The organism is Algoriphagus ratkowskyi (genome assembly GCF_002150505.1).
Lineage (GTDB): Bacteria > Bacteroidota > Bacteroidia > Cytophagales > Cyclobacteriaceae > Algoriphagus > Algoriphagus ratkowskyi.
Genome location: NZ_MSSV01000019.1, coordinates 1 through 57,671, shown reverse-complemented (window position 1 = coordinate 57,671; position 57,671 = coordinate 1). Strand labels below are relative to the sequence as shown.

Annotated in this window: 43 protein-coding genes (1 of these 43 running past the window's edge); 19 read left to right on the top strand and 24 right to left on the bottom strand. The window is 39.0% G+C overall.

Annotated features, from left to right (window positions below; translation table 11 throughout):
* From BVH02_RS17280 to BVH02_RS17250, 7 genes are all read right to left on the bottom strand, one after another.
* A protein-coding gene (locus tag BVH02_RS17280) for a tyrosine-type recombinase/integrase (RefSeq protein WP_086502722.1) crosses the window boundary here: on the bottom strand, positions 1–978 show its 5' portion. It extends 315 nt beyond the left edge of the window; 978 of the gene's 1,293 nt are visible here — the first part of the coding sequence; its start codon is at positions 976–978; its stop codon lies off the left edge, out of view.
* Between the two features lie 485 nt (positions 979–1,463).
* A complete protein-coding gene (locus tag BVH02_RS17275) occupies positions 1,464–1,760 on the bottom strand; it encodes a rhodanese-like domain-containing protein (RefSeq protein WP_086502721.1) in 297 nt (98 codons plus the stop codon).
* A gap of 4 nt (positions 1,761–1,764) precedes the next feature.
* Positions 1,765–3,606 (bottom strand): T9SS type A sorting domain-containing protein, encoded by a 1,842-nt coding sequence (locus BVH02_RS17270; protein ID WP_086502720.1) that lies wholly within the window; start codon positions 3,604–3,606, stop codon positions 1,765–1,767.
* 5 nt (positions 3,607–3,611) lie between these two features.
* Complete coding sequence (locus BVH02_RS17265; protein WP_223271902.1) at positions 3,612–4,268, bottom strand: PASTA domain-containing protein; 657 nt, start codon at positions 4,266–4,268, stop codon at positions 3,612–3,614.
* Positions 4,269–4,497: 229 nt separating this feature from the next.
* Positions 4,498–7,575 (bottom strand): M43 family zinc metalloprotease, encoded by a 3,078-nt coding sequence (locus BVH02_RS17260; protein ID WP_086502718.1) that lies wholly within the window; start codon positions 7,573–7,575, stop codon positions 4,498–4,500.
* A 13-nt stretch (positions 7,576–7,588) separates the two neighbouring features.
* Positions 7,589–7,837 (bottom strand): NifU family protein, encoded by a 249-nt coding sequence (locus tag BVH02_RS17255; RefSeq protein WP_086502717.1) that lies wholly within the window; start codon positions 7,835–7,837, stop codon positions 7,589–7,591.
* A 5-nt stretch (positions 7,838–7,842) separates the two neighbouring features.
* On the bottom strand, positions 7,843–8,937 hold the full coding sequence (locus BVH02_RS17250; RefSeq protein WP_086502716.1) for an Mrp/NBP35 family ATP-binding protein: 1,095 nt from the start codon (positions 8,935–8,937) through the stop codon (positions 7,843–7,845).
* Between the two features lie 171 nt (positions 8,938–9,108).
* Between BVH02_RS17250 and dnaG the strand changes: the two genes are divergently transcribed.
* The 5 genes from dnaG to BVH02_RS17225 all read left to right on the top strand — a co-directional run bounded on the left by dnaG (position 9,109) and on the right by BVH02_RS17225 (position 15,894).
* Positions 9,109–11,046 carry a DNA primase gene (gene dnaG / locus BVH02_RS17245; RefSeq protein WP_086502715.1) on the top strand — a complete coding sequence of 646 codons (1,938 nt, stop codon included), beginning with the start codon at positions 9,109–9,111 and terminating at the stop codon, positions 11,044–11,046.
* Between the two features lie 86 nt (positions 11,047–11,132).
* Positions 11,133–12,344, top strand: a complete 1,212-nt coding sequence (locus BVH02_RS17240; protein ID WP_086502761.1) for a bifunctional 3,4-dihydroxy-2-butanone-4-phosphate synthase/GTP cyclohydrolase II — start codon at positions 11,133–11,135, stop codon at positions 12,342–12,344.
* 91 nt (positions 12,345–12,435) lie between these two features.
* Positions 12,436–13,077, top strand: a complete 642-nt coding sequence (locus tag BVH02_RS17235) for a hypothetical protein (RefSeq protein WP_086502760.1) — start codon at positions 12,436–12,438, stop codon at positions 13,075–13,077.
* 5 nt (positions 13,078–13,082) lie between these two features.
* A complete protein-coding gene (gene surE, locus BVH02_RS17230; RefSeq protein WP_086502714.1) occupies positions 13,083–13,868 on the top strand; it encodes a 5'/3'-nucleotidase SurE in 786 nt (261 codons plus the stop codon).
* Positions 13,869–13,944: 76 nt separating this feature from the next.
* The gene (locus BVH02_RS17225) at positions 13,945–15,894 is read left to right on the top strand and encodes a tetratricopeptide repeat-containing sensor histidine kinase (RefSeq protein WP_086502713.1); all 1,950 of its coding nucleotides are present in this window, start codon (positions 13,945–13,947) and stop codon (positions 15,892–15,894) included.
* Here the strand turns inward: BVH02_RS17225 and BVH02_RS17220 are convergent.
* The 4 genes from BVH02_RS17220 to BVH02_RS17205 form a co-directional block, all read right to left on the bottom strand.
* Positions 15,880–16,752, bottom strand: coding sequence for a type 2 periplasmic-binding domain-containing protein (locus BVH02_RS17220; protein ID WP_086502712.1), 873 nt, complete (start codon positions 16,750–16,752; stop codon positions 15,880–15,882). The genes BVH02_RS17225 and BVH02_RS17220 overlap by 15 nt on opposite strands.
* A gap of 79 nt (positions 16,753–16,831) precedes the next feature.
* Complete coding sequence (locus BVH02_RS17215) at positions 16,832–18,157, bottom strand: MFS transporter (RefSeq protein ID WP_223271903.1); 1,326 nt, start codon at positions 18,155–18,157, stop codon at positions 16,832–16,834.
* Between the two features lie 30 nt (positions 18,158–18,187).
* Positions 18,188–20,626 (bottom strand): glycoside hydrolase family 31 protein, encoded by a 2,439-nt coding sequence (locus BVH02_RS17210; RefSeq protein ID WP_086502711.1) that lies wholly within the window; start codon positions 20,624–20,626, stop codon positions 18,188–18,190.
* A 184-nt stretch (positions 20,627–20,810) separates the two neighbouring features.
* Complete coding sequence (locus BVH02_RS17205; RefSeq protein WP_086502710.1) at positions 20,811–21,842, bottom strand: LacI family DNA-binding transcriptional regulator; 1,032 nt, start codon at positions 21,840–21,842, stop codon at positions 20,811–20,813.
* A gap of 361 nt (positions 21,843–22,203) precedes the next feature.
* Here BVH02_RS17205 and fbaA point away from each other — a divergent pair, with 361 nt between their 5' ends.
* The 3 genes from fbaA to BVH02_RS17190 all read left to right on the top strand — a co-directional run bounded on the left by fbaA (position 22,204) and on the right by BVH02_RS17190 (position 25,391).
* On the top strand, positions 22,204–23,265 hold the full coding sequence (fbaA, locus tag BVH02_RS17200; protein WP_086502709.1) for a class II fructose-bisphosphate aldolase: 1,062 nt from the start codon (positions 22,204–22,206) through the stop codon (positions 23,263–23,265).
* A 73-nt stretch (positions 23,266–23,338) separates the two neighbouring features.
* Positions 23,339–24,886: an alpha-amylase family glycosyl hydrolase gene (locus tag BVH02_RS17195; protein WP_086502708.1), complete on the top strand. Its 1,548-nt coding sequence runs from the start codon at positions 23,339–23,341 to the stop codon at positions 24,884–24,886.
* 145 nt (positions 24,887–25,031) lie between these two features.
* Entirely contained in the window at positions 25,032–25,391 is a 360-nt protein-coding gene (locus BVH02_RS17190) for a hypothetical protein (RefSeq protein ID WP_086502707.1), read from the top strand.
* Between the two features lie 107 nt (positions 25,392–25,498).
* On the opposite strand, the gene pfkA is transcribed toward BVH02_RS17190, so the two are convergent.
* From pfkA to BVH02_RS17175, 3 genes are all read right to left on the bottom strand, one after another.
* The gene (pfkA, locus tag BVH02_RS17185; protein WP_086502706.1) at positions 25,499–26,485 is read right to left on the bottom strand and encodes a 6-phosphofructokinase; all 987 of its coding nucleotides are present in this window, start codon (positions 26,483–26,485) and stop codon (positions 25,499–25,501) included.
* Between the two features lie 3 nt (positions 26,486–26,488).
* Positions 26,489–26,860 carry a methylglyoxal synthase gene (locus BVH02_RS17180; RefSeq protein ID WP_086502705.1) on the bottom strand — a complete coding sequence of 124 codons (372 nt, stop codon included), beginning with the start codon at positions 26,858–26,860 and terminating at the stop codon, positions 26,489–26,491.
* Positions 26,861–26,953: 93 nt separating this feature from the next.
* Positions 26,954–28,996: a S9 family peptidase gene (locus tag BVH02_RS17175; protein WP_086502704.1), complete on the bottom strand. Its 2,043-nt coding sequence runs from the start codon at positions 28,994–28,996 to the stop codon at positions 26,954–26,956.
* 185 nt (positions 28,997–29,181) lie between these two features.
* Here BVH02_RS17175 and mscL point away from each other — a divergent pair, with 185 nt between their 5' ends.
* Positions 29,182–29,598 (top strand): large-conductance mechanosensitive channel protein MscL, encoded by a 417-nt coding sequence (gene mscL, locus BVH02_RS17170; protein WP_086502703.1) that lies wholly within the window; start codon positions 29,182–29,184, stop codon positions 29,596–29,598.
* Between the two features lie 204 nt (positions 29,599–29,802).
* Here the strand turns inward: mscL and BVH02_RS17165 are convergent, their stop codons facing one another.
* The 7 genes from BVH02_RS17165 to BVH02_RS17135 form a co-directional block, all read right to left on the bottom strand.
* Positions 29,803–30,243: a hypothetical protein gene (locus tag BVH02_RS17165; protein ID WP_143244234.1), complete on the bottom strand. Its 441-nt coding sequence runs from the start codon at positions 30,241–30,243 to the stop codon at positions 29,803–29,805.
* A gap of 2 nt (positions 30,244–30,245) precedes the next feature.
* Positions 30,246–30,602 (bottom strand): hypothetical protein, encoded by a 357-nt coding sequence (locus BVH02_RS17160; RefSeq protein ID WP_086502701.1) that lies wholly within the window; start codon positions 30,600–30,602, stop codon positions 30,246–30,248.
* 34 nt (positions 30,603–30,636) lie between these two features.
* Positions 30,637–31,185: an RNA polymerase sigma factor gene (locus BVH02_RS17155; protein WP_086502700.1), complete on the bottom strand. Its 549-nt coding sequence runs from the start codon at positions 31,183–31,185 to the stop codon at positions 30,637–30,639.
* Positions 31,186–31,292: 107 nt separating this feature from the next.
* A complete protein-coding gene (locus tag BVH02_RS17150; RefSeq protein ID WP_086502699.1) occupies positions 31,293–32,213 on the bottom strand; it encodes a universal stress protein in 921 nt (306 codons plus the stop codon).
* A gap of 434 nt (positions 32,214–32,647) precedes the next feature.
* On the bottom strand, positions 32,648–34,123 hold the full coding sequence (locus BVH02_RS17145; protein WP_086502698.1) for a lipopolysaccharide biosynthesis protein: 1,476 nt from the start codon (positions 34,121–34,123) through the stop codon (positions 32,648–32,650).
* A gap of 170 nt (positions 34,124–34,293) precedes the next feature.
* Positions 34,294–36,426: a ferrous iron transport protein B gene (feoB, locus tag BVH02_RS17140; protein WP_086502697.1), complete on the bottom strand. Its 2,133-nt coding sequence runs from the start codon at positions 36,424–36,426 to the stop codon at positions 34,294–34,296.
* 5 nt (positions 36,427–36,431) lie between these two features.
* Positions 36,432–36,659 (bottom strand): FeoA family protein, encoded by a 228-nt coding sequence (locus tag BVH02_RS17135; protein WP_086502758.1) that lies wholly within the window; start codon positions 36,657–36,659, stop codon positions 36,432–36,434.
* Positions 36,660–37,239: 580 nt separating this feature from the next.
* Here BVH02_RS17135 and BVH02_RS17130 point away from each other — a divergent pair.
* The 3 genes from BVH02_RS17130 to BVH02_RS17120 all read left to right on the top strand — a co-directional run bounded on the left by BVH02_RS17130 (position 37,240) and on the right by BVH02_RS17120 (position 47,582).
* The gene (locus BVH02_RS17130) at positions 37,240–42,543 is read left to right on the top strand and encodes a hypothetical protein (RefSeq protein WP_086502696.1); all 5,304 of its coding nucleotides are present in this window, start codon (positions 37,240–37,242) and stop codon (positions 42,541–42,543) included.
* A gap of 25 nt (positions 42,544–42,568) precedes the next feature.
* Positions 42,569–46,786 carry a hypothetical protein gene (locus BVH02_RS17125; RefSeq protein WP_086502695.1) on the top strand — a complete coding sequence of 1,406 codons (4,218 nt, stop codon included), beginning with the start codon at positions 42,569–42,571 and terminating at the stop codon, positions 46,784–46,786.
* A gap of 139 nt (positions 46,787–46,925) precedes the next feature.
* Complete coding sequence (locus BVH02_RS17120) at positions 46,926–47,582, top strand: Crp/Fnr family transcriptional regulator (protein WP_086502694.1); 657 nt, start codon at positions 46,926–46,928, stop codon at positions 47,580–47,582.
* On the opposite strand, the gene BVH02_RS17115 is transcribed toward BVH02_RS17120, so the two are convergent.
* Complete coding sequence (locus BVH02_RS17115) at positions 47,583–48,386, bottom strand: universal stress protein (RefSeq protein ID WP_086502693.1); 804 nt, start codon at positions 48,384–48,386, stop codon at positions 47,583–47,585.
* 214 nt (positions 48,387–48,600) lie between these two features.
* Between BVH02_RS17115 and BVH02_RS17110 the strand changes: the two genes are divergently transcribed.
* Both BVH02_RS17110 and BVH02_RS17105 read left to right on the top strand, forming a co-directional pair.
* Complete coding sequence (locus BVH02_RS17110) at positions 48,601–49,407, top strand: sulfite exporter TauE/SafE family protein (RefSeq protein WP_086502692.1); 807 nt, start codon at positions 48,601–48,603, stop codon at positions 49,405–49,407.
* 118 nt (positions 49,408–49,525) lie between these two features.
* Positions 49,526–51,046 (top strand): DUF4394 domain-containing protein, encoded by a 1,521-nt coding sequence (locus BVH02_RS17105; RefSeq protein ID WP_086502691.1) that lies wholly within the window; start codon positions 49,526–49,528, stop codon positions 51,044–51,046.
* 69 nt (positions 51,047–51,115) lie between these two features.
* Here the strand turns inward: BVH02_RS17105 and BVH02_RS17100 are convergent, their stop codons facing one another.
* Positions 51,116–51,766: a sulfate ABC transporter permease gene (locus BVH02_RS17100; RefSeq protein ID WP_086502690.1), complete on the bottom strand. Its 651-nt coding sequence runs from the start codon at positions 51,764–51,766 to the stop codon at positions 51,116–51,118.
* 79 nt (positions 51,767–51,845) lie between these two features.
* Here BVH02_RS17100 and BVH02_RS17095 point away from each other — a divergent pair, with 79 nt between their 5' ends.
* The 5 genes from BVH02_RS17095 (at position 51,846) to BVH02_RS17075 (ending at position 57,109) form a co-directional block, all read left to right on the top strand.
* The gene (locus BVH02_RS17095; RefSeq protein ID WP_086502689.1) at positions 51,846–53,039 is read left to right on the top strand and encodes a tetratricopeptide repeat protein; all 1,194 of its coding nucleotides are present in this window, start codon (positions 51,846–51,848) and stop codon (positions 53,037–53,039) included.
* Between the two features lie 209 nt (positions 53,040–53,248).
* Entirely contained in the window at positions 53,249–53,731 is a 483-nt protein-coding gene (locus tag BVH02_RS17090) for an Lrp/AsnC family transcriptional regulator (RefSeq protein ID WP_086502757.1), read from the top strand.
* 55 nt (positions 53,732–53,786) lie between these two features.
* On the top strand, positions 53,787–54,329 hold the full coding sequence (locus tag BVH02_RS17085) for an NUDIX domain-containing protein (RefSeq protein ID WP_086502688.1): 543 nt from the start codon (positions 53,787–53,789) through the stop codon (positions 54,327–54,329).
* Between the two features lies 1 nt (position 54,330).
* Positions 54,331–55,686 (top strand): MATE family efflux transporter, encoded by a 1,356-nt coding sequence (locus BVH02_RS17080; protein WP_086502687.1) that lies wholly within the window; start codon positions 54,331–54,333, stop codon positions 55,684–55,686.
* Positions 55,687–55,756: 70 nt separating this feature from the next.
* Positions 55,757–57,109 carry a M24 family metallopeptidase gene (locus BVH02_RS17075; protein WP_086502686.1) on the top strand — a complete coding sequence of 451 codons (1,353 nt, stop codon included), beginning with the start codon at positions 55,757–55,759 and terminating at the stop codon, positions 57,107–57,109.
* Positions 57,110–57,244: 135 nt separating this feature from the next.
* Here the strand turns inward: BVH02_RS17075 and BVH02_RS17070 are convergent.
* On the bottom strand, positions 57,245–57,671 hold a 427-nt coding region (locus BVH02_RS17070), incomplete at its 5' end, for an MFS transporter (protein ID WP_143244233.1).

The window sequence follows — 57,671 nt, the reverse complement described above, 5'->3', positions numbered from 1 at the left end:
ATTTGGGCTTTGCTCTGTGGTTCCGTAATCCACAATAAATGATTTTGCAAAGTCAGTCAAAGGCACTTGGATAGGTTTGGAGTTTGCTTTCTTGGTTCGCTTGGTTTTTTCTCTTACAAAAATGATTTGTTCACCATCGATATTTTTCCATTTCAGGTGGAGGATATCTTTCATATTCATACCATTGCATACAAATGAAAAAAACCAAAAATCCCTTGCTTTCTTTTGCTCCGGAGTTTGTGCCTCCACTTGGAAAAGGGTGGTTAATTGATTAGAGTCAAATGCTTTTTTGGGATTGGTGGAGGCTGGTATTTCATATTTTTTGACTCCAAAGGGATAAAGATCCTTATCTATTGCCTTTGTTTCGATTGCTCGATTAAAAATAACTCGGAGGCCTCGGAGGTAAATCCCTACTGTGGTCAAAGACTTTGATTCCTTTACAGTCATCCAAGTTTCATAATCATTGAGAAACTTAACTGTGATATCCTGAAGCAATAGGCTCTTTGGCTCCTTGCCTGTTTTATCCTTAATATAGGCCTTGAGGGATTTCATACTTAAGCCATAACTCGAAGCCGTTCCAATCCTTTCAGCTTCTCTCAGTTCTTTGATATAGGCCTCGAAATGAAAAAATGAATCCATTAAATCCCCTGATTTTATTTCAAGTGATTTTTCAAGGTTCTCGAATGTGAAGGATTTTAAATCTGTGATTTTTTCGGAATAATAAGCTTTCAGGGATTCCAAATCCTCCCGGATTTCTTTTTCAGCTTTATTAAATCTTTGCCCTTCTTCAGGAAAAATGATCCTCTTAAAATTCTTTTCTGTCAGGTCAAAGTCTGTGGTATAGAGTCGGGCTTTTTTGGTGGTGGCATCGTAAACCCGGATTTTAACCGGAAATAATCCATTGTCTTTTTTTCTTCTGGTATCTAAGTAGTGGCTTACTGTTACCGGATCTTTGGCTTTGTCTGTTTTACGTGTCATATCTAAGTAGCTTTACTCAAAGATACCATTTGCACACCATTTGCACAAAAAAGGGTCAATATTTGCACAAATAAACAATAAACAAAAGCATAAAATAAAGCCTATTAAAACCTCAAAATCAATATTTTACGATATAAAAAATAGAGTATAAAAATAGGCTATATTCTGACTCATAATCAGTAGGTGCTTGGTTCGATTCCAAGTGGGCCCACGAAACCCTCAAGCAGAAATGTATTGAGGGTTTTTTTATTATAGACATTTCACGTTAGAAGTAGCTGACTCTCCCGATTCATCGGGACAGTAGGTGCTTGGTTCGATTCCAAGTGGGCCTGAGGTTTTTTCTTATTCTCTATCAGAAATATTATGAATTTAATTGACTGATTACAAATAGCATCTTTTTAAAAAGGCTGTGAGTTTGCTCAGCAAAGATATTATGAATCCTAGATGCGTAAGTCAAAAAAAAAACTCCCCGAAGGGAGTCTATTTTATAAATTTCTGTAGGCTAATATTCCCCCGGTAGTATTCCGGACTTTTGAAAAGCCTTTGGATTCTAAGAATTTCTTTGCATTCATACTTCTGGCACCAGATCGGCAGTGTACGACTATTTCACTGTCTTTATAATTATCTAACTCATCTAGTCTTGTAGGTAAATCCGCTAATGGGATATTTTTAGCCCCTAAGTTGTCGTCATCGTATTCCCATTCTTCTCGAACGTCAAGAAACACGAATTTTTCACTTTTATCCAATCTGGATTTCAGGTCTTCTACAGTTATATCTTCCATATTTTTATTTAACTAAAATTCTATATGATTTTATTCCGGTTTCCGTGGTCAGATTGAGAACATAAACACCTGGCCTCTGACCAATAAAATTAACAATTTCTCCTTTAGATGAAAGTTGATGTTCAAGAAAAATCTCTCTTCCGAAAGAATCAAAGACTCTTGCCTCACTAAATTTACCTTCAAGGTTGAGTAATGTTTCCACAGGATTTGGATAAATCCGAATGCTTTGATCTGGAACGACAGAAACTTCAAAAGGAGCTGTCATGCTAATGTGTGGTCGGATCATCAAAGCCCCCTTGACTTCCTTGTTTTGAGTCCATGAGCCTACTACATTATAGTATAGCATCTCACTGCTATCGTTTACCTTATCTAGGCCCACATGGATGAAGTCATCAGTAAACTGTGTAAATCCTACGTAGAATTCTCCATCAACCCTTATGTTAGTATCGAGAGAATAGTAAAGAAATTGCTGACCTGCTTCCTTGACAGCGATAAGATCTTCTCTGCTGAAAATTGGATCCTCATCTAAATTTTTCCAAACGTTGATATCCACCGCTTGATTGGCTTGCTTAGGATTGGAGAAATTGATTGATATACCCTTTATGTAAACTTCCTCAGGACTGTTGTATTTAACTGCTAATTGTCCTGATTTTTGATTAATCCCTGCAGCATAATCAGCCGAGCCATTATCGTAGGCAAAAAAGTCCAAGAGTGGAAACGAAGTTCTCACAGTGTCATTCAGCTCATAATTTACATTAGAGAAAAAAGTAGTGTCTTTCGTGAGAAAATCAACTTCATAAAGTAAGCGATCACCAGAAGTTATGGAAGAAATGATTTCTAAGGTAGTCTCATACTTCGGAACTGAGATTTCTTCAAATGACCTGCTTTCAAATACTCTTCGCTCCAGCGCATTAGGAACTGGGTTGAATGGCGTATTTAAATTAATAGGAGTGGAGCTCATCGTAGATGAATCGCTGATTACAATAGAGTATTCCATTGCTCTAAATCGATTTTCTAGGTTATAAAATTCATTTTGTATTTTACTCCAAAGTTTATTTTGGTTTTTTGCTAGAAGAGCAAAAGGGTACGCTCCATATTCACCAATTCTAAGTTCATTTGTTTTTGTTAGGCTTCTATCCAAGTAATATAGGTCATTTGCTGAGCGACCATCATTAAGGTAGATATAATCAAGCAACCAGCTATCAAAAGGCCCGGACTGTCTGCCTTCGGCAAAAAATCTAAATTGGAATGCTGCATGTTGCCAGATCGGAAGAATTTTTACAATTTCCTGAGTAAATACGTCCCTACTAAGATCTACTCCACCGCGCTGTCTCCAAATAGTAACCCAACTTCCATCTGAATTTAAAATTTGTAGAGTCAATTGATCACTTTCATCAGGAAGTTCAGCTCTTCCAGCAGCTTGCCAGAAGAAGCTTAAAAACAGGCTTTCACTATTTGCTGAAGTTAAGGTACTTAGATCAAATGGCTTAGATGTAAGGTAATCAGTATCGCCCTGATCTACTTGTGTTAAGGAATATGGATTACCATTTGCATCTACACCGTCCAATAGAATCATGCCTATAGAAGGGGCATTAATGCCAATAGTTTCTGTATAGGATGCGCCTCTTAAACTCCATTTTAAGGTATCTATTCCTTGAGAGAAATCATCCCAAAAGGGAAGTGTATTTTCTTGTAAGATCCTTGAATTAAGTAAGGACTGACTGTGACTTTTAAATTTTTGATTCTGGATAGGGGCAAGCTCCACCAATTGGCCATGGGCCACTGTCGAAAAGAAAAGGGCTATGATTAACCCAGTCATTCGAAGTTTATGGAGCGTAGTTAACATGGAGCTTAAAAATTATCCTTAGCGATCCAAAGATCTATCAATTCACCTGTTTTCACTTGCTGAGATGCTGAAGGAGATTGCCGAAGTACCTGCCCAGTCGCTACAGAATCTCTCTGAAGGTAATGTTTATTACCCACTCTAAGGCTAGAACCCAAAATCATAAATTCTGCGTCCACCTCATCCATACCTTTCAGATTTGGAACTGCTAAGATTTGGTTTCCATTGCCATCACCTACCACCAAATCTATCCTTGCACCTTTAGGTATCTCAAAGCCTTCACGTACATTAACACCTCTATATTTTTGCTCTAAAACTATGTTTGGCGCAATATCTGGCACATATACAATATCACCTCTTTCAAGTCCCATGTTAGCCAAAATATCCTGAACGTTCTTCAAATGAGTATTGACCAAATTGGGCATTTTAAGCATTGGAGGGTTCTTTGCATTCAAGGTTATGTAGATAGTTTTACCAGTTTTTACTTGAGCGTTTGCCTCTGGGATTTGTTTTAATATCGCAAAAGTCTTTAAATCTGTATTGAATCCTGAATCTAAGGATACTTCATATTGAAGATTTGCTCGATCCAGTATTTCAAGACCTTCATCGAAGGTATAACCTGATAGATCAGGAACTGAGACCGATTCTCCATGATTAGTGTACATTGGTAGGTACATTTTCAGAAATAGGAAGCCCAGTAGAACTGAAATTCCTATGATCACTAGTAGGTTAATTAGTATTTTTTTCAAAAGGGATGTCGAATGAAATATCTGAGAAATTACAATAGTTAAAGATAAGCGGGAATTTCAATCCTAACAACGAAGCGTTGCGCGAAAACTGGTGATTTCCTAGGCAAAAAATAAGCCGAAGAAGTTAACTCTAGCTTATTTCTGATTAATTAATGATCAGCCGTCTCGTTTCTCTAATAGTATTGCTGGATATATTTATGATAAATACACCTTTAGAAAACAGCTGAGTGCTGAAAGAATATGTCTGGTTAAGCGTGCCTGGATATTCTATTTCTTGTACCAAAGCTCCAGTGCTTGAAATTACTTGTATAGTCACATCCTCAAAATTAGGCAAATTGAAAGCTATATTGAATACTTCACGAGCAGGATTCGGATAGAGTGAGGACATGCCAACAGCTGGAATAACAGGCTGAGGATTTGCATTTAGGAAAAGCTCAATGTTATCTAAATAAATAGGTGCGTCTGATTGAGTTCCATTTTCTACTACAAATGCAAGACGAACTTTAGTCTTGCCCGGCCCAGCAAACTCACTTAAATTCACAAATTTACGAACGTAATCCGCACTAGTATTTGGGTTGGCTTCACCTACAGAAACTGTAGAGAGATCAGATCCACTCGCTGTCCATATTTCTGTATATTCATTTCCTCCATCAGCGCTAGCCAAGACTTTTAATTGGGTGGAAGGTCCCACTTGTCCTGCCGCTAGGTCAAAGAAGATACTCGCTTGACGACTCACGCTGAGATCGAAAATCGGTGTACCCATCCAATAAGATTGGCCCGTAGAAGTTGTTTTCTGTTTGGCTACATTATTTGGCCCTTCGCCAGCAGTAATTGGTACTATAGTCCATGCAGTTGCATCCAATTCAGGGTTGATCGTCTGCCAAGGAGAAAGGGTAGTAGAATTATTGAAATTTTGTCTCCACGGAACTGCCGTAGTGCTTGCATCCTCAATGTTAAATCTTGTAAGGCTGTCTGAGTTGTTTCCGTTCTGATCAAAGTTAGGAGAAGAAGTTTTGAATTTCAGTTTGTTTTTTCCTGATGAAGTTGATTTAGGAACACTTACATTAAAACTTTCTCCCGGTTCTACGGAGTTGCCACTGGCAACAAAGGTTTGAGTAAAGGAATTATTAGTAGTTCTGGTTAATAAAAACGTAGAAACTGGAAGATTACCAGTATTAGTTAAGGTGACAATTTCTGCTTCATTTGTTCCATCATCTATCACGGTAGGAGAGAGTATTTCATCAACCCTCATGTTATAGTTAAATTCTACGTTTGGAAGAATTCTGATGTTTTTTAGATAAATATCATTACCATAAGCATTCTCGGAAATAAAAGCCAACCGAATAGAACCTAGGCTAGCATACTTAGCAAGATTCACAAGTTCTGTCCGGAATTGGTTATTGTTTGTTGGGATAAATTCATCTAAAGTAGCGGAAGTTGTTTCTAATTGTTGCCCTATTTTGTTATACGGTGCATTCGCCAAGTCAAAAGTATTTCCGCAATCTTGTGATACAGCAACTATCAATCTATCGGAAAATCCTGCTTGATCATATTGAGCATATGCCATCTCAAATACAAGTTGAGCATTAGGATACTTTGACAAATCTATTATAGGAGAAATATAATAATCTTGCTGTCCGGGTGCTTCATATTCATAGTGTTGTAAATAAACTACGTTCTGAGATGTGCCAGAAATAGTTAAACTTTTCTTCTCCCATGTTATTAAATTATCTGGATTAGAAATAGACCATGGGGATGGGAAAGTGCTTAAATCAGTAGTATAGGGTAAGTTTATTGCTTGCTCAAGTTTTGGAGTTATCGTTTTACTATTGTTTGATTCGACATTATCAGTTGTATCATTAGTCTGAGTGATCCTAAATTCTATGGTATTGCTATTAGGTAGCAAGGTGAACTGGGTGAAATTCACCACAATACTTTCACCAGTCTTCAAGTTAAAAGTGAATCTCTTAGTTTGTAATAAGATTCCATTTCTTCTCAGCTCTACTGTACCTGAAGTGAGGGTGTTTTTACCAGCATTTAAAAGTATAATAGATGGGTTTATCAATGCATCGCATTCGAAATCTCCAGGCTCGATGATTTTAGCTATTGCCAAATCATTGTCTGCAAGCACAGGCTCTTGAGTTGCTCTGTTATTCACTAATGTTACTCTTCTAGGGCTATTTGTTAAAACTACCTCAAAGCGTTCCACCTGACCTTTTGTAAACAAATTCATGCATGCGTCAGGTGTATAATCCATGTAATTCTGAATCATATCGTTTGAATCGCAGCTAAACCTTGTCACATTGGGACTACAGGTATTATTAGAATTATCCTGCAAAGGTGTGTCGGATACGAAATCATCTACACCACAGCCACCATCTCCCCAAATATGTCTTAAGCCAAAGAAATGGCCTACTTCATGAGTAGCAGTCCGGCCCTTTGAAGCTGATACCGCATTGCCTCCAACTCCAAAATACCGGTAATCAATAACGACTCCATCAGTAAGCGAGGATGTGGGTGCACCAGCGAGTCCAGGTAAATCAGAAATGGGAAAGGATGCATAGCCAATGAATGGACTTACTAGTGTAGTCACATACATATTCAAATAGATGTTTGGATCCCATTGGATCACTTGGCCTAGGGTTGAAGCGTCGAAATTTGGATCATAAGACGATTTTGGTCCGGAAGTACGGGTGATTCCACTAGTTGGTAAACCCGATGGGTCTTGCTTAGCAAGCACAAATTCAATGTTTGCAATGCCAGCAACTGGTAAAAATTCGGCAGGGGTATTAGCCGCATCCGCATTCAAACGTTGAAAATCCTCATTTAAAACTCTGATTTGCTCTTGTATTTGTGATATAGGAATATTTACTCCCTGTCCCAATGGGTTGCCATTGTGAATGACATGAATTACCACAGGAATTAAAATAGGTTCTGCATTTAATCTGGCTAGGATTTGAGGTTGAGAAGTGATATCCTCTATTTTATCATTTATCCATTTTTCAAAAAACGGTTTTGAGCCTAAATAGCCCATTTCCTTTTCCATTTTTTGTTCCAGAATTTCATGCCCACACTTTTCTTTATGGCTGTGTGAATTAGCTGAATATAGCTGACCTGTGATGTCAAAGGTTTGGAATTGCTGCGCAAAGCCAGTTGAAAACACGAAAAACGCTCCCAGAAGAAGTGTAATGGCTTTGTTTATAATCCGTAAACCTTTTTTCATTCAGAATTTATGATTAAGCAACAGTTAGGTTTACGGCTTCTACTCTTTTAATTTCGGGGATAGCACGTTTAATTGCTTCTTCTACCCCTGCTTTAAGTGTCATCGTGGACATAGGACAAGTTCCGCATGAGCCAAGCAATTCTAATCTTAAGACCATATCGTCGGTAAGTTCTACTATCCTTACATTGCCTCCATCTGCTTCCAGATAAGGGCGAATTGTATCAAGTGCAAATTCAATTTGTTCTCTAAGTTCTGGTTGCATAATTCTTAAGCTTTAATTTCTACCACCTCAGTTTTGCTCTGAGAAGCATTTCTTATGGCAATTTGTCTTGCGATTTCCTCTGCTAATTTCATATAAGACTCTTGCGTTACTCCGTCTTTCAATACTGCAGGGTAACCTGAGTCTCCACTTTCTCTTATACTTTGGACGATAGGGATTTCTCCTAAAAACGGCACATCGTATTTTGCAGCTAATTTCTTTCCACCTTCTTTACCGAATATATAATACTTATTATCAGGCAGTTCTTCTGGCGTAAAATAAGCCATATTTTCAATAACACCTAAGATGGGAACGTTAATTTGTGGCTGTCTAAACATCGATAATCCTTTGTTCGCATCCGCCAAAGCGACCTTTTGAGGAGTAGTTACAATTACTGCTCCTGTCACAGGTACAGTTTGAACCATAGTGAGGTGGATATCTGAAGTTCCTGGAGGTAAATCGATCAGTAAGTAATCCAATTCTCCCCATTCTACATCAGAAATAAACTGCTTCAGAGCAGAGCTCGCCATAGGTCCTCTCCAAACTACCGCGCTATCTACTGGAGTAAGAAAACCTATAGACATCAATTTAACTCCGTATTGTTCGATAGGAACGATGATATTCTTCTCACCAATCTTTTTAATTGCGGGTTGCTCAGCCTCGACGTTGAACATGGTAGGGATGGATGGACCAGAAATATCGGCATCTATCAAACCAACTTTTGCTCCAGTCTTGGCTAATGAAACAGCTAGATTTACCGCGGTGGTTGATTTCCCCACTCCACCTTTACCTGATGCTATCGCTATAATATTTTTCACTTGAGGTAAAACCGGGGCAGCATCTCTCACTGTTGTGACTTGCGCTGTCATGAAGAGACTCCACTCAGGTTCTGTTCCAAAATCTTCCACTAAAGCTTCCAAGCAATTATTTTTAATTACTTCTTTCAAAGGGCAAGCTGGTGTAGTGAGTACTACATCGAAACTGACTTTATTACCGTTAATCTCTATTTTCTGTATCATTCCCAAGGTCACCAAATCCTTTTTCAGGTCTGGGTCTTGAACTCGGGAAAGTGTTTTCAGGATATTCTCCTTAGTTAACTGCATGAGGTGACTTTTGTAATTTTGCGCAATTTAGAGCCAAAAGATTTCTAAATAAAGAATGAATTAAATCTATTCTATCTCTGAACTGGTCATAACCGAAGAAAGTTCTCATTTTTTAGAATGAGTAACCTTGCTTTTAGATTGTGCGATTAACTTTGTCTCATTCATTTTCTTATGGGCATTAGCAAACTTACTACAGACAGGGTCAAAGAACGCATGGACATCGAAGAGGTGCTTGGCGATTATTTGCCCATGAAAAAGAAAGGCCAGAATCTCTGGGCTAATTGTCCATTTCATGGTGAGAAAACACCTTCTTTCTCAATTTCTCCAGCAAAACAAATCTATAAATGTTTTGGCTGTGGCAAGGCTGGAGATCCTATTCAATTTGTGATGGACATTGAAGGAATAGGATTCCAAGAAGCTATCAAACATATCGCAGGGCGCTATGGGATTGAAGTTGAGGAGGATGAGACTAAAACTCCTGAGCAAAATGAAGCGCAAAATGAACGTGAGAGTTTATTGATTGCGTTAGGTTTTGCCCGAGACTATTTTGTCAAAAACCTCCAAACAGCGGAGGGAAAATCAATTGGCCTGAGCTATTTCAAAGAACGTGGATTTACGCCTGCGATCATCGAAAAGTTTGACTTGGGCTATGCGCTTGATGGCTGGGACAATCTGCTGAATGCAGCAAAATCTGCAGGATTCAAGGAAGAGATTTTATTGAAAGCTGGGCTAATCCTTCAAAAAGAAGGGGACGCGTCACGAGTTTACGATAGATTTAGGAATCGGGTAATTTTTGCGATTCACAATATAGGTGGAAAGCCACTTGGGTTTGGGGCTAGAATTCTCACCAAAGATAAGAACCAACCAAAATATATAAACTCCCCGGAGACGCCTGTCTATCACAAAAGTGAAGTGCTGTATGGCATGTATCAGGCGAAAAAAGCGATTCGAGAGAAAGATAATTGCTATCTCGTAGAAGGGTATACTGATGTGGTGAGTTTGCATCTTTCGGGCATTGAGAATGTAGTTGCTTCTTCCGGAACTTCACTGACCGAAGGTCAGATTAGGCTAATCAAGCGCTTTACGGATCAGGTCACAGTACTTTATGATGGCGATGCTGCGGGAATCAAAGCGTCGCTACGCGGGATAGATCTTCTGTTAGAAGGCGGGCTAAATGTAAAAGCAGTAGTTTTTCCTAATGGTGAAGATCCAGATAGTTATTCAAGAAAAGTTGGATCACAGGCATTTCAGGATTATTTGGAAAACAATAGCAGTGATTTTATTGGTTTCAAAATAGGCTTATACAAAGAAGAATTTACTAAAAACCCCATTCGAAAAGCGGAAGTAATCCGTGAAGTGGTTCAAAGTATTGGGAAAATACCAGACCCGATTATTCGATCGGTTTACGCAAAGGAAGCATCAGGGCTTTTAGGAATTGAGGAAGATATTATTCATGCGGAGCTGAATAAAATCTTATTGAAAAGCCAGAAGGATCGCTATTCCAGTCAGAAAGATGACGTCTTTGCCGAGCAGGCAATGGAAGAACTGATTCCTGATGAGACTGCTACCTCTATTTCAGAAGTATTAAAAATCCAAGAGCGGGAGATGGTTCGGATCTTGGTGAATTATGGATGGCAAAAGCTAGAAGATGAGGAGATACACTTATGCCAATATCTGCTCTCAGAAACCGAAGACCTAGAGTTTACTACTCCCATTTACATCAAAATTCTAAATTTGTATCGCAACAGTTTGACGCAGGGAGAAATTCCTACTTCGGAATACTTCATAGGTCTTGGTGATCAGGAAATCCAAAAAGAGGTGATAGATATGGTCACAGTTCGCCATGAAGTTTCACATCACTGGGCAGATACGCATAAGATTATAATCAATACTGAATCTGACGACCTTACAGTCACAGGCTTCAAATCTATTTTGCGATTAAAGAGAAAGATGGTGCAAAAGCTGATGGAAGAGGCGAAAGAGAAAATAAAAAATGCAGAGTCTGAGCAGCTAGCTGAAGACAAAGTGCATGAATATCAAGTGATTTATTTTGAACTTAAAAAAGTACAGTTGGAGATAGATAAAGAGCTAGGTATAGTCATAGGCTAAAACCAAACTTTATTTGGCTTCATCCTGTTTAAGATTTGAAAGCATGTAAATTTGCTTTCCTAAGTACTAATCCAAATACAAATTTCGTGGAAAAATATATTCTAGATCCAATTGAAGATGCTATTGAAGCAATCAAAAATGGAGAAGTAATCATCGTTGTGGACGATGAGGATAGAGAGAATGAAGGTGATTTCATATGTGCCTCGGAAACTGTCACACCCGAAATTATCAATTTCATGGCCACACATGGTCGTGGTTTGATCTGTGCACCATTGATAGAAGATCGATGCGAAAAGTTAGGATTGGAAATGATGGTAGGGAATAATACTGCTGCTTTTGAAACTCCTTTTACGGTGTCTATAGATTTAATCGGACATGGTTGTACTACAGGTATCTCTACTGCTGATCGAGCCAAAACTATCAGAGCACTGGTGGATGACTCAATAAAGCCAAGCGAATTGGGCAAGCCAGGCCATATTTTCCCATTAAAAGCTAAAAGAGGTGGAGTACTAAGACGTGCAGGACATACGGAAGCGGCAATTGATTTAGCACGTCTAGCTGGATTTTCACCTGCTGGAGTTTTGGTAGAAATAATGAATGAAGATGGGACAATGGCCCGACTTCCAGATTTGGTTCATGTAGCAAAGCGATTTAATCTTAAATTAGTATCTATAAAAGATTTGATCGCTTACCGATTGAAGCATGAAACGCTGATACAACGTGAAATTGGTGTAGAACTGCCTACAGACTTTGGTGATTTTGAATTGATTGCTTTTCGTCAGACCAATACCCAAGAACTTCATTTAGCACTTCTAAAAGGGAAATGGGAACATGATGAACCGATAATGGTTCGTGTCCATTCTTCCTGTATGACTGGTGATATCTTTGGCTCATGTAGGTGTGATTGCGGTCCTCAACTTCATAGCGCTATGCAGATGGTACAAAAAGAAGGTAAAGGAGTGATTCTTTATATGAATCAAGAGGGTAGAGGAATTGGTTTAATCAACAAATTAAAAGCTTACAAACTTCAGGAAGAAGGGATGGATACTGTGCAAGCTAATCTTGCATTAGGATTACCTTCAGATAGTAGAGATTATGGTGTAGGAGCACAGATCTTACGAGACTTGCAGGTTAGTAAATTAAGACTGATCTCAAACAATCCTCAGAAGCGTGTAGGTTTGCTAGGATATGGATTAGAAATAGTGGAACAGATTCCTATTGAAATTGCTCCTAACAAGCATAATGAGCGCTATCTGCAAACAAAAAGAGACAAGATGGGGCACAATATATTAAAGTAATGTCTAGATCCTATCTTGATATTTGTTAATATTTCTTGAGGATTTCAACCCGCATACTACTTGTTGCGTAAATTAGGTCATGATGAAAACCATGAAAAAAGCAATATTATCAATTATCTTCTTGTCGTTGGGCGTCTCAACATTATTTGCTCAGAATGAATTTCCATCCAAAGTTTGGCATAAAGGAAATATCTATACTACTGATGGAAAAGTGTACGGCGGTGAAATCAAATACGATCTAGAAAATAATGTCGTTCAGCTTCAAGATCAGACGGTTGATACATTTTCAGCTACAAATGTCACCAATTTCGAGTTATTCGATGAAGTGTATGGTGGAGTTCGTAAATTTTTCAGCCTTCCTTACTCAATGGGTTCTGATTACGCAACACCTATCTTCTTCGAAGTTTTAACTCAAGGAGATGAGCTTGCTTTGCTTTGCAGAGAATATGTTGCCACTGATTCCAGAGGAATGGGAGGATATGGAATGATGGGAGGGTATGGTATGAATCCTTTCTATGGCCCACAATCTATGATGGGCTATAAATTGGCATTCAAGTATTACTTTTTGAAAAATGGTGAGATCAAGCAATATAATCTCAAGAAAAAAGATCTCTTTGAGATGCTTCCAGGTCATGATGAAGCACTGTCTCTTTTTATGCGCAAGAACCGTCTTGATTATGATAAAAGAGGGGATCTCCTTCGAATCACAGCGTATTACAATGAACTCAATTAATATAAATGTCGAAGCCTTTAATTCTCGTCTCAAATGACGACGGGATAACAGCAAAAGGGATACGTGTTCTCGTATCTATCATGAAGAAAATTGGAGACGTGATCGTGGTAGCTCCAGATAGTCCACAATCAGGAATGGGTCATGCTATAACTATAGGAGAAACACTTCGCTTGGAAGAGGAAGAGATTTTCGAAGGTGTGAAGGCATTTAAGTCCAGTGGTACTCCAGCTGATTGTGTGAAGCTTGCCAAGCATTACGTAATGAAGGACAGAAGTCCGGATTTGATTGTAAGTGGAATTAACCATGGTTCCAATACCTCTATTTCAGTACTTTATTCTGGAACCATGTCTGCTGCCATAGAAGGAGCTATGGAAGGGTATCCTTCTATTGGATTCAGTTTATGTGATTTTTCTTCAAAAGCTGATTTTTCACATGTGGAAAAATGGGTTGAGAAAATAGCGAGACAAGTCCTTGAAAATGGGATGCCGAAAGGAGTCGCATTAAATGTGAATTTTCCACCCAAGCAAAATGAGGAAATTAAAGGAATAAAAATATGTCGTCAAGCTGAAGCTAAATGGCAGGAAGAATTTTCTGAGCGATTTGATCCAAACGGACGAAAGTATTTATGGCTAGCAGGAAACTTTGTAAATTTTGATAAAGGAGAAGATAATGACGAATGGGCAATCGCTAATAATTTTGTTTCGATAGTCCCTTGCCAGTACGATTTGACTGCTCATCATGCAATTTCTCAAATACATAAAGATTGGGACTGGGAAAAACTTAAGAAGTAAGGTGTTAGCGGTTTGATTTACATCTTTTGATTAACTGATTTTCTTATTTATATCATTTAAATAAAATATTAACCGTTTGAATCCGAAAATTTACATTTTTCTTTTTTTTATCCTAACTGCATCTTTGACGGGATTTGCTCAAATTCCAAACATTGATAGTCTTCGAGCTGTTTTGCCTAATTCTGTCGCAGACGAAAGATTAACAGTATTAAATGAATTATCTACCTATCTACGTGAAATTGAACAGCAAGAAGCATTTGATTATGCATTGGAAGCTGAAAAACTTGCTCAATCCCTCAGTAATAAATCAGGTGAAGCAAAAGCCAAGGAAAATATCGGATGGATTTATTACCGAAGAGGCAAATGGCAGAAAACTTTTGATTACTCAAAAGATGCATATTTTTTAGCTATAGAAGGAGACGACAAAGAGACTGCTGCGCGAGTAATGAATAGTATGGGAGCACTTTACTTTGAGCAGCAGAATTATGAACTATCCAATGAACAGTTCAAAAAAGCATATGCTATAAGTAATGAAGTAGGTGATCTCTACACTATGATCAGAAGCTTAAACAATATCGCTTTCAGTTTCTTACGACTTAATGAGTTGGACTCTGCAATGTTTTATGTTTTGAAAGCCATCAATACCAATTTACAAGCAGGATCCCCCTATTTATTAAGCTTTTCAAACCGCCTCGTTGGAAATATTTACTACCAAAGAAATCAGCTTGATTCAGCCGAAATTATCTATGAGAAAGCAATAGAAAATGGAAAATCTCAAGGTCTTGACAATTTTACAGCAAGTGTTCTGAACTTGCTAGGAAAGACATACCTAGAGAATGGTAAACTCGAGAATGCTAGAAGAGTGTTATTTGAAGGACTAGAACTATCTCGTCAAAACGATATATATGAAGAACTTGCTAAAGGGAATCAGTATTTAGCAGCTTATTTTGCTCAAATAGGTGATTTTAAAAAGGCATTTGAATATCAATCTCAGTTTGTGTCCCTTAATGATTCTTTGGAAAATATAGCCAGCAGAGATAGATTATCACTTATGCAAGGTATGTTTCAGGATGATTTGGATCAATCAGAACTTGATTTGTTAGTGGCTCAAAATGAAACTCAAGCTACCGCCTTGGCGAGTAATCAGCGAACAATCCTATTGGTCAGTTTATCTTCCCTCTTGGTTTTTGTGTTCTTAGTTTGGTTGTTCTATCTAAATAGAAATATCAAAAAATATAATGCAAACTTAATCCTTCAGAAGCAGCAAATACATAAGCAGAACGCAGATCTTGAGGCCAAATCTTTGCAGCTTGGTGAAATCAATCAAACAAAAAATAAGCTGTTTTCTATACTAGGACATGATTTGAAAGGTCCGGTTGGCCAAGTTAAGTCTATTGTAGACTTGTTGATTGATGGTCATCTGAACCAAGAAGAGTTTGACGAGCTCATACAAAATTTGAAAAAGGATGTTGACTCAGTGTATTTCACTTTGAATAACACCTTAAAATGGTCAGTAGCTCAAATGGAAGGCTTTAAACTGCAAAAAAGAAATTTTAACCTTTCTAAACTAGTAAATACCACCATTACCTTAATCAATCCAGAGCTAAAGAGAAAGTCTCTAGAAATAGATAATACCTCCTTGCTTACTGATGTAGAGATTTATGCTGATCGAGATTTGATTGAAGTTGTGATCAGAAATATTCTCAGTAACGCTGTGAAATTCTCAAAGTCTGGTGATGTTATTAAGCTTTCGGTAGAATTAGATAACGATATGATTAGCTGGTGTGTAAAAGATAACGGAGGCGGTATGAAAGAAGAGCAAATCAATGAATTGCTTTCTTCAGAATATGTTATTTCAAATTCTAAACTAGGTACTAAAATGGAAAAAGGATCTGGTTTAGGGCTTCAAATTTGCAAGGAGTTTACTCGAATGAATGGTGGGGAGTTGACTATTAAAAGCAAAGTAGGGGATGGTACAAAAGTGTGTGTTAAAATTCCAGCCAGCAGCAAATTAATCAGTAATTAGTACCTGATCGTAGGTTAGTACCTTTTCCAGTTGGATTTCTCCTGAGATAATACCTAATGTTCTCATTGTGTTCATAGAAGTTATTAGCTGATTCTTGGAGATTCCAGCATCAATCGCCCAAGTCGTCTGCGCAATCCATTCTTTTACGTCAGTTTCATTTAGCTCGTAAATTTTGGATATATCTGCTACCGCAGAAGAACTGTCCATAAGCTTCAACGACTCTTGATAGACTAAGTCTCTCAATTGAAAAATCACATCATCAAATTCAGCCAGTGCTTTTTCTGTAGCAATAATCGCAAAACAAGGCCAAGGACTAGGAACTTCACCTATTCGCTTCATTTGCCCAGCATCTACCCATGGTTTGGTTGTGTACTTTTCCCACAAAAACATCTCTGGCTTTTCTGAGGACATCTCTTCCAGCGCTCCAGGTAAGTTATTAACTATTTTAAATTCCACATTTTCGGTATTCCAGCCTTCGCGCTTAGCTAGGACATAGCTCATCAATTGAGACCCAGAACCAATTCTGCTGATTAAAAATGTTGGATTTTGTATTTCATCAAGTGAATTCACTTTAGAATTTCCCGATATATGAATTCCCCAGTTTAAGGGAGAAATGACATGATAACCAATCATTTTCGAAGGATTACCCGCTTCAAAATCCTTTAAAAAACTTTCCGTTAGTACGATGGCGACGTCGGTATTGTCTTCTCTTAAATCCTTATTCATCTGTCCAGAACCTCTCGATTCATCTGTCCAGTGTAGCTTTATGCCATCCTTGAGAAAGGGTTGGGCAGCAACTACATTTCTCCAAGGAAAATTAAAATGCTCAGGAACACCGGTGATTCTAAGAGTTTTCATAGGTTCAGATTTGATAACTCCAAAGGTATGAACCGCAACTCAAAATAAGATTCCGCTCACAGAAATTATCTATACGTTTTTAATCATGAGCAGCTTTCCGGTCTGTGATCAGCAGATTACTCAATCCTGCAATAATGAGCAGTGTTCCAGCGAGGAGCATCGTGTTGATCACCGCTTCCCCGAATAGTAGCTTGTAAAGTAAATTTACTCCGCCAAGTGCTGCTATTATTTGCGGGATCACGATGAACATATTAAAAATCCCCATATAAACCCCCATTTTCTTTGGATCCACTGAGCTTGAAAGCATCGCATACGGCATCGATAGAATGCTTGCCCAAGCGATTCCAACAAAAGCAAAACATATATGAAGCATCCACGGCTCAGTGATAAAATATATCATAATAAAGCCTACTCCTCCAGCTACTAGACTGACTAAATGCAAAAGCTTACGGTTGATTTTATATTTACTGGTGAAAAAGGACAAAACCAAAGCAGCAAACATGGACATCAAACCATAAGTACCTAGGTAGTTCCCCACACTGTCGGCAGCATCATTATACGCTGCAGAACTTGTATCAGTCGCTCCAAAGATATGCTCTGTGATCGCTGGGGTGGCAAAACTCCACATGGTGAAAAACGCAAACCAAGAGAAGAACTGCACTACTCCAAGTTGCTTCATTACCAATGGCATATCTGCAATGCTCCCAAAAATCTCTTTAATTCCAACTAGGAATCCTTTGCTTTTGGCTTTTTCAGCCTCAAATTCCTCCATGTCTTCAGGCGGATATTCTTTCGTTTTTAGAATAGTATATAATATTGAAGAAAATAGCACGAAAGCGCCTATCGCGAAAGCATACTTAACTGAATCAGGGACTACACCTTCTGGAGCAGTGTTTGGCACACCTAGTTGAGTCATCATCCAAGGCAAATTGGAAGCTATCCAAGTACCGGTACCGATAATAAGTGTCTGCACTACAAAACCATAGGAGCGCTGGGAGTCTGGAAGTTTATCTGCTACCAATGCCCGAAAAGGCTCCATACTAATGTTGATTGAGGCATCTAAAATCCATAAGGCTCCTGCTGCCATCCATAATGCAGATGAGTAGGGGGTGAAGAAAAGTGCAATTGAACTAAGCATCGCGCCAACAAAAAAGTAAGGTTTTCTTCTTCCAAATTTCCAGTGCCATGTGCGGTCGCTCATGTATCCTACGATCGGCTGAATCAGAAGACCCGTTAGGGGTGCGGCGATCCAGAGCATTGGGATAGCATCTTTATCTGCACCCAGAGTTTGGAATATTCTGGACATGAATCCGCCTTGTAACGCAAACCCAAATTGAATTCCTAACATGCCAAAACTCATGTTCCAAATTTGCCAGAAATCTAACTTCTTTTTATAATTGGTCATTTGGGTTAAATTGAAACGGAAGTTTTGAAGTTAAACTAAACCTGTGATTTCCATCTTGGTGGATAGGATGGAGATATCTACGAATTGCAAGTTGGGAATGGATAAATGTGGAAAGCCAAGATCCGGTAGGGGATCAAACTCACTCAATTTATCTAGAAATGCAAAGCTCTTTTTGTTTACAGATAGGGTTTTTTTACCCATCATAATTTTGTCACTAGTGAAACCATGAAGATAAATCCTAATGACGTCAAATTGACTTGGAAAGCTTCCTGTTGCTTCACTGATAGAAAGTTTTTGGTTTTCTGGAGAATAGGTAAAAATCCGCTCGAGGTAGGCCCCAGTTTCGAAGTCATAGCTTACTCCATCGTCTTCATAATGAACATATTCACTTCCTTCCGCACCTGCATAAAGGTGAATTCTAAGTACTCCATCATTTTTAGCAGCGGTGTGGGCGACGCTATTTTGCATCGCTAGAATACTTCCCGCTTTGATGAATACTGGTAGATTATTCAAAGGACAATCTTGATAAATGACTTGGCCTCCTTTGGATGGTTGGTCCGTGAAAAAGTAGTACCAGTCGCCTTTTGGCAAATAGACTTTCATGATTTCTTTATAGCTTTCTACTGGTGCTATTAGGAAAGAATCACAGAATAAATACTGGTTTTGGTAGCTAGGAAGGAATACTAGTGGATCATCTGAATATGCTATGGCCAAACTAGCAGCAACTGGCAATCCAGTCTGGCTACTTTGACGAAACTTGCTATAAATAGTAGGCATCAACTTGTAGCGTAGCTTCATGTAGGTTCTTGAGATCTCTTCCACTTCTTCACCAAAGGCCCAGGGCTCTGCATCATTGCTATTGATCATTGAATGCGAACGAAAAAGTGGTGAGAAAGTAGCGATGCTCATCCATCGGGCAAAAAGAGATTTCGTGGATTCTCCTGCAAAACCTCCTACATCGTATCCTGAAAAGGATAATCCACTTAGGCCTAAGCTATTGACTAATCTCACGCCTGCCAGCATGTGTTCTTCAGTGGAGACATTGTCTCCAGTCCAGATTGCTGCAAAGCGTTGCACACCTGCAAATCCTGCTCTTGTCAAAACGAATGGTCGCCGATTTGGAAGATTTGCTTCTGAACCTTCCTGGGTGCTTTTGGCCATTTGCATGCCGTAGATATTTCTTGCTTTACGATGGGACGCAGTATTTCCATCATAATCAAACTCGATCAAATTAGGTGTAAACTGCCCCCAAGAAGCAGGTTCATTCATATCAGTCCAGAAGCCATCCACCCCAGCTTCTGTGTAAAAAGCCATTTTTTCCATCCACCAAGCACGAGTTTTTGGATTTGTGAAATCAGGAAATGTGCACCAGCCAGGCCATACTTGACCTTCATATGCTTTGCCGTCTGGATATTGAACAAATAGTCCCTGAGCTGTCCCTTCTTCGAAGGGAGCATAGCCTACTTGGGTTTTAATTCCCGGGTCTAGGATGACAACCACTCGAAAGCCTTTTTCTTTTAGTTTTAAAATGAGTCCTTTTGGATCCGTGAATTTCTCCCCATCAAAGCTGAATACTTTATACTCCTCCATGTGGTGGATATCCAAGTAGATCACATCAGCAGGCATATCTTTATCTCGAAAAGTACTAGCCAGTGTCAATACTTCTGTGTCAGGATAATAGGAATATCTACATTGCTGATATCCCAGTGCCCATTTGGGAGGCATTTTCATCTTTCCAGTCAGCTCAGTATAGCTACTGATGATCTCCGCGACACTTGGCTGATGGATGAAATAATAATCCATGTCTCCATCTTCAGCATTGAAATAAGCAAACCGATTGTTTGATGCTCCAAAATTGAAGACACTTTTATGCGTATTGTCTAAATAAATCCCATAGGCTTTTTGATCTATCAGCCCTATATAGAATGGAATACTTGCATAGAGTGGATCATCATTGATTCCGTAACCGAAGTAATCTGTATTCCAGTTGGTATAAGCTCTTCCTCTACGATTTAGATCTCCAGTTTTTTCTCCGAGACCGATAAATTTTTCATCTACCTGAAGTTCCTTGTAGCAGGTCACTTCTGTTCCTATCCACGAAATCCCCAATGAGTCATCCTTATTAAGAAGTGTACCCGATGCATCAAAAAATGTGCAAATCCCATTAAGCAATTCAAACTGAAGGTGAATAAGTGAGGTCTTGAGTATTAAGTAATCTTCCCTTTCTTCAAGGGAGAATTCGACAGGTGCAGCCTCAGCTATTACCGAGTAAGGGTTAGGATCAAAAGTAGAGTTTTGTGAAGCTTGAATTCTCAATGTTCCCTCACGGAAAACACTTATTTTAACTTGCGCTACTTCACTTTCTGCTAAAAATCCGTTACTGGTTTTTGTCCATTTTCCAATTTTACCTATAGGAATATATCGTGAAGAAGACTGGTTTTGGGAGGGCACTTGGTTGGTATTGATCATGTATAAGTTTTGCTAAATCATTCAGAAGCGAAACTAATTTAGGACCAAAAATTAATCTTAAAAATACTGGAACTCAGGCAATGCAAATAATTCAGGAGCTAAGCAGTAGGGTATATGCCTTGATTTGGAAATTTGACCTATTCAAACGTTTGCAAATAACCGAGAAAAAAAGAAGTTTTTTTTTTTAAAATCTTCTTGATGAATCTCTTTCCATCAGTTTCGTTTCCAAAATCAAGTTTCTCTCCATCGTTTCAACATCAAGCTTCTTCTCAATAATATCAATTAAAATCTCTGTAGCTCTAGCGCCCATCATAAATCCCGGTTGGGATACTGAGGAGAGTTGTGGGTCTAGCATAGCGCAAAACTGCCAATCACTAAATCCGACAATCCCGACTTCCAATGGGATCTTCAAACCGATATCCCGGCATGCCTTCATCGCGCCAACAGCTCCTATGTCATTGCAGGAGAAAAATGCATCTGGGCGTTCTGGAAGTGAATTGAACAACTCTGAAACTAATCTCTGGCCTTCTTCCAAAGTGCCGAGTGGGCATTCAATTATATTCGCTGGGTTCACTGATATCCCATTTTTCTCCAAAGCATCTCTATAGCCTTGTTCCCGATCAATGCTTATTTTAAGGGCTTTTGGGCCTGAGAGGTGCACAATATTTTTGTAACCTTGACTGATTAAATGTATTGTAGCGTCATAAGCTCCTTGGTAATCAGCTACCATCACATTGATGGCATTGGGAATAGCTGGAGCTCGGTCAAAAAAAACAATAGGGAATCCCTGATCCAGTACTCGGGTGAAGTGATCAAATGACTCGGTCTCTTTAGAATAACTCACCAATACTCCGTCGATTTGATTGGAAAGCATAGTTTCAATACTGGAAATTTCACGGTCTAATTTCTCATTGGATTGGGAAAGAATGACATTGTAGCCTCTAGATTGAGCGATGTCCTCTATTCCACTGATCACAGTTGAGAAGAAAAAATGGACTACCTCTGGGATAATAACACCGATGGTAAATGATCTGCTTTTGCGAAGGGAGAGCGCAATGGCATTCGGTCTGTAATTCATATTCTTGGCTACCTCCTTTACTCTTCGCTTAGTCTCATCACTGATACCAGGGTAGTCTTTTAACGCTCTGGATATGGTAGAAGCGGAGAGGTTAAGTTCTCTCGCTATATCTTTAATAGTAGCTTGACCTAGTTTCATGAGGTATATGTATAAAAAGTATGGTTTGATTTTACGTCTGCAAGTTACAAGCTATTGTTTTTTGAAGGAATTTGCCTAACTATTTTTTAGCTGATTCCTTTCAGCACAGCTCTGAGAAATTGTTCACTTATAACCTGTATGCTTAATTATTGGTTACCAAATCTGAGAAAATAATCGAATTTTTATTTTTCGCTTAATGTAATCTTTGAAATCGATTGCGTACAGAGAAATGCTTTTGTGAACAATATTTTAGAATTGGATGTGGGTAATTATAAGGGAGGGATTTATATCTTTGAAGCTTACGATGATTAACAGTACCTATCTGGTCTAATCAATTAGAAATAAACAAACCTAATACGATATGAAATTTAAACCTGGAGTAAAATACGGTGAGGAGCTTAGAGATCTTTATGCTTATGCTAAAGAGAACGAGTTCGCAATGCCAGCAGTGAACGTGATCAACACCAATTCTGTGAACGCAGTATTGGAGACAGCCAAGAAATTGAATTCCCCTGTGATCATCCAATTCTCAAATGGTGGAGCACAATTTTTTGCTGGAAAATCTCTAGCAAATGACAAGCAGCAGGCGAGTATCGCTGGTGGCATCTCTGGTGCTCATCACGTGCATTTGATGGCTGAAGCTTACGGTGTTCCAGTTATTTTGCATACAGATCATGCTGCAAAAAAATTACTGCCTTGGATAGACGGACTTTTGGATGCAGGTAAGGCTTATTATGCTACGCATAAAAAACCGCTGTATAGCTCTCACATGCTTGACCTTTCTGAAGAGCCTTTGGAAGAAAACGTCGAGATCTCTTGCAATTACTTCAAAGAGTTCGAAAAGCTGGAAATGGCTATTGAAATTGAACTAGGCGTAACCGGTGGTGAAGAAGATGGCGTAGATAATACAGACATTGATTCTTCTAAGCTTTATACTCAGCCTGAAGAAGTGGCTTATGCCTATGAGCATTTAAAAGAAATCGGGGATCTATTCACGATCGCAGCTGCTTTCGGTAACGTCCACGGGGTGTATAAGCCGGGCAACGTAAGCTTAAAGCCAATCATCTTGAAGAACTCTCAGGATTTCATCAAAGAAAAGCATGGCTTAACTGGTAAGCCGTTAAACTTCGTGTTCCACGGTGGATCTGGATCTACCCTAGAGGAGATCAGAGAAGCAAATAGCTACGGTTCGATCAAGATGAATATCGATACAGATATGCAATGGGCATTCTGGGAAGGTATCTTAAACAACTATAAAAAGAACGAGGGTTACCTTCAGACACAATTGGGCAATCCTGATGGAGCGGATGTTCCAAATAAGAAATTCTACGACCCAAGAAATTGGTTGCGTAAGGGCGAAGAGAACTTCGTGAAGCGTCTTGAACTAGCATTTGAAATGCTAAATGCTGTAAATAGAAACTAATTTGCAGTTTTATTATTGAAGAAAAAGTCACTTAATATAGGTGACTTTTTCTTTTCCATCTAATTCAACTTCCATGAAATGCACTCAACTTTTAGTCATGTCAAGTATGACCATACTTTCTGCCTGTAAATTGGACGATTTTTCCGAAGTCAAAAACTACTGGCCTCAAGCGGGTGTGACTTATGAGATTTTTGTTCAGTCTTTCAATGATAGCGATGGGGATGGAATAGGGGATCTGAATGGTGTCACCCAGAAGTTGGATTATGTTCAGGAGTTGGGAGCAAATGCGATTTGGTTTATGCCGATCATGCCTTCCCCGAGTTATCATAAATACGATGTGACGGACTACAAAGCCATTCATCCAGCTTATGGCACGATGGAAGATTTCAAGAATCTACTGGCAGAAGCGCATAAGCGAGACATCAAGATCGTGATCGATCTGATAATCAATCACAGTGGGAGCGGGCATCCGTGGTTTGAGGAGGCGCGCAAAGGCCGGGATAATCCATACCGGGAATATTACATTTGGGCGCAGAAGGACACCATTGCAGAATTCATCAATAAAAAAGTCATTACTCTTGACAGTGACAACATCCGACAATGGCATGATCCGGGAAACGGAGAAGATTTTTATTACGGATTTTTCATCGGAGGAATGCCAGATCTGAATTATGATAGTAAAAAGCTGAGGGATGAAATCTATGAAATCGGAAGATTTTGGCTGGAAGAAGTGGGTGTTGATGGCTTTAGATTGGATGCCGCCAAACATATTTTTCCGGATGATCGACCATTGGATAATCATGAGTTTTGGAAGGAGTTTCGCGCCAAAATGGAAGCCATTAAACCTGATGTTTATCTAGTAGGAGAGGTGTATGACAAAAAGGAAATCGTCGCTCCTTTCTTACCGGGGTTACCGGCCTTGTTCAACTTTGATTTTCACTACACACTACTGGAAGCGTTGAACACCGAAAACGGGATGTTGCTCGCCAAAAAGCAAAAGGAGATCTTAGACTTCTATCTGGGTATCACGCCAAATTTCATAGACGCTACCATCTCCTCAAATCATGATCAGCATCGTCTGCTAAATGAACTGGGAAGCGATGCTGACAGATACAAACAGGCAAGTGCGATTCTCCTGACGATGCCGGGAGCTCCGTATTTGTATTATGGAGAGGAAATTGGTATGCTGGGCTTGAAGCCAGATGAGCATATTCGAGAACCATTCCTTTGGGATGTGTCCGAAAAAGACAGCGGAAGAACGAGTTGGATCAAGCCCAATTATACTACTGATGCTACGGTGACCCCTTTGGCCATCCAAAGGAATGATCCTGCTAGCTATTTCAATCATTATAAAACACTTATCTCACTTCGAAACACTAATCCAGCTTTGGCAATCGGAACCTTGGACTTGCCAGAGGTAGAATATCCTGAGACCGTCATGGCCTACCATCGGGTATCTAGTGATCAGGAAGTGTTTGTGATTCATAACTTGGGTAAAGTCGAAGTCCTGTTGGATGTACCTGTGGGCTTTGAGGAAAAGCTTTTTTCCTTGGGTCAGACTACGTTTGCCGAAGGTAAAGTCAAGCTGGGGAAGAACGCGAGTATGGTGCTGGGGAGGTAAAGAAAAGCAAAATCTGAGGTCATCCGATAAGTGAAGGATTTACTCTAGGTTTTTAAGTAATCCTTTCACCATAAGAATTAAGATTTTTTGACCGATAGTTTCAATGTTTTGTTATAATTTATGTTCAAAAACTTATTTTAACCTCATGAAAAGGACTCAAAGGAATTTGCTGATTTTAGCAGTATTGCTAATCGTGTTTAGTAATCTTATTTCTGGTTATATAAATGTCTTTACACGAGGGTTATTTCCAACCTATCATTACCAAACTGCAAATGCTGAATTTGAATTTACAGCAATGCCATCCAAAGGAAGAGATGTAGAGATGATGGAGCATCACTTTCAGACTTTTAAGAATAACAACCCTAAAAGTGAAGAGCAGCAGGTTTTCCGCACTTTCAAACGAAATCCATTACAGTTTTGGAACTGGTATTCATATATGACAAATGATATTTATACTTATAAGTATCAACATCCAAATTCTAAAGGTAAATTAGTTATTAATTAGAAATTGATCTGGTGATGGTTCTGTGTGCATCACAAAAAAACCTTCGAACACTGATAGGTATCAGGACTCGAAGGTCTGCAAATAAAACCTAAAAGGTTAATAATATATTATGTAGAAAGGATCTTCGCTATTCTGAAATCATCCTCATCTACCGATTTGTCATCTACAATAGCTTTTTTGATTGGCGTGTAAACCACTTTATTATTGATTAAACCAGCCATCACATCGTATTTACCTTGAAGCAAGCCTTCTACCGCAGCTACTCCAAGTTTAGAAGCTAGAAGTCGATCGTATGAGCTAGGCGAGCCACCGCGCTGTAAGTGTCCTAAAATAGTTACTTTGATGTCGTAATAAGGTAGATGCTTTTTCACCATAGAAGCGATTTCATTAGCACCTCCACTTTTTCCACCTTCTGCCACGATGACAATGTTGGATGCTTTTTTGGCTTTGGTTCTGATTTTCAATTTGTCAACCAAATGCTCAATTGGCATTTTTTTCTCAGGAATCAAAATAGCTGCCGCAGCAGACCCTATACCTGCATTGATGGCAATGAAACCTGCATCTCTGCCCATTACTTCTACGAAGAAAAGTCTGTCGTGGGAAGTGGCGGTGTCTCGTATCTTATCTATGGCTTCGATGGCGGTGTTACATGCCGTGTCAAATCCTATAGTAGAATCTGTACCAGAAAGGTCATTGTCAATCGTGCCTGGTAAACCTATCGCCGGTACGCCAAATTCTTTGTAGAAAAGGTGTGCGCCAGTCAAGGATCCATCTCCACCGATCACCACAAGGGCATCGATACCATGAGACTTCAAGTTGTTGTAAGCAGTTTGTCGTCCTTCAAATGTACGGAACTCGGCACTTCTAGCTGATTTTAGAAATGTCCCCCCTCGCTCTAGCACATGAGTAATATGCTTGGATTCTAGCTTTTTAATATCATTCTGAATCATCCCCTCGTATCCGCGGTAGATGCCGTACATTTCTAAGTCATAGTACAATCCTGCACGTACTACTGCGCGAATTGCTGCATTCATGCCTGGGGAATCTCCGCCAGAAGTTAGAACGCCAATTTTTTTAATGGTTTTAGGTTCCATTGGTTAGGTTTGAGTGAAGGCTTTAAACATAAGTGCGGCCGAAGCTGGGTTGGTCGCTAAGGGGATATTGTGTACATCACAAATTCTCATCAGCATTTGAACATCCGGTTCATGTGGATGCTTATCCAATGGATCTCTGAAGAATACTACCATCGCAAGTTCTTTCTGTGCTGCCATGGCAGCAATCTGTGCATCACCCCCAATTGGTCCTGAGAGTAATTTTTGAACTTCAAATCCTGCTTTTTCAATATGAGATCCTGTGGTGCCAGTAGCAACCAATTCCACATCTGCCTGAAGCAGTCTGTCGCGGAATCCACTTAAAAAATGAACCATGTCGGCTTTTTTGCCATCATGGGCTATTAGAGCAATTTTCATTAAGTATAGTGTAATAGGTTTGTGCCAAAGTTAGGAAAAAATCTTTCCCTGAAGGCTTGGTGCTGCATATTTAACCGCTTGTTAACGCTGAGTTCAAATTAACTTTTCCAAATAGAACAGGAAGGTATATTCTAGAGCCATTTCTTTGAGGGAGTTGAATCTCCCCGATGCTCCTCCATGTCCTGCGTCCATATTGGTATGAAGGAAAAGTAAGTTTGAGTCAGTTTTTAACTCTCGGAGTTTTGCAACCCATTTGGTCGGTTCCCAGTATTGAACTTGGCTGTCATGAAGACCGGAAGTGATGAGTAGATTTGGATAGTCTTTGGCCTCTACGTTGTCATACGGTGAGTAGGAGAGCATGTATTCGTAGAACTCCTTGTCCTTTGGATTTCCCCATTCTTGAAATTCCCCGGTAGTCAATGGAATACTTTCGTCAAGCATGGTCGTCACTACATCTACGAAAGGAACAGCCGCAATCAGGCCGTTGAATAGGTCAGGACGTAAATTCATCACAGCTCCCATCAGCAATCCTCCTGCACTTCCACCCATAGCATATAGATGATCTGATGATGTGTACTTCTCATCAATCAGATGCTCCGCACAATGTATATAATCAGTGAAGGTATTTCGTTTTTTCAGCATTTTCCCATCCTCATACCATCCACGGCCCAGGTCTTCACCTCCTCGGATATGTGCTATGGCAAAGACAAAACCTCTGTCCAACAGGCTCAATCGACTACTGGAGAAGTAGGCATCCATGCTGTAGCCATAGGATCCATAGGCATAGAGTAAGAGCGGATTTGAACCATCTGGAGAAAAGGTGTCAATTTTATAAACCAGAGAGATAGGTATCATCTTGCCGTCAGCAGCGGTCGCCCAGATTCTGGCAGAAGTGTATGCTGTAGCATCATATCCCCCCACAATTTCTTGTTGCTTGAGCAAGGTCTTCTCTTTGGTAACCATATTGTAATCAAAGGTACTGGCTGGTGTCACGAGAGAGTTATATCCAAAGCGCAGTATAGCTGTATTAAACTCTGGATTAGTGCTGATCCAGGCGGTATAGGTTTCATCGTCAAATTCTAAAGAGTGACCTTCCGTTCCATCCCAAGGTTTGATGTTGATTTTGCACAACCCATTACTTCTTTCCTGTACGACCAAAAAGTCAGAGAAAATATCAAAATCTTCAAGTAAAACGGTATCTCTGTGAGGAATCACATCTTCCCAGTTTTCTAGCTGGGGATTGCTGATTGGAGCTTTTACCAGTTTGAAGTTTTGAGCTTTTAAATTGGTTCTAATCCAAAAATAGTCTTCATAATGATCAGCTGCGTACTCCAAATGGGGTATTCTCTCTTGAAGGACTGTGAATAGTCCGGTAGGATTACTGGCATCCAGAAACCTCATTTCGGAAGAAATAGTGCTTTCAGAATGAATAAGAATAAATTTTTCCGATTTAGTCTTATGAACTACACAGGAAAATTCTTCGTCTTTTTCGGTATAGATCAGGACATCTTCCGCTACTGTTGTGCCAAGTTTATGAGAATAAACTTGATGAGAGCGAAGTGTATCTGGATTCTGTTTAGTGTAAAAAAGCGTCTGATTATCTTCTGCCCAAGCATAATTCCCCGTGATCTCAGGGATATAATCAGATAGTATTTCTCCCGTCTCCAGATTTTTGAAATGAATCGCATAGATTCTTCTTCCGACTTCATCTGCTGCGAATGCAAGAGTTTTGAGGTCTGAAGTGGCAGCGGTTCCACCTACTTGATAATAAGATTTTCCTTCTGCTAGAAGATTGACATCAAGAAATACCTCTTCATCAGCTTCTAAACTTCCTTTTTTGCGACAATACAAGGGGTATTCTCCACCCGTTTCGTATTTCACGTACCAGAAATAGCCAGATTTAAAGTAAGGAACGCTTTCGTCGTCCTCCTTAATTCTACCTTTCATCTCCTGAAAAAGGTTTTCTTGAAAATCTTCCGTGGTTTTTAAACTTGTTTTGAGGTACTCATTCTCAGCATTTAGATAGGCTATGACTTCAGGATTATCTCTATCACGCATCCAATAATAATTGTCAGTGCGCTGATGACCATGCGTTTCTAAGAGCTGAGGGATTTGTTTGGCTTGGGGTGCCTGCATTTTAAAGTAGTTAAGGGTGCAATGTTAGGGAAAAAAATGAGCCTAAAGTTCTATTTTAGGCAGGAAAAAAGGGGGTCAATGGCAGTTATACCTATTTGAAATGTCTTTTTAATAAATGTGATTCTTGGAAAGGAGAGAATTTTTTAAAATATTCATTGAATAATTGAACCATTAACCAAAACCGTATGGGATTTTTAAAAGAGTTTAAAGAGTTTGCTGTAAAAGGCAACGTAATCGATCTGGCAGTAGCCGTGATAATTGGTGGAGCATTCGGGAAGATTGTTGCTTCCTTTGTGAAAGATATCGTGATGCCACCTATTGGCATGTTGTTAGGTGGGATGGAATTTACTGATTTGGCGATTGTGCTAAAGGAAAACAGTATAGGTCCTGCTGGCGAGGAATTAGGCCCAGTACTACTTACTTATGGTATTTTTATCCAGAATGTTGTTGATTTCATAATAGTAGCATTTGTAATTTTCTTGGCTATTAAAGCGCTAAATAGCATGAAAAAGAAAGAAGCTGCAGCTCCAACACCTCCACCCCCAGCACTTTCAAAATCTGAAGTTTTGCTAGAAGAGATTAGAGATCTATTGAAAAAATAAAGAAATAGAAAAAGCGGCTTCAAGCCGCTTTTTCTATTTTATTCAATTTTTTACTAGTAATAAGTCATAAAAGAATTAGTAAAACTACCGTTTGATATTATTTCGGTCTTTCCCTTTCAAAATATTTATTGAAGTTTCTTCTAACTCGCTGTTCAAAGTAACTATGACTATTAAAACACTGATTTCTATCTGATTGGGTTTATCCTATTGTTTTTTATCGTGGTCACGTTTTTGATAAATATGTCTGGCAAATTCTCTGGATAATCCATTTAACAGAATGATTTGATTGTAAGTAATTACGCTGGATAATTCATTGACAAACTTTTCTTCATCTACGATCATTTTTCGTTCTATATCAAATCTTCTGGCAAGTCGTGATTTAGCATCTACTTCAGAGAGTTGAATATCTTTGACTCTTCCTAATTCAGACATTTCTTTAAGATTTTTTTCTCTCGCATCATTGAAGACATTGAAAATTGGCCAGAATTTCTGCGCTTGTTCTGGTTTTAGGTCTAATCTCGTGGTGATAAAAGCTACTCTAGCAGCTTCTAGTTTTTCACGGTCATAGCCATTATCTGTGCGTTGGGCCAGTGTAGTTCCTGCCGCCATGAAGAACAAGAGAACTATTAATGTATATTTTTTCATAGTTAGTACCAGTTTTTATCATATTCATTTACTACCTCTACCTCGTACATCATCTCCTCGAAAATGATTTGATCCAGGATTTCTTCAGGGTTATCTACCATACTAAGCACGTCCTCAGCGGTCCAATATTGGCTTTCTATATAGAAAGCAATCTCATCATCCATGGATAATGTTTCAACCTGCGATTCAGATGAGGTGAACTGCCAAACTCCAAAGCTGAGTACTAGTAAAGCAATAGCAGCATATTTCATCCAGTGGATAGACGTCTGGGGTTTTACCTTTTTAATAATATCATCTGGAAGATTATCGAAATAATTTTCTGGAGCTCGGAAATCCTGAATTTTAGGAATTTTTTGCATGGTATAGGTTTAGACTAGGTTGGCGGTCAATAGTTTATTCATTGGATAAGGAAAGTTCGATTTTTTTCACTGCATGGTGATAGCTGGCCTTGAGGGCGCCTATACTTGTGCCAGTTATTTCAGACATTTGCTCATAGGTGAGCTCTTCCTGATATTTCAGATGAAATACAAGTCGCTGTTTGTCAGGTAAGGTAAGTAAGGCCTTTTGAAGTAAACGTTGTATTTCATCGCCATCGATATTTCCAGGTTGATCAATAAAGGACTCTAATTTTTCTTGATGGTCGTCGATGGAGAAGAAATATCGCTTTTTCTTTTTTTCCAAAAAAGTCAAAGCTTCATTGGTAGCGATTCTGTAGAGCCATGTAAAAAGGCTGGATTGTCCTTGAAATTTGTCGATGTATTGATGTGCTTTGATGAAGGTGTTCTGCGTCACATCATCGGCATCTTCATGAATCAAAACCATTCGTCTGATCACATGATATACGCGCTTTTGGTAAGTCAGAATTAACTGCCTGAAACCCAGATCCCGAGTTTTGGGATTTTGGATGAGTTGGAGTATTTCCTGGTCACCATTTTTATTCATTCTTCTTTTAGACCCAAGTTATAGAAAAGGGTTTAGAAGCGTGACGAAAAAAGAGACTTAAGACTTGATTTTCAGTGTAAAAAATAATCCTAGTAGTTATGTTTCAGTTAGATTTCTAGAATATAATCTAAGATTCCTGCATTCTTGCCTTTTGGTCTAGTTACCAGAAGAGGAATGCTGTCATTGTACTGAATCAATCGCTCCGCCATACTTCCGATGAAAAGTGCGGTGGCTGCAGTACGACCTTTGGCACCTATTATTATTCCATCTGCTTCGATTTCTCTAGCTTTTGCTACGATTTCTTCCACTGGATCATCATTCACATCTTGGGTATAGACCGGAGTGATTTTATTTCCTTTTGTATCAATTTTTCGAATGAATTTCTTGTAATTGATCTCCGCGTGCATGCGCATAATTTGAGTGAATTCTGCGTAGCTTTTTCCAGTATAATGATAACCTGAAGGAACGGTGAAAACATTCTGACAGACGATTTCAAGACCTCCATGCTTTTCGGCTATCATAATAGCTTCTTCCAAGGCGTCTTTAGAATAATCAGAAAAGTCACTTGGTACTAATAAGCGTTGCATCTTGGTGGCAGACCCTTCAGGAACGATGAGTAAGGAGCAGCTTGCACGTCTGGCAAGTCTGGAAGAAGCTACACCAGTGCCAGGGAGATGAACCTTACGGCCTATCAGGATCATGTCCGCAGATTTCTCTTCGGCTAGCTTTAATATTTTCTTGGAAAGAGAACCTTCTTTAACAATGTAATTTAATGAGATGCCCTTAGGATTTTTGAAGTGCTCATTGACAGTGGCCTCCATTGCTTCCTGTCTTTCATTAATCATGTTCTCTACCAAATTAGGAAACTCCTCCAGCACCTCTTTTGGGATGCTAAGGTTTTTAATCACATTTACGAAATAGATTTTTTTGGTTTGATTGACTTGAGCAATAAATGCTGCATGCTGAACCAAGGTTTGATCCAATGAAGTCTGATCAAGGCAAACGACCATTTTTTTAATCAAATACATATAGCGCCAACGGTTTTAGAAATGCAAATTTAAGTGTAAAAGGGGTAAGAACTTAGCTTGATACTGAAATATAATTTCGAATAATTACTTATTTCTTATATTTATTGCTTTTTGAGTTTTAAATTAGTCATGCTGGAGAAATAATATTCTGAATTAAGGCACTGTATTCTAATGTTTTTGGGTTAATTCACAACGCATAATCGGAATCAACTCCCAAATTTGCCAACCTACCGTGTAATATATCGTATATTTGTTATGTCCGGGTCGCCGACATGTTCAAACTTCACAAATTACATAATTACCGAGTAAGCCCTTCCCAAAAGCAGGCCTCATCCCGCACATGCGGGACCTCGCCCTTCAAAAGGCAGGATAACAGTGGAAGTTTGCGGTAAAAAGGCAGCTCAAATCTTGTCAAGTAGGAGGTTTGCAACACTCTAAGATCCGGACTTTTTTATTTTATTTTTTATCCATTCCCACTCATCATTACCCACACCTACCAATCTTGAGAAAAACCAGTAACTGACAAGAACTAACAAGCTGGTAAATAACATATTCACGATAGTTGACTCAAAGTATGAATTAAGGTAGCTGGGCATATAAGCAGTTATCCCTACCAAAATAATTTTTACTGTTTCCCACGAAAAAGGGTCGAAACCGAGTTTGATTTTTAAGAACACGTATTTCACTAGATTGTATAGAAACATCACAGCTACTGAAGCCATAGCAGCACCATCTATTCCATAGATTGGGATCAATAGGTAATTTAAGCCTATAATTAAAATACTCATTCCGATAGTCACAACCAGGTTAAAGCGGTAATGCTTAGAGAAAACCAGTATTTCACTATTAACAGAGAATACTACATCGAACAGTTTTCCAAGCCCTATTAAGACTACAACATGTTTTCCTGCTACGTATATTTCTCGATTTGGAATAAAGTAGTACACGTAGTCCAAATTTGAACATATACCTACAAATAAAAGTAGGCAAATATACAGTTGACGGTTAGAAACCTGCTTGTACAGCGTATTGATTTCGGTGAGGTTTCCTTTAGAAAAATGATCTGCGATCACAGGCATCACTACCTGAGAAATAGCCCTGCGCGGCAATTCTATTACTAATGCCATGCTAAATGCAATTGTATAAATAGCATTTGCTTCTAGGCTAATCATCGAGCTCACCATGATACTATCGATCTTCATGATTAACGTAGATGCTGCAGTAGCGAGGAAGGTAATTAAGCTGAACTGTATAAAAGAAGTACGGAAACCTTTAGGGAATGTACTCCAACGGAAGTCAAATTTCAGGACTCCCAACCAAAGTAAATACATCAAAACTCCCAGCAAAGCGAATCCATATACGGCTACCAAACCCTGCATCACTTGTGGGAATGTAACCCATCGGAGTAAATATGACCCTACAAGAATTCCTGTGAGTAAGCGTAGAAAAACCTCCCGAACTAAGGTAGGGACGGCGACTTTTAGAAAGGAGCGGCTATAAGCATCTAGTATACTACTCAGTAAAGCAAATAAAGTTATGAGCAATACAATCCCAAAAAAGTCAATTATTTCAGGTGAATTGACTGCAAAGACTTCGATGATCTGAGATTTGAACCCTAGAAATATAATACTGATTGTGGCAAATCCTATCAGGGAAAAGACTATTCCATAGCTTAAGAATGCAGATTGATTGGATTTGAGTTGAGGGAAATAGCGGGTGATCCCATGACCAACTCCTAACTGAGCGAATGGAACGAATAGAAGACCTAAGTCTTGTATAGTGCGAAATGCCCCCAGTTCAGATGCGTCAAGAGCATATGGATATAGCCAAAGTACATTGACATAACCTATGACAACTCCTAGGTAGGAAAAAATGGTTGTTTGAATACTCTGCTTGGCTACGCTGCCCATGAGCTTAAAAGTATCAAAAAACTAATGATGAAATATAGCTAATGTCAAGATTCAGGGTTTGGCGCATTTGTCACAGCCAGACGCTGAGCTTGATTTGAAGAAATATTTTCTCACTAAATAAGCCAATGCTACTAATACGATTACGCCAACTAGAATTTCTTGCCACATAATTAAGATAGAATTTGATATACCAAAAGCGCTGAGAAATACGCTAATGCTGTCATATAGACTGTTTGAATTAACGGCCATTTCCAGCCTTTAGTTTCCCGATAGACCACAGCTAGCGTACTCATACACTGCATTGCAAAAGCATAGAATACCATAAGTGAAAATGCCGTAGCAGTATTGTATACTTTTTCTCCAGTTTCTGGATTGATCTGCTGATTGAGTTTTTCCCTAATCGTGAGTTCATCTTCAGTATCTGCCCCAATACTATAAATAGTAGCAATAGTGGATACAAATACTTCACGAGCTGCGAAGGAAGTGATCAAAGCGATACCAATTTTCCAATCATAGCCAAGAGGCTTGATCGCAGGTTCTATTGCTCTTCCCATGATTCCGATAAAGGAATTCTCTAATAAATGAGATGATGTTTCATTTTCGATTTCCGCAATTTGTTCTTCAGAAGTTGCAGCCTCTACTTTAACTTGAGCTTCAGCTCTAATCGCATCCATTCGCTCTGGTGGACCATAAGATGCCAATACCCATAGAATGATCGATATAGCAAGAATTACTTTTCCAGCTTCGAACACAAACGTCTTGGACTTATTATACATAGTCAGCAAGACATCCAGCCAACGTGGTGCACGATAAGTAGGAAGCTCTACCATCAAAAAGCTTTTCTCCTCTGATTTAAGAATATGTTTCATAACGAATGCAGTCATGAAAACTCCCACTACACCAAGTAGATAAAGACCCAGTAAGGCAACAGCCTGAAGATTGAATATCCCAAGAATAAACTCATCAGGAACTACTAAACCAATGAGGATTATGTAAACCGGCAAGCGAGCTGAGCAACTCATCAACGGAGTTACCATAATAGTAATGATCTTCTCTTTCCAGTTGCCAATGTTTCTTGCTGCCATCACACCTGGGATAGCGCATGCTACTCCGGATACAAGTGGAACAATACTTTTGCCATGAAGTCCAAATGGGCGCATCCATCGATCCATCAAGAAGACGACTCTGGACATGTAGCCAGTGTCTTCTAAAATAGCAAGGAACCCAAAAAGCATAGCAATCTGAGGAATGAAAATCACCACACCACCTATACCAGGAATTATTCCTTCAGTAATTAAGCTGGTAAGCACTCCTTCTGGAAGAGCATTTGAAACCCATCCGGAGAAAGATGCGAAAAAGCCATCTATCAAATCCATAGGCACTGATGCCCATGCAAAAATGGCTTGAAATATAAGAAGAAGAATAGCTCCAAAAATTACATAGCCGAAAACAGGATGAAGTAAAATCTTATCTATTCCTGATTCTTGTTTTATATCTGGAGTTTTTACAACGGCTTTTTCAACTATAGCAGTGATTTTTCTATAGCGAATTTTAGTTTCTTCAAGCTGTGACTTTTCTAAATCAAAATTGGTTTCAGCGAGCTTACTTTTTATCCAAGCTCGATCTTCTTGAGAGTAAGTTTTGTCTTTCTCTCCAAATCGTAACATCTGATACGCTTGATAAGAGTTAGAAAGCTTGAATTTCTTTTGTACTTCAGCTAGTAAATTAGCGTCAACAACTTCTTCTATAGTAATGAAAGATGACTTTTTGCTGAAATTTTGGTGATGAATTAGTTCGCGAATTTGATCTAAACCTTTCTCCCCACGAGCATCCGTACTCAGGATAGGTACACCTAATGCTTTGAATATTTCGAAGCTTTTGATTGCTATGTTCTTCCTTGTAGCAATATCTGCCATGTTCAGAACCAAAGCCAGATTAAGACCCAAATCAATAAGTTGCGTCGCTAAAAATAACCCTCTTGAAAGCTGGCAAGAATCGATCACCATCAATACAAACTCGGGACGCTCAAGCTCATTGAGCTGGTTCAACACTCTGTGAGCTATTATTTCGTCTTCAGAATTTGGATATAGACTGTAGGTGCCAGGAAGATCTATGATCTCATAGCTACTACCATGGTAATGCATCCAACCCGTTTTTTTATCAACAGTTACTCCAGGATAGTTGCCGATTTTTTGACTCAGACCAGTGAGCTGGTTAAAAATGGTTGATTTTCCAACGTTGGGGTTTCCAATGATGGCGATTTTCGGAGACTTTACTAAGGAGGGGGTTGTTAACTCGGGCATGAAATTCAGAGCAATTGTACTTCGATGAGTGAAGCTTCAGTTTTTCTTAATGCTAAAATTGATTCATCAAGTTTGAAGGCCATAGGTCCTCCTAACGGTGCAGAATGATGAAGTGTAATAGTCTTTCCGGGCAAAAACCCGAGCTCCATCAAATTGATTTTCAACGGGGAATCCAAGATTTCTTGAATAATTGCTGCTCGGGTGACAGGTATAAAATCAGCTGTTGTAAACATAGTATTTGAATTGGCCATGTTGACCGAATGCAAAAATAGACTTATTTGGAATAAATCTAAAGAAAAATAAAGAAGATTTTAATCATGTTTTGAATCTTCAGTTTCATTTTATAGAAAGCTTTTGATATTTTAGGTTTAATCCTTTCCTATCCAGAACAATTATTTCGATTAAAAACATCAGCATAAGATTTTTTTCAGCGAAATAAAGTTTGACTTCAAGAATTCACAAAATCATAATGCTCTTTTTACATCAAAATTTCTTTACTGTTAAATTATGAGATACATTAAAAAAATTTATTTCAAATCTTAGCAAATATCTACACCTATTGACGTCTAATTTCAACTACATTATGAGCTTCCACGTTATTTATAGAACTCATAAATTCTACTAAGATTGTAAGTGTAATCATTAAATTTCCAATGTTTTATAGAAAAAATGCTTAGAGATTAATTGGATATTTTTTTAACTTGCTAGAGCTTTTTTAGATGAAGGGTGGGTTAATTTTTTTTTTTTATTGGGTGACTAGAAATTGCATTTTCAGTAGTGGAAAGTTAATGAAATCCTTAATAATTTTTATGTATGGAAAAAGATCCTATTCAATCGCTACTTACAGAGTTTTTCAGCCAATTCTTGACTGGTGGTTCTAATGAAGAAAAAGCCATTGCAGAGGGGATTCCTCTGCTTACAAAAGCGTTAGGGCATCAGACCATCGATGAATTTGGAGGTGGATTTCTCAATATAAAAACAGAAGGTAATGCTGGTTCAAAAGGAATGTTGAGACCAGACCAGTCCAAGATTAAGGTGATCGAGGAAGCCGTGATCAAAAATCAGGAAAATGTCGCAGGGAAAGTGGAGCCTCCATCAAAAGTTTTTGTGCGGAATGTGGCCGTAAAAACCACTCAAGTAAAAAATAGCGTGCCATCTTGGGCCGCCGGAGCAAAAGTGGAGACTACTATTGGCCCGCTGGAGAAATTGGATGGAAGCCAAGTCTATTTGGATGTTTATCAAACCCAAAAACTTCTGTCAGTTTACCAGCAAGGTAACAGCGCTCCTGTAATGCTTTTTAAGACCAAAGCTTCACAGCTTTTGAGTCAATCCGGTAATCAAGTTAATGTAGGAGGCAAGACCTACTCCATGGTAGCAGGAAGTAGTGTGTGGATTAAAGCAAGTATGTTTGCAGCCGACGCCCCTACAAATAGATACATAGGATTAATAGTAAAATCGGGGAAAATAGAATTTGGAGTTGCACCGCAGCTTACAGAAGATAAACTTACTTTATTAGGAACGTCATCCGCTCAGATTAGCCTTTCATTAGCTCAGTCTCAAGTTCTTCCTGACTTTGATTCTAAGCATGGAATAGATGCCTTTAAAGCAGAGGTACAAACACCAAAGCAAGTAGATTTCACTTTTAAAAATGGCTCTAAAATAGAGCTAGCAGGTTGTGGTGCCATGGAATGGACTGTTTATGGCAGAAAAAGCTCCTTCGAATTTGTTCCTCAAAAGGCGATCATATACAATACCGATATTTCTAAAATAATGATTCCTTACACTTGTTCTGCGCGGATTTTTGTCCCGGAGCAAGTCGAAAGTCCTATGATCAGTCTTTCAGCATCTGCTAACATAGTATCATCTTGGTGGGCGATTTCTGCTGCGGAGTTGGATATCTCGACACCACTTGCGGCTGCCGGGTGTGGGGGAATAACACAAATTTGTGACTCGGGTTTGAAGATAATGTGGAAAGGCCTATTGGAGAAAAAGTTTTCGCTTAAATCTCCTATTATTTATGTTGAAGCTAGTAGACTTTATATCCGTGATACTAAAGCGCACGGATTGGGAGCTTTTCAGGAAGTCCAACATTGGAAGGATAAATTGAATCCCAGTGGTACATCTATTTCTTTGAGTTATCTAAAGGATGACAATTTTCTATATTTTTCTTCAGCAGATGATCCATCCGAAATATTAGTAACCAAGGCTAATGCGGATATACGTGTCGATAGGCCCATTCAAGTAAATGGTGAGCCAATTCGTGTTAGAAGCAAAGAGAGTGTTGTCATATGGAGTGGATCAGATGAGGTGTCAAAAGTTCAGCTTTCTGACGTCAATTTAATTTTTGATTCTAGAAAAGCAGATGAAAAGGGTAATGAATTTAAACCTATTGCCATAGCACTTGAAAATGCATTATTTACTGTTTCACCGGCGAATGTTGCTGTAATAAACGGGGATCTAACTGAGGATTGGATTCGAATCACGAAGAGTGAGACTATATTTAGTTTTGGCTTGATTAAATATCTTCCCACGCTGCCTGATCCTTATTTGGCTAATTCTAAGTTGCTTGATCGGTTAATGAATACTCTTGGATCTAAAATTGATGAAATTAAAACTTGGCTTTTTTGCATGATTTCTCAGGATCCAAAGGAAAAAGATTCAGATGAAGTTAGGGTTGATTTTTCTATAGGAACTCCGCCGACTCAGACTAAAAATATTAAAGACACCAATTTGATAAGTAAAGAAATGGAGAAAAGTCCTATTGTGGAAGTTGGTGTCACTCAGGCTAATTTATTTAATATTAGTTTATTTGCCTCTGATGAAAAAATTTCCGCTAATCTGGGAAATGTGTCAACGAAAAAGATACCCGCAGATGGGTCTACTGTTTTTCGCGCCAAAACCAATAAAAAAGAACCTCTCCCTCCCTATGAAGAGTGGCTTAGACCATTCACTCAACCGATAGAAAGTGATTATTTTTCATTGATAGATGTCTCCTCAAATGCCAATCAACTAGGTATCAGTGTGGGGAATAGTTTGGTGACAGGTAAGGCTAGAGAAAGAGGGGAGAATGAATCGCACATTGAACAAATTGGCTATCAGACCCTATTAATAGAGGGAATGGAAGTATTTGTACCAGGATCAATGGCTCGCCTTTTTACCATGCCTCAGGTAGCTTGGGAACCTGTTAAAAATGAAACTCCTCCTGCCGTACAAACACCTGGTGATCCTCCTAAAGGCTATAACTATTACCCAAACGATGGAGGACCTACCCGTATTTTAAATCAACATTCAGGTAAAGTGGCTCTAGCTCCAAAGCCACTTGTAGACTATACTATCCATAACTATAAAAACAATAAAACCCCAGTAATCGCTGCTTTTACGCTTTCTTTTGGCTTGAAAGCTTTTGCCAGGCTTGCTAATAATGACAGTACTGAAAGCATCAAATCCAAATTGGAAAATATTAGGCCTAAATTTCCAAAGCAGCTTCAAGGGGGGATTCACATCCGTGCCATTGCTGGGAATCATGGTAAAAAAGGGCCTAAACCAGATTCTCGAATGTTTGCTGGTTTTACAGTTCAATTAAATAATATTTTGGGCGAAAATGGAAATGAAACTGGGGCAAGTACCTTAGCGCAAAGTCCCACAGAGATTTTCAATAACGAATTTTTTGCAAAGGAAGCGAACCCGAATTTATTAATGACTAGGGGAGTACCGGTTAAAAAAATTGATTTCACAGGTTACGGAGCAAGTGTTTTTAGTAATTGGGTGAGCCCATCGGCAAATTTCGCAAACACTAGTCAAGCAAAGTTTGATATTCTGCTGGGTAGAACTGCCCATGAGGTGGTTCAAGTGAAGAGTTACATCTACCCTTGGGCTATACGAGTAGTTCGGACAATTACACTTTTCCGAAATAGTTCGGGCTTTGTATATCGGGAGGATAGTGGATGGCAACCAGAATCTGATGGGACGTTTGATTTCACTTATGAGGAAGAAGATGGTACTATCATCACTCCTTATAACGCAATACACCCTGGTACACTGAGAGGTCTGTACAATATTTCAAATATCCGAGAAGATGGAACAATAGCGGATTATAAGAGTCAGCTGCTAGACTGCAAATGCGTGGCGGTCTGGTTTGATGCAGATGTGGCAATTGAAAACCTTATTCAAGGGCAGATAGATGGACGAACTCCTGCCAAAAAAATCCTGGGTTATGTTCAGATTGCTCCTGAAGGTAAGCCGCTTCCTGCTACTAATTTTAAGGAGCTGCTGGACTTGCAGGGTGGATCTATAGGAGGAGAAATTGATTGTGTCATGAACGTCAATGCTTCGGGGCAACTTATGCGCATTTCTAGATTTGAATTTTCTTGGGGTGTAAAACCGTCAAATAATGAACCTGCATTTGTAGGGGTAGTTCGTGGAAGTGTAGTTTTGCCTAATGATGGCAGCTGGAGTATGGTTAAGCATGAAGTTGGAACAGGAGAGGTGACACCTTTACCGCAGCATTTACCAATTCCTCTGATTAGAATAGGCACCTGGGTACCGGGAATTGTAGTGACGCCGCAGGATATCAAGCATAACCTATTGCGAATAGCAAATCCCTCAGAAATCCTGCGAGATCCAAATGCTAATACGATCAATTATGGTTACCTACAAACCACATCTACACAGAAGGCTCTTTTTCTTACACCAAGCTACCTGAATACCAAATCCCAACTTTTCAGTAGGACGCCTCCTCTTTTTGCAGATGCATACCGATTAATGACTGGGAGTGGGATATTTCCAAATATTGGGGATGGTTATGTTGGGTTTGGAAAGGCAGTTCCTTTGGTGGAGGGAGTCAACAAAGCAGGAGGCGTAATCACTGCTTTTGCTACGGAAAATACATTGGATGCTGGTAGAAATGTTTTTAAACTACTTGAGATCACTAAGGATCTTAACAAACCCTCAGAAGCGTTGGATAGAGGCTTCCAATTGTTAGCCCAAAAAGTTGAAGATGGCCTTCCGCTAGCTTTTAATGTACCTTCATTAGAGGAGCCAATTTATTTGGTGAATATGAAAGCATTGAAAATATATATTGAATATAAAGCAAAAGACAGTAATTCAAACTCTGGTCCTAAGCTTTCAAAATTGAATTTTAATCTTAATTCATTTATCGAAAAGTCTTGGGAAAGTACTGTTAACAATGTTTCGATGGTCGTTGATCTTGATCCTTATCCAAGATTAATGACAATAAAAGGAAATTTTTCTGCGAAGAAAGGAAAAGAGTCTGGGTACTCCGGAGGAGTTGATATTCCTACCGCTTTGGATGGTATTCCAGTACCTGAGATAGAGTTCAGTGATGCATTGAAGCCAGTGATTGAGTTGCTCCAACTTTTAGCCTCATTGAGTACAGGCGGCTATAAGGAGATGATGAAAAAGGGTTTGGAAATAGCCATGAGTAATTCTGGAGAAGTGTGGGAATACAAGTTTGAAGCTACTAAAGAAATACCCCTAATACGATTCCCACCAGGTGTGGCATACGATTCACCACAATGCCCATTGAGACTGGAAGCTGGATTGTCATTAGGAGTTTATTTTAACGCCGCTTTGAAGGTGACCACGGATTTAGATCAGCTTCTACCTACCGCTGGAGCGTTTGTTCAGTTTAAAGGTGGTCTTGAAGTAATGTGCATGACAGTAGGTGGTGCTACTATTTATGCAATAGGTGCTGTAGAAGTGAAAATCGCTTGCGACACTAAGATTGGGCCCAGTTTGATGATGAAGTTTGGTTTCGGGGCTTCCTTATCAGTGGGCTTACCTGTGATAGGAAGCGTATCGGTCACCTTCATGGTAGGCTGTGAAATGTTCCTTTCTGACTCTATAGTTGAAATCACAGCATTTATGCTCTTCAAAGGACATGCGAGTTTAGCAGGTGGGTTTGTTAGTATTACCATTTATATAGAAGCTAGAGGATCAGTCAAGCGAATTGATGGTCCAAATCCAGTTTCTGGACAGCCTGATAAAGGAGAGACGTTGTGCAAGGCATCTATGACTTTCGGATTGGATATCTGTATCGCTTGGGTGATAGATGTCAGCTTCGAAGAAACATGGGAAGAAACACGCCAAATAGCCTAATTTTTTCATCAAAAAAAATCAAAAAATGGAAACTAGAACACTTCTCTCCGTAATGACTTTCCCACAACGATTTGACGGGAAATTTTTAAAAGTCAACATTGTACTTGTGCCAAGGAATAAAAATCCATTCACTCCATGGCCTACTGGACTTCCAAACCCAACTACAGTTCCCGGTTTTGCAAACCTGCAACCTGAAATTCTACTGTCGATAGTCACAGGCACAGATGATTTTCCACTGAGTAATCCTACTGAACCAGAAAGAAAACCAATCCAAAGAAGAGTTATCTATGATCAGGTACCTCAAAAAGCAGATGTGATCAGCATGATGGAGCGAGAGGTGCGAGTACCTGTTGTAGACACCATAGACAAACCAAAGGAGCTACTCACTACTGATAAGCTAAATTCTAGTGTGAAAAAGTATCTCCCCGAATCGTATAGAAATCAATTTAATTTTACACAGCCTCGCCATAAAAATGCAGTAACTGATGATTCATATCATTGTGCAATAAAAGCGATGGAGCCTGCACCAAATTATATTCCGCGAACTAGTCTTAGCTGGGGAAAAGTCTATGCACATATACTAAGGCAACCTTTATTGGCAAAGGCATGTGGGATGATTTATTCAGTTGAGATTGAGATTGAAGATCCTTCTTGGTTTGAAAATGGAGGTTATATCTATGCAGAAATTGGTAACCCTGATTATTTGCAAGCTCAGAATTTACTTTTGGAACATGTAGATGGGCCATTATTCAAAAGATATGCTGCAAAGATCCCTGCATTGACGATTGGCAAGGAAAGATCTCTATTTGCGGCAGTTCTTTTTCCAGTGCTCTATGCCAGTGCCATTAATCCCAATCCTGTTCCCGATGGTCCTTGGGATGAGTTATTTATGGAAGCACATCTCTACAATGACGGATTTGCCAAAATAGTGCATGCTAACCAACCTTTTAGTGGGAATTTATTAAAAGAGACTCAAGATGAATTGCCCCCTCAGTTTGATGCAGGTATCCGTATCGCATGGGATGATGAGCAGCTTTTGATTTGGTATATAAGGCAAATGATGGAGAATCCAAGTTTACCCAATGGTAATAAAAAGCGTCTCGATGTACCATTAGGGGTGATGGGTTTTCACATAGATGTTAAACAGAGTGGAGTTGGGTATAGCTGGGAAAGTTTGAACGAGGTTCAGATCAATGAAGATGAAAATGTATTTACTGGTTCCACAGAAAGGAAGAGTATAGAGTTGCCATACCAAGTTTATCCAAATAAAATTTCTGGACCAATTAATTCAAGTTATTGGCTACCGATGTACTATGCCAAATGGATAGGTAAAAGCATGGTAACACAGGATAAGGATGCACTCGAGATTTATCAAAATACAAGTTCTAGTTCAAGAACTATGAATGGGCCAAAGGATCTGGAAGGGGTCAAGCCTAATAATACTTTGATTCCGAAGCCTTTGGCTACACAGCTTCGATATGGTAATTCTTATGAATTTAGAGTGAGATTAGCTGACATTTCTGGTGGTGGGCCTACAGTCAAGGAAAACCCTGCGACTGTTTTAAAAAGTGCAGATTCTATAGTTGCATTTAGAAGATATGTTCCACCTGGAATGCTGAGAATTTATAAGCCTAAAGAACTTAGGGAGAATGATAGGACATATTTCAATGGAAATAAAGAGGAAACGGAGTTTAATGGAAATGCAGTAATGGAGATCCGACGACCTCTTTTAGAATATCCTGCAGTAGTTTTTACAGATAAATACCAGAAACTAGGATTAGATCCAATCGCTATGTTGAAAGACCTGCCTGTAGAAAATGGTGAGCTCAAACCTGCGTTACCGGATCCAGATGTGCAACTAGTAGAGGTCCTAGTAGAGGTCAAATCTTTGCGTATGGACAACAGACAGAGCCAAAATGGAAGAGATAGTTTCATAACACTTTATAAGACTAAACGCTATTTTCCTAAGGATTTGGAAGCACCTTTAACTATACAAACAGAGTTTTTTGATATTAATACATTGACCTTGGGAGTATCTGATAACCCATTTAAAACAATTGGTATAAACTCAGATGAAATCCATAATACATCCCTACTATTGTTGCCAACGTGTAGGCATATCAGATTATCAATCAGGGCAGTAGCTGAAGTTGAAAATAATCCTGAGGATTATTTTGGATTTATAAACTCAGATGTAAGCAAGGATAGCAGATATGGGAAAGTCCAACAGTTGATGTTTTATAAAGAATCAACTGTTGAAAATGATTTACTAATCCCTTTTCAAAATATTAGACCGCTTCAAGCGCTATATTTCAAACCGGATCAGATGCCAACTACTAAGCAGCATCAGTTCTCAAAACTTTTTCGCATAGAAGCTGAGCGAATGCAGCCTGGGGTTGTCCAACGTTTAGCGAGTGCTTTAGGCGTTCAGAGCAAAGGAATGACATTAGTTGCTAGAAAGGGCGAGCGGATAGCCTTTGGATGCAGTGCTCAAATTAGGCATTCATTGGCTCCAGACGGAAGTAGTATCACTTTTGCCAGCAAAGCAGATCTATATCATCATTGGGTCATTTGCATCAGTCATTCACTGAATCGGGATTGGAGTTATGATGCACTTCAGGATGTGGCAATCGTTATAAAAAGAAGCCATAAATTTAGAAGAGATGCCAATAGTGAATGGCGTCAGGACACATATTTAGGTGATATAGAGCTCAAGCACTCGGCATCATTTGAAGCATTACAGTCAGATGATTTAGGGCAGATCAATAGGGGATATACCCGAATTATTTACATAGATGCCCTAGATCCTAAGAATGAGTTGAATATTGGTGAGGAAAATGAAGCTGAACTACAAGCTGCATCTACAGCATTTTTGATAGAAAATCAAAATCAATTTCAAACCTTGCTTTTCTCTCGTCAGCGTTATCCTGATGAATTGTGGGCAAACTATACCATTGCCCCAAAATTCAAAAAAGGACATGTACAAGTCAATGAAGTATTGTTAGATGAGATCAAATTACCGACTGTGATTCCTCCTTCGCAAATACCTAAACTCTCGAGCGTTGGCTTAGCATTCTCTCCCTATCAAAGAACTGATGATTACAGTTCCTCTGAATCTAGACAGCGCTATCTATGGGTGGAATTTGAGCAACCTATTCAAAATCCTGATGATACTTACTTTTGTAGGATGCTAACAAATGCTCCCGACCAGTTAATTGCTAGTAATTTAGAACAACAACGGGTGGAACCAGAAGAATCTCCTTTAAGTCTAGTTCAGGAGGAAATTAGACAAATTGTTCCTAACCAAAGTGATGATAAAGCGGGAATAGGAGCGATGGAACAAATGATTAAATCAATAGATAGCGATATACATTATATTTTACCAATCCCTCCCGGATTACATTCAGAAAGCCCTGAAATGTTTGGTTTCTTTACTTACGAATTTAGAGTTGGTCATGCTCATACCGGATTCTTGAATGGTGATTCTCTTTGGTCCACAGCACAGGGTCGATATGGTCGTCCTTTGAGGGTTACAGGAATTCAACATCCTGTACCTTCTTTGCTCTGCACCCTAAATCGGACTAAAGATCATCTATATGTTAGTTCCTACTTTGCAAAAGCTGTCTTCAATGGAAAAAATGTCACAGCAAGGCCTCCTAGAACTAGCTTATGGGCTCTGTTATACGCACAAGTGCATCAGGCTGACGGATTAGATTACCGGAATATTTTGTTGGGGGAAGTGAAAATGAAAGTTGGAGTAAATGTAATTTCAGATGAAAAAGAGCAAAAAAAGATGGATTTGATATTTGAGTCAACCTATTATGATACTAAACTGCCTGAATATATTAAGGGTAAATTTGAATTGAATGAATCTATCATAAAATCAAGTTCAATAATCGCATCAATCAAAGATTCCCAACCTGTGGGAACAACCGTAATAACCTCACAACAAATAGCTTCATGGTTAAATGAGTTTGGATTACCAGAAGACAGTCCACTGAGTATCTTGGTGGTGGAAGTATTTGGAAACATCACTAATGTCCACGATCATATTAGAGATTCGTACAAAGAATTTTCTAAAAGAAACATAAGAGAAGCTAAGCAAGAAGATTCCAATAGCAGAACCGGTTCTGGAAATATCTCGGACTCAAGGTCACTTTCTGACCAGCTTGGGCATTTCAGAATATTACGTACTTCGCCTTTGACCAAGGTTCCATTTGTCTGCTGTCCTACCTGTGAGTAAGTAAAAAAAATTAAATAGAGAATGCCTTTCAAGTTTCTTGAGAGGTGTTTTTTTGGAACTAATTTCCTTGTTTAATTGTGCTAATCTTCATTCGAAGAAATTTCGTAGAGTTTTACATTAGCCATCTTTACATTACTATATGACCACAGAAGAATTAAAGGAAGTCTTACCTTTTTTTACAGACACCGAATTATTAGGGCAGATTTTGGAAAAAGGCCAAATCATGAACTTAAAAGCTGGTACGGTGCTAATGGAGCCAGGGCAGTATGTGAAGATGGTGCCTATCGTCTTGGACGGATTCATTAAAATATCTCGATTAGATGATGAGGGTAGAGAGATGTTTCTCTATTTTTTGGATGCTGGTGAGACCTGTGCATTGTCCCTGACATGTTGTTCGGCTTCCAAGCCTAGCGAAATTAGAGCGGTGGTAGAAGAAGATGTTACTCTCATTGGAATTCCTATCAATGTCATTGATCAATTTTCAAATGACTTTAAACAGTGGAAAGATTTTGTGTCAAAAACCTATCAAAGTCGATTTCAGGAATTATTGGTTGCATTAGATGCTGTTGCTTTCAAGCGTATGGATGAGCGTCTGATGGGCTATATAGTTACGAAAATGAAACAGCTGAAAACGAATGAGCTTAACACTACTCATCAGGAAATTGCAAATGAATTAACTACTTCCCGAGAAGTCGTTTCTAGGCTCTTGAAACAACTGGAGAAAAAGAAGTGGATAGAACTAGGTAGAAATGTAATCTATATTCGAGATGACTTTGAAGAATTGATTAGTAAATAGTTACGGGATTACCAGTAAAGGTACTTTTGAATGAAAAATCATTGTTATGGTCTGACTGCGATCGAGGATTTGATTCCATAGATTTTTATGTTTATGGCACATTACTAAAATCACGTTTTCGTTTTCTTCCAAAAACTGATCTAAACCTTCCACCGGAGTAGTTGCATAAAATGTATGAATTTTTACTGGCAAACCCGGGTAATTAGTTGTTACAAAGTTGTCTAGTTTATTGATGCCAGGCTCTTCCTCAAAGGTTGAACTAGTTTGAATATGGACGAATTCCATTCCTAGGTCCCATCGCAAACTCATATTAATTACCCAATCTAAAAATTTCTCTTCGTGAGTGGCAAATTCTAAGGCTAATGCTATCTTTCTAATTACCAAGGCTTTTGCTTCAGAAGGAACAACTAATACAGGCACAGATGTTTCTTTGATTAAGGCTATCGTTGTACTTCCCACCAAAGCCGACTTGATTCCGCTCGCTCCCTGTGTTCCCATTACAATCATAGTAGCATCGTATTCCTCTGCAATTCTTGCCACTGTGATGGACGCTGTTCCATCTTTTATAAGGGTGGTGAACTTTATATCAGTACCATTATATTTTTCAACTGTTTTTTCCATCAACGTATTTGCATCTTGATGCATTCGCTCAAGTGAGATCGCGGACTGTGATTCAAAATCAAAAACAGCTTCTATCACATGAATCAAAATTATTTCACCGTCTTTTTTTCCCGCTAAGACAATTGCAAATTCCAATGCATTAAGGGAAATTTCTGAAAAGTCGGTTGGAAGAATTATTTTCATGGTGGTGAAAGTTTGTTTATAAATTTAAACAAAAGGGAAGCTATAAATTACAGATTTGAATCTTCAATCATAAAAAAAAATCGGAGATTCTTAATATCTTCTAATTTTGAAAAAATTAAAAACTTTCTTCATTAGAATACCTATTGTAACAAATGTCACGTCAATGTATGGATATCACAGGTACTTTTGTGAGATCAAATCATAGAATTTTGTAATGGAAATACTAGTACTTATCGGATATGCCGCAGCAATTATAATTGGTGTAAGTCTGGGACTTATTGGCGGTGGCGGCTCTATTTTGACAGTTCCAGTGCTCGTATATATATTGGGAATTGATCCTGTTTTGGCGACTGCCTATTCACTTTTTGTGGTGGGAAGTACTTCACTCTTTGGCTCTTTCACCTATATGAGAAAGCAGTTGGTGGATTACAAGACAGCCTTAGTATTTGCGATCCCTTCTTTTATAGCTGTTTTTTTAACTAGAAAATTTATAGTTCCAGCACTTCCAGATCCTTTGTTGGTTTTTGGCGGAACGGAGATCACAAAAAGCATTGGCATCATGGTATTCTTTGCCCTGATTATGCTCGCTGCATCTTATTCGATGATCAAAGGGAATGGGAAAAAGAATGCTGATGAGGAAAGTAAAGTGCAATTTAATATTCCTTTAATTGCAGTGGAGGGCGTGATCGTTGGTTTGGTCACGGGTATTGTAGGTGCGGGAGGAGGGTTCTTAATTATTCCGGCTCTTGTACTTCTAGCTAAGCTACCTATGAAAATGGCGGTTGGTACCTCACTTTTGATTATTGCTGCTAAATCTTTAATCGGCTTTTTAGGTGATGTTTCGAACCAGATAATTGATTGGAAAATGCTACTGATTTTTACTGCGCTATCTATAGTGGGGATATTTATCGGAAGCTCCTTATCTAAAAAAATCAACGAGCAGGCACTTAAAAAAGGATTTGGATGGTTTGTCCTATTTATGGGGATTTACATTATTGGCAAAGAGCTTATGGCTTTATAATACATAATTCAGCGCTCGATTTTGTAAGAAAAAATTTTTGTTTTTGTCAAAATTAAAATTAGACAAATCCAATTGATTAGTTGACTCCGTATGTGATTTAAATCAACTAACTCAACCAATGAAAAATTTAAGAATTTTACCTGTACTTATTGCCAGTACTCTAATTTCTATGGCCTTCATATCATGTGACGATAAAGATGATATGGGGCCTGGTATTGAAATGCCTGGAACTGCACCTGATGTCAATTTCACTGCTTTAAGCTCGGACAATGAAATTTTGATGTACAATGCTAAGAATCTAGCTGCACCTATTAGCTCTACGAGCATATCTGGATTGGAATCTGGAGAAATGATTTTATCCATCGACTATCGTCCCGCTACTGGACAATTATACGCACTTAGTTCTATGAGCAGACTTTATCATATCAATGAAAATTCTGGAGCAGCTACAGTATTAGGTATTTCAGCTTTTTCTCCGGGCATTCAAGGTGCAAATGCCTCTATAGACTTTAATCCTACGGTAGATAGAATAAGATTAGTCACCGAATCAGGTCAAAATCTTAGACTGCATCCAGAGTTGGGTACAGTTGTAGCAACTGATGGAACTATTAATGGTGGCAATAACCCAAAAATAGGTGCAGTTGCTTATTCCAACAGTTTTTCAGGAACCACATCTACTACGCTTTTTGATATTGACTTCGCACAAGACAAGCTTTACAAACAAGTTCCTCCAAATGATGGTGGTCTTGAAGAAGTTGGGAATTTGGAAGTAGATTTCGAAGGAATAGGAGATATGGATTTAAATCCTGATAATTCAGTTGCACTAGCGGTAAACAGAAAAGAGGAAGAATCTAGATTATATACAATTAATCTTACTTCTGGCAAAGCGCTGTGGATTGGAACTTTCACACAGCCAGTCGTAAGTCTAGCCTTCAAGACTAATCCAATAGCCTATGCAACTGATGCCTCCAATAAACTTTATAGGTTTGATCCGACCAGCCCTAATCCCATAGGAGTTGACATAACAGGTTTGAAGTCAGGTGAAAAGATTGTAGGTCTTGATTTTCGTCCAGTTAATGGACAGCTTTTGGCTGTTTCAAATATGAGTCAATTATATAGTGTCAATCCTTCCAGTGGCGCAGTGGCAGCAATTGGAAATCCATTTAACCCTGCTGCAATGGGATCTTTCATAGGTTTTGATTTTAATCCTACTGTGGATAGAATTCGGTTAATTACTGAAACAGGCCAAAATCTTAGACTTCACCCAGATCTAGGAACAGTGGTAGCAATAGATGGAAGCCTTAATCCAGGCACGCCTAAGGCCAGTGGTGCTGCATATACTAAGAGTTTTGCGGGCACAACTACAACAACACTTTTTGTGGTAGATGCTCAGAATGATATGCTATATCAGGTGTCTCCACCAAACGACGGAGTGTTGGTTGCTATCGGACCTCTTGGAATTAATTTGACAGATGACAATGGCTTTGACATTGGTGGTACCTCAGACAAAGCTTATGGAGTTTTTACAGTAGGCGGTACAGCTGGAGTATATTCTGTTAATCTTATGACAGGTGCAGCTAGTAAGGTTTCAGATCTTAATTTCACACCAACTTCAATGGCTTTAGGTTTAGGATTTTAAATCAAAAGTTACATTTAAAAAAAAATGGGGCAGTTAATTTAATTGCTCCATTTTTTTTTTCATAAATAATTACCCTCTATAAACCATTACAAACCAAGTCAGCCAAATAGCCAAGGGGAGGTAATAGCTTATAAATACAGCTATCGCACATTCTCCAAAAGGCCTTCTACTGATCATGTGAAATCCATAAAGCCATACTATTCCGTAGATAACTTCAAAGATATTCATGGTTGCTAAGGCATAGTGATATTGCGCTTCTACACTATCTGATCCAACTAAGGAAAGTACCGATAGCGCTCGATATTCATCGATTTCGGTGTAAGTGACGCCCGTTTGCGGAGCTATATAAACTAGAAGACGAATCAATTCTGGGAAAATAAATACAAGTTCAGCTATAAGAGCAAATTGCCATAAGTCTTTATATGGTACTTTATAACCAATCAGAAAGGCCCCTAGCCAAAATAGGAAGGCAACAACACTGAATTTCCAAAGCAGGGCAAAAGGAGTCCAGAGATAATTAAGGGCATTGAAAATGTGGAAAATCATGAAATCACCCCTAGCTTCCAATTTATTGTAATCTGGAATAGCTTCAAGTATAAGTGTATTCGTGAGGTAGCGTATAAGTAAGAACAAAAATACAAGTACTAAAAAATAAATTCGCTTATCGAAATCTATTAGTTCTTTCAGACGTTGTCCTTCTGGAGTTAAAGTTTTAGCCATTTTTAAGATGAATCCAATTCAAATCTAAAATTTTGTTTGGGAATACCTCTAATTTTGTAGTCTAATAGGAAATAAATTTATGTTTGTACGTGTCTTAATGATTTTAAGTATTTGGGTAGCTGGGCTAGGCGCAGCTGTGGCTCAAGAGACAGCAGCAGATTCTATGATATTTGTGCCTTCCAAATATCTTTTATTGGATAGAGGTCTCCAATTTAGGATCACTAAGTCGATTAATAGCATGTACAACTATGATTTCCCGGCTGCAGAAAGGGACTTCGCTGTGCTCGCTCTTCAATATCCTAATCATCCTTTGCCCGAATTTTTAGTGGCACTAGGCTACTGGTGGAGAATCGAAGTAGATGTGACCAATGAAAAGTATGATGCCACTTTTGTCAAATATTTGGATAGATCTATCTCGAAAGCTGAGGTAATGTATGATGAAGATGAGACTAATAAAGAAGCAGCGTTCTTTTTGGCTGCGGGATATGGGTTTCAATCTCGGTTATACTCCGAAAGGAGAAGTTGGACCAAGGCTGCATTTGCAGGAAAGAGTGCTTTGAAGTATATGAATTTGAGCAGGGGTGAGGAGGAGTTTAATCCAGAGTTGCTTCTTGGTGATGCACTCTTTAATTATTTCTCAGAATGGATTCCTGAAAATTACCCACTTATGAGGCCAGTAATGGCTCTTTTCCCGAAGGGTAATAAAGCCCTTGGATTACAGCAATTAGAACAAGTAGCCAATAATGCATTTTACACGCGAGTAGAAGCACAGTATTTTTTATTTAGATTATATGCTTCCGAGGAGAATGAACCCTATAAAGCATTGCAGATCTCAGAATACTTACACAGCAAATATCCGAACAATCCATACTTCCATAGATCTTATGCTAGACATCTATACACCGTAGGGAGATGGACTGAATCCATACAGCAATCCGAAGAGATCCTTGAGCGTATAGATGAAAAAATGACAGGATATGAATCGAATAGTGGGCGATATGCTGCATTTTATATTGCACAATATAATGAAAGGCTAGGAAATCGCGCAGAAGCCAAAAAACACTACCTCAAAACGCTATCCTTTGGAGAAGAATCTGAATCTCAAGAAAGTGGATACTATTTGTATTCTTTATTACAATTAGGAAAGATTGCAACGGACGAAAATAATAAGCCATTGGCTAAAAAGTATTTCAAAGAAGTGAAGAAGTACGCAAAGCGTAAGCACCCCACTCATCAAGAAGCAAGAGATTTTATTAAAAAGAATAAACTTTAACTAAAATAATGTCGTTCCTTCATTAAATAACAGGAGAAAATTTGAATTTTTCGAAGGAGGCAAGAGATTTTGAACGAATAGTCTGTTTTTTAGGTAAGAATTATTAAGAAAATTTTGAATTTACTCTTTAAAATTCTGATGAATGGTTTAAAACAATCATCAATTATATTAACTTTGCACCATATATAATTCTGTAAATGCAAGAGATCATGGATCATAGCTCAAGAATAAAATTTGATAAAATCGATAGAAAGATTCTGGAAATCCTTCAGGCGAATGCAAAAATCACAAACGCCCAACTTTCTAAAGATATAGGACTTTCTCCTGCTCCGACTTTGGAACGAGTGAAGAAATTAGAACAGTCTGGTATCATAAAAAGTTACCACGCAAAGCTTGATCCAGAGAAGATTGGTCTAGGCGTTAGTACGTTTGTATTGGTAAGCTTGATCGGTCACAACAAAGGGAATATTGATGCATTTATGCGTGAAATTAATACAATTCAAGAAGTAATTGAATGTCACCATATCACAGGCACAGGAGACTTTATTCTTAAGATAATTGCAAAAGATATTACTTCTTATCAGACTTTAATGCTTGAGAAAGTGTCTGAAATCAAAGAGGTAGATTCCATGCAATCCATGGTTATTTTATCTACTTTCAAAGATTCTAAAGTAATGCCTATCCCGGTATAATCAGCTATAATAATTATTACAGGGTGGCGAAAGTCACCCTTTTTTTTTTGAGAAAATGGAACAAAATCCCTGGGAAACCAAGAAGATTACCCCGATCTATGAAAATGCTTGGATTAAAGTAGAGGAGCATGACGTAGTAAATCCAGCAGGAAATGACGGTATCTATGGAAAGGTGCATTTCAAAAATAGGGCAATGGCAATTATTCCTCTAGACACGGATCTCAATACTTGGCTTATTGGCCAATATAGATATACGTTAGGTGAATATGCCTGGGAGATTCCTATGGGAGGAGGACTTATGGAGGAAGATCAGCTGGAAAGTGCAAAGCGGGAACTAAAAGAAGAGACCGGTTTGAGTGCTGAGAAATGGACAGCAATTATGAAAATTCACCTCTCAAACTCCGTAACTGACGAAGTTGGATATGTTTATTTGGCGGAAGATCTTACTCAAGGAGAAACTGAATTTGAGGAGACTGAAGTTCTAAAAGTAAAGAAATTGCCATTTGTCGAAGCTGTAGAGATGGTAATGACAGGGAAAATTACGGACGCAATCAGTGTCGCTGCCATCCTTAAAGCTGCTAGAATCTTAAATTTGTAATATGACGATCAAAGATCATTTCAAAATCACTTTCACATTAGCTTTTCCAGTAATATTGAGCCAGTTAGGCCAAGTATTAGTTGGTGTTGCTGATAGTATGATGGTAGGACAGACGGGAGCAGTGCCTTTGGCAGCGGCATCATTAGGTAATAGTATATTTTTTGTCATATTAATGTTTGGTATGGGGATTTCTATGGGAATTACCCCACTTGTATCGGCGGCCGAAGGCAAAGGGAAATTGAAGAGAATAGGGCATCTTTTTCAGCATGGATTATGGATTAATATAGTTACGGCTATACTTCTCACAGTGGTAGTGATAGGCTTATCTCAAGGATTGCATTTCTTGGATCAACCAGATGAGGTGGTGACCTTAACCATTCCCTATTTATACATTATTACTGCCTCACTTTTGCCTTTTATGATTTTTCAGTCTTTTAAGCAATTTGCTGAAGGACTCTCGCAAACAAAGCAGGCGATGTACGTGACAATTTTTTGTAACGTAGTTAATGTTTTCCTGAACTGGGTATTTATCTATGGCAACCTAGGCTTTCCAGAAATGGGATTGAATGGGGCAGGTATAGCAACTTTGATTTCTAGGGTGTTGATGCCGATTGCAATGGGACTATATGTGCTTCGTTCCAAACGGTATAAAATTTTTAACATACAACTTGGAATAGGTAAACTGAGATTTCTTTTGTTGAATAGAATTTTGAAAATCGGTATTCCCACTGGTTTCCAGTATATCTTCGAAGTAAGTGCATTCAGTGCTGCTGCGATAATGATGGGTTGGATAGGTGTGAATGCTCTTGCTGCTCACCAGATTGCTATTAACCTCGCATCGGTAAGTTATATGATGGTTTCTGGCCTGAGCACTGCTGGGATGATTCGCGTTAGTAATCAGATAGGTCGGGGAAATTTTAAAAATATGCGAGAGGCTGGAATGGTGGTGTTTGGGATGGCATTCATATTTATGGTAATCACTGGATTGATATTTATTTTGATGCGATCTTTCCTTCCTACGCTTTATATAGATAACGATGAAGTAGTTGCGCTTTCTGCTTCTTTGCTGATTATTGCAGGATTATTCCAACTCTCTGATGGAATACAAGTGGCAGGATTGGGCATTCTGCGAGGTATGGAAGATGTTAAGTTTCCTACTTTGATAACACTTGTGGCGTATTGGGTGATTGGACTTCCTCTTGGTTATTACCTAGCATTTCATGTTGGATTGGCTGAACAAGGAATATGGTACGGCTTATTGATTGGCTTAAGTATTACCGCTGTTGTTTTACTATACCGTTTTCATAAATTGAGTAATCGAATGATTGCTGCTAATAAACCGACTGTCACCGCCTAAACAGTTGCAATCAGATACTTACTTTCAGTTCCTGCTTTTATTTTTACCTTGAGGTTTAACCTAATATACTATGATGAGGAAGTTGATTTTCGTATTTTCTTTAGTTCTGATTTCTAATCTAAGTACAGCCCAAGATGTAGCGGTATTGACTCAGAGACAACAAGCTGATGTAGTTGATAGCTGGCTTGAATACCGTATTGAAAACGTACTTCCAAACTTGATGACGGAAACAGGAATCGACATGTGGGTGGTGATTTCCAGAGAATACAATGAAGACCCTGTAATCCGTACCATGCTGCCGGCCACATGGCATGCCGCGAGGAGACGGACGATCTTGGTGATGTACCAGCCTTCGGCAAATGCGCCTGTAGAAACTTATGCAGTTGCGCGATATGACGTGGGGAAATCATTCAAAAGAGCTTGGGATCCAGAGACTCAGCCTGAGCAGTGGAAAGCTCTAATGGAATTAATAGCTTCCAAAAGCCCTAAAAAAATAGGCTTGAACTATTCCAAAGATTACGGGCATGCCGATGGATTGGCGACAAATGAGCACCAGCTATTTTTAGAATATTTACCTCAGAATCTACAACAGAGCGTTATTTCAGCCCAGACATTGGCTGTCCGTTGGTTGGAAACTAGAACAGAGCCTGAAATGGCTACCTACAAGCACATCCAGGAAATAGCTCATTCGATTATAAGCGAAGGCTTTTCTAAAGCTGTCATTACTCCAGGAGTCACTACCACCGAAGATGTAGTCTGGTGGTACAGAGAGCGAATCAAAGAGTTGAAATTAGATACTTGGTTTCACCCCTCAGTGGATATTCAGCGTGCTGATCCTGCAAATAATGAGCAGAATAGAAACTTTGCCACGAAATCTCCTGATTCTGTGATATTGCCGGGAGATTTGCTGCACGTGGATTTTGGGATTACTTACCTAAGATTAAATACAGATACCCAAGAGATGGCTTATGTACTGAAAGCTGGAGAAACTGAAGTTCCAGCCTATTTGCAAAAAGCTTTTGCGCAGGGAAACAGAGTACAGGATATTCTGACTTCCAATTATGTAGCGGGCAAAACTGGAAATGAGATTCTACGTGCTTCCCGCAAAGTGTTAGATGCCGAAGGAATCCGTGGAAGTATCTACACGCATCCACTTGGGTTTTATGGACACTCCGCAGGACCTACCATAGGAATGTGGGACAACCAAGGCGATACGCCTGGTGCTGGTGACTTTCCACTACATGCCATGACAGGCTACGCCATAGAATTGAATGCGGTAGTGTTTGTGTCAGAGTGGAACAAAGACGTACGCATAATGCTGGAAGAGGGGGCTTTATTTGATGGAAAAAAGGTGACCTATTATAATGGTCGTCAAAAAGAGATTTTGGCTATTCCGAGAGTGAATAATTATTTGGGGAATTAGAATGCTTGGGGGTCCGATGCTTGGTTGCTATTTAAGATTTAAGGCTAAATACTCATTGTAGTGATATTAAGAGAATAGGGATAGGAGAAAAGAGATTTAAAAAATGCTTCGTAGTTATGTTATTATGTGGTGATATTACGCTTCAAGGATTTCTGATTTCCGATCTCTTTTCACAAAAAGCAACACAATGAACGCCAACCCGGCAAAGCCCGCGCTGCTCAAAAATACCAGTCTGAAGTTCTCAGGATTATTTGCAAAAAGATAACCTGAAACCAATGCACCAATGCCTATTCCAGCTTCCAAAGCTATGTACATGGTAGCTAGTGCTCTTCCCCGAAACTGATCCAAAGACAAATCAACAACCCATGCAGCAGTAGTAGGACTGTACATTCCTACGGCACAACCGAAAAGTACGCCTGAACCCAATAAGCCAAATTTACTTTCTGCAAAGGCAATCAAGACCATCGCAGCCACGAGCGTAATACTTGCAGCTTGCATTACAGGTATTCTTCCGTATCGGTCTGAAGTTCTTCCTGCCAAAAGCCTAATACCTAAGGATGAA

Excerpts from the sequence above, each read along its gene's own strand:
- BVH02_RS17180 (WP_086502705.1), bottom strand. The coding sequence starts at position 26,860 with ATGAAAATTGCTCTAATAGCCCATGATGGCAAAAAAGCCGACATGGTT.
- pfkA (WP_086502706.1), bottom strand. The coding sequence starts at position 26,485 with ATGGAACCTAAAACCATTAAAAAAATTGGCGTTCTAACTTCTGGCGGA.
- BVH02_RS17235 (WP_086502760.1), top strand. The coding sequence starts at position 12,436 with ATGAAAAAAGCAATATTATCAATTATCTTCTTGTCGTTGGGCGTCTCA.
- BVH02_RS17255 (WP_086502717.1), bottom strand. The coding sequence starts at position 7,837 with ATGCAACCAGAACTTAGAGAACAAATTGAATTTGCACTTGATACAATT.
- dnaG (WP_086502715.1), top strand. The coding sequence starts at position 9,109 with ATGGGCATTAGCAAACTTACTACAGACAGGGTCAAAGAACGCATGGAC.
- BVH02_RS17270 (WP_086502720.1), bottom strand. The coding sequence starts at position 3,606 with ATGTTAACTACGCTCCATAAACTTCGAATGACTGGGTTAATCATAGCC.
- BVH02_RS17260 (WP_086502718.1), bottom strand. The coding sequence starts at position 7,575 with ATGAAAAAAGGTTTACGGATTATAAACAAAGCCATTACACTTCTTCTG.
- BVH02_RS17110 (WP_086502692.1), top strand. The coding sequence starts at position 48,601 with ATGGAAATACTAGTACTTATCGGATATGCCGCAGCAATTATAATTGGT.
- BVH02_RS17210 (WP_086502711.1), bottom strand. The coding sequence starts at position 20,626 with ATGATCAATACCAACCAAGTGCCCTCCCAAAACCAGTCTTCTTCACGA.
- BVH02_RS17215 (WP_223271903.1), bottom strand. The coding sequence starts at position 18,157 with ATGACCAATTATAAAAAGAAGTTAGATTTCTGGCAAATTTGGAACATG.
- BVH02_RS17120 (WP_086502694.1), top strand. The coding sequence starts at position 46,926 with ATGACCACAGAAGAATTAAAGGAAGTCTTACCTTTTTTTACAGACACC.
- BVH02_RS17130 (WP_086502696.1), top strand. The coding sequence starts at position 37,240 with ATGGAAAAAGATCCTATTCAATCGCTACTTACAGAGTTTTTCAGCCAA.
- BVH02_RS17205 (WP_086502710.1), bottom strand. The coding sequence starts at position 21,842 with ATGAAACTAGGTCAAGCTACTATTAAAGATATAGCGAGAGAACTTAAC.
- BVH02_RS17135 (WP_086502758.1), bottom strand. The coding sequence starts at position 36,659 with ATGTTTACAACAGCTGATTTTATACCTGTCACCCGAGCAGCAATTATT.
- BVH02_RS17090 (WP_086502757.1), top strand. The coding sequence starts at position 53,249 with ATGGATCATAGCTCAAGAATAAAATTTGATAAAATCGATAGAAAGATT.
- BVH02_RS17075 (WP_086502686.1), top strand. The coding sequence starts at position 55,757 with ATGATGAGGAAGTTGATTTTCGTATTTTCTTTAGTTCTGATTTCTAAT.
- BVH02_RS17150 (WP_086502699.1), bottom strand. The coding sequence starts at position 32,213 with ATGTATTTGATTAAAAAAATGGTCGTTTGCCTTGATCAGACTTCATTG.
- mscL (WP_086502703.1), top strand. The coding sequence starts at position 29,182 with ATGGGATTTTTAAAAGAGTTTAAAGAGTTTGCTGTAAAAGGCAACGTA.
- fbaA (WP_086502709.1), top strand. The coding sequence starts at position 22,204 with ATGAAATTTAAACCTGGAGTAAAATACGGTGAGGAGCTTAGAGATCTT.
- feoB (WP_086502697.1), bottom strand. The coding sequence starts at position 36,426 with ATGCCCGAGTTAACAACCCCCTCCTTAGTAAAGTCTCCGAAAATCGCC.
- BVH02_RS17145 (WP_086502698.1), bottom strand. The coding sequence starts at position 34,123 with ATGGGCAGCGTAGCCAAGCAGAGTATTCAAACAACCATTTTTTCCTAC.
- BVH02_RS17275 (WP_086502721.1), bottom strand. The coding sequence starts at position 1,760 with ATGGAAGATATAACTGTAGAAGACCTGAAATCCAGATTGGATAAAAGT.
- BVH02_RS17250 (WP_086502716.1), bottom strand. The coding sequence starts at position 8,937 with ATGCAGTTAACTAAGGAGAATATCCTGAAAACACTTTCCCGAGTTCAA.
- surE (WP_086502714.1), top strand. The coding sequence starts at position 13,083 with ATGTCGAAGCCTTTAATTCTCGTCTCAAATGACGACGGGATAACAGCA.
- BVH02_RS17125 (WP_086502695.1), top strand. The coding sequence starts at position 42,569 with ATGGAAACTAGAACACTTCTCTCCGTAATGACTTTCCCACAACGATTT.
- BVH02_RS17155 (WP_086502700.1), bottom strand. The coding sequence starts at position 31,185 with ATGAATAAAAATGGTGACCAGGAAATACTCCAACTCATCCAAAATCCC.
- BVH02_RS17220 (WP_086502712.1), bottom strand. The coding sequence starts at position 16,752 with ATGAAAACTCTTAGAATCACCGGTGTTCCTGAGCATTTTAATTTTCCT.
- BVH02_RS17080 (WP_086502687.1), top strand. The coding sequence starts at position 54,331 with ATGACGATCAAAGATCATTTCAAAATCACTTTCACATTAGCTTTTCCA.
- BVH02_RS17265 (WP_223271902.1), bottom strand. The coding sequence starts at position 4,268 with ATGTACACTAATCATGGAGAATCGGTCTCAGTTCCTGATCTATCAGGT.
- BVH02_RS17085 (WP_086502688.1), top strand. The coding sequence starts at position 53,787 with ATGGAACAAAATCCCTGGGAAACCAAGAAGATTACCCCGATCTATGAA.
- BVH02_RS17165 (WP_143244234.1), bottom strand. The coding sequence starts at position 30,243 with ATGAAAAAATATACATTAATAGTTCTCTTGTTCTTCATGGCGGCAGGA.
- BVH02_RS17190 (WP_086502707.1), top strand. The coding sequence starts at position 25,032 with ATGAAAAGGACTCAAAGGAATTTGCTGATTTTAGCAGTATTGCTAATC.
- BVH02_RS17175 (WP_086502704.1), bottom strand. The coding sequence starts at position 28,996 with ATGCAGGCACCCCAAGCCAAACAAATCCCTCAGCTCTTAGAAACGCAT.
- BVH02_RS17100 (WP_086502690.1), bottom strand. The coding sequence starts at position 51,766 with ATGGCTAAAACTTTAACTCCAGAAGGACAACGTCTGAAAGAACTAATA.
- BVH02_RS17195 (WP_086502708.1), top strand. The coding sequence starts at position 23,339 with ATGAAATGCACTCAACTTTTAGTCATGTCAAGTATGACCATACTTTCT.
- BVH02_RS17115 (WP_086502693.1), bottom strand. The coding sequence starts at position 48,386 with ATGAAAATAATTCTTCCAACCGACTTTTCAGAAATTTCCCTTAATGCA.
- BVH02_RS17160 (WP_086502701.1), bottom strand. The coding sequence starts at position 30,602 with ATGCAAAAAATTCCTAAAATTCAGGATTTCCGAGCTCCAGAAAATTAT.
- BVH02_RS17095 (WP_086502689.1), top strand. The coding sequence starts at position 51,846 with ATGTTTGTACGTGTCTTAATGATTTTAAGTATTTGGGTAGCTGGGCTA.
- BVH02_RS17105 (WP_086502691.1), top strand. The coding sequence starts at position 49,526 with ATGAAAAATTTAAGAATTTTACCTGTACTTATTGCCAGTACTCTAATT.